We start from the raw sequence: 45,778 nt of genomic DNA, 5'->3' as shown, positions 1-45,778 counted from the left end.
CGACTTGACCAATGGCCAATCTGTCAGTGATGTGTCCGAACAGGCGTCAGCTATGTCTCCGGTCTAAACACTTCGCGGGCAATGACGCGGAGTGTGTGGAAACAGCGTGAAGCCGCAAACAAAAAGGCGCGGCCTCCTCAACCGCGCCTTCGTCATTCCTACACCGCGCCCGCCTTCTGCGCGTACTCCCATGACGCCTTCGACAGCGGCACGGTGCGCTTGGCCGATTCCAGCGCCTTGGCGTTCGCTGCGGTGCCGTCGCGGACGCGGCCGGCGATTCCTTGCGTGATGCCGGCGAGACGGAACAGATTGTAGGCGAAGTACCAGTTGAGATCGGGCACCGTCATCTTGGTGACGTTGCAATAGATCTGGGCGGCTTCCTCCAGGCTCGGGATGTTGAGCGCCTTGAGGTCGGCGCCCTCGAGGCCCGGCATGATCCACTGCATCAAGAGATAGGTGAAGTCGGCCATGGGATCGCCGAGCGTCGACAGCTCCCAGTCCAGCACGGCCTGCACGCGAGGTTCCGTCGCGTGGAAAATCATGTTGTCGAGACGATAGTCGCCATGGACGATCGAGACGCGCGCCTGCTCCGGCACGGTCTTGGGCAGCCATTCGGCGACCTTCTCGAACTCGGGAATGTGCTGGGTCTCGGACGCCCGATACTGCTTGGTCCAGCGGTCGATCTGCCGCGCGAAATAATTGCCGGGCTTGCCGAACTCGCCGAGCCCGATCGCAACCGGATCGAACATGTGGAGCTTCGCCAGCGTCTCGATCTTGCTGGTGAAGATTTTTCGGCGGTCTTCCGGCGCCTGGCTCGGCAGCGTCGGATCCCAGAACACCCGGCCCTCCTCCATCGACATGATGTAGAAGGCCGCGCCAATCACGCCATCGTCCTGGCACAGCGCATAGGCATGCGCGACCGGAAAGCCCTGCTTGCCAAGGGCCGCGATGACGCGGTATTCGCGGTCGACCGCGTGCGCCGACGGCAGCAATTTCCCGAACGGCTTTCTGCGCATCACGTAGGAACGCTTCGGCGTGTTGAGGCGATAGGTCGGGTTGGACTGGCCGCCCTTGAATTGCAGGACGACCAGCGGGCCCTCGAAACCTTCGACGTGATCGCGCATCCACGCATCGAGGCGCAATTCGTCGAAACGATGCCGCTCCTCGACCGGCTTGGTGCCCGAGAACTCCTCGTCTTTCCTGACGCCGTCAGCCATGACGCTCCCTCTTCAGTCCTGACCTTTTCAGGCCGAGCATGATCCTAATCGGTAACCGCTGACGCACTTGCGTCAAGCGGTCATTCCGAATGGGACCATGCCCCGTCGTTTCTTCAGATCGGGAGCGCCGCCGGGCTCTCCCTCTCACTTAGTGATTGGGAGAGTTTGCATACTTCCGAACCTCAAGTCTGGCAATGGCGCGATTGTGCACCTCGTCCGGACCGTCGGCGAGACGGAGCGTGCGGATGTGGGCGTAGTCCTTGGCAAGGCCGGCCTCGTCCGAGACACCGGCGCCGCCGAAGGCCTGGATCGCCTCGTCGATGATCTTCAGCGCCATGTTGGGCGCCGCGACCTTGATCATGGCGATCTCGGCCTGCGCGGTCTTGTTGCCGACCTTGTCCATCATGTCGGCCGCCTTGAGGCAGAGCAGGCGCGTCATCTCGATATTGGTGCGGGCCTCACCGATGCGCTGCTCCCACACCGAATGCTCGACGATCTTCTTGCCGAAGGCGGTGCGCGAGGACAGGCGCTTCACCATCTTCTCCAGCGCCTCCTCGGCCTTGCCGATGGTGCGCATGCAGTGATGGATGCGGCCGGGGCCGAGGCGGCCCTGCGCGATCTCGAAGCCGCGGCCTTCGCCGAGCAGGATGTTCTCCTTCGGCACCCGCACATTGTCGAGCAGCACCTGGGCGTGGCCGTGCGGCGCGTCGTCGAAGCCGAACACCGGCAGCATCTTCTCGACCTTGATGCCGGGTGTGTCGAGCGGAACCAGGATTTGCGACTGCTGCTGATGCTTGGCCGCCTTGAAATCGGTCTTGCCCATCAGGATCGCGATCTTGCAGCGGGGATCGCCGACGCCCGACGACCACCATTTGCGGCCGTTGATGACGTAATGATCGCCGTCGCGCTCGATGCGGGTCTCGATGTTGGTGGCATCGGAGGACGCCACGGCCGGTTCCGTCATCAGGAAAGCCGAGCGGATCTCGCCGTCCATCAACGGACGCAGCCATTTGCGTTTCTGCTCCTTGGTGCCATAGCGCATGAACACTTCCATGTTCCCAGTATCGGGCGCGGAACAGTTGAACACTTCCGAGGCCCAGGAGATGCGGCCCATCTCTTCCGACAGCAGCGCGTATTCGAGATTGGTCAGTCCCGCGCCGCGGAATTCATCATCCTCATGCTCGTTCGGCGGCATGAACATGTTCCAGAGGCCCTCGGCCTTCGCCTTCTTCTTGAGGTCCTCCAGGACCGGGATCACCTTCCAGCGCTCGCCGCTGTGATCCTGCTGGTCATAGATCGGCACTGCCGGGCGCACGTGCTTGACCATGAAGGACCGCACGCGGTCGAGCCATTCCTTCTGCTTGGGGGACAGATCGAAATCCATGGGACGCTCCTCGTTTCTCTCTCGCTGGTCGTTTTGCGCCGGACTGTCCTCCCGCATGACGCGGCCCGCAAGCGCCAACACGCGCGCTTTGCGAGGCCGCCCGAGCCGGCCCGCGAGTTGCGAACGAGTCTCGATTGCGGATTGACATTCTCCGGCCTTCAAACGATAGTTTCATACAAGTGTTTGAATTGCAACTCCCCTCCACGGGCGCTCTCATGGCCAGCGATCATACGAGATCTGCCATTCTCGCCGCCGCCGAACGGCTCTATGCCGATCGCGGCTTCGGCGACGTGACACTGCGCGACATCGTCGCGGAGGCGGGCGTCAACCTTGCCGCGGTGAACTATCATTTTGGCTCGAAGGACGAGCTGATCGCTGAATTATTTGTCACGCGCTCGGTTCAGACCAACCGCGAGCGCCTGCGCGAACTGAAGGCGGCGGAAGAAGATGGTGGCGGTCGCGCGCCCATCGAGGTGATCCTGCGCGCCCTGGTCGGGCCGACGCTGCGCGGCTGCCTCGGCCCCGAGAACCAGCGTTCGACCGCGGCGCGCTTCATGATCCGCGCCTCGATCGAATCCGTGCCGCCGATCCGCCGCATCAAGAACCGCGAGATCGACCATTTGCGGAAATTCGCCGGCGCCATGCGCCGCGCCCTGCCCGAGCGCAGCGAGGTCGATATCTATTGGGGCCTGAACTTCGCGCTCGCGATGGCGCACCACACCATCCGCGAGAGCGAGCGGCTGACGAAACTGTCGGAAGGCAAATGCGACCTCGACGACGTCGAGGACGTCGTCGCGCGCGTCGTCAGCGTCGCGACGATGGCGCTGACGGCGGGACGGGCCGAGACGAAGGCGCCGCCGCGGGTCGCAGCGCGCTAGTCCCTCACGTCATCGCGATGCAGTCGATCTCGACGTCGAAGGGGCCGAACCATTCCGGCGTGCAGACGAAGATCCGCGCCGGCGGATCAACCGGGAAGTAGCGTGCGTAGACCGCGTTGAACGCGGCGAAGTGCTTGGTCGAGGTGCAGTAGACGTTGCACTTCATGACGTTGTCGAGCGAGGCGCCGGCCGTCTCGAGGCACAGCTTCATCTGCTGCATGACGATCTCGCTCTGCCGCTCGATCGGCACGGACGCGATCTCGCCCGTGTCCGGATCGAACGGCGGCAGGCCCGAGACGAAGATCATATTGCCGGCGCGCGTGACCGGCGAGACCGGCGCGTTGCGGCGATCGAGAAACGTCGAGATCGGCTCGACGCGGAGCGCTTCTCGTTTCATGGCGACCACCTTCGGTTCGAGCGAGACTGAGGCCTGACTACACCATCTCGCAGCCAGCATGCTTCGCTTCTGACCGAAATGTGGGTGGCGGGTCAGGCCTGCTCTCGAACTGGGTGTGGGCCCGATCGATGCAATCCCTTGGCTGCCCCGCTGATTGCGGTAGAATGACCTCTTTCAAAGTCGATTTGCCAAAGACCCCGACCAATGACTAACCCTGAACCAAACTCGCGACGCGCTCCACTTCAGATTGCGCTCTTGGTCATATTCTTTTTGCTAGGGGCAGCGATTGGACCGGCCTTGTTCTTCCTGATCTTCAAGATGGAAGATGTCGGGGGATCGCTAATCGCATTTGGTATTGGAGCCATTGCGGCAGCTTCGGCCACCCTTACACTTTGCTCAATTCTGGCATTTCTCGTTGTGCCACGATGGATCGGGAACGTACGGGGCACAGTAGAAAGTATAGCCGCGGCTATTACGGCTGCTGGACGCGCACATGTGGCGGGAAAGTCTGATGTCGCCGCCACCGAAATGGGGCGCGCCACAATAGAAGCCGCCGCGTGGTATGCGAACGTACGCACACGCCACTTCGTAAGCCAATCGGCAATAGCCCTGGTCGTAGCGTTTGGAGGAATAGTGGGCTCCGCACTGCTTATAACCCAAAACAGCCTGTTGAAAGATCAAAACCTAAAGTTGGATTATCAGACTAAACTCTTGAATCAGCAAAACGTGACGGCTGAAGCACAACGAAGAGCCGCATTGACAGCGGAGCTTTTCGACGTGCTCAAGGATGTCGCTCGCGAAGTTCAAAGCACTCAGAACGGAGTACTTACAGAAGGACTCATAAACCGGATCCTTGTTCTGTCACGTGCAGCACAACCATATTACTATGTGCGCTACAGCAACCCAAAAGACGGTGAGCAAACGCGTGCCGAAATCATCAAACTGCCGCTGAGCCCTGAACGCGGCCAATTGCTTCTCGGCTTGCTCGCCAATCGCGTGACACTAAAGCCCCTTGCAGACGCAGGTGTAGTCTTTGAGTACGCGGACCTAAGGGAGACGAGTCTGAGCTCGGCAGACTTGACGGGTGTTTCCTTGTCTTTTGCGGACTTTAGCTATGCTCACCTAATACGGATTAAGTTCGAGAGAGCATCGCTATTCAATGCGATATTCCGCGGGGCCGAAGTATACAATTGCAGCTTCGGCGGTCACATTCCCTCGGGCTCAATCGATTTCAGAGACGCCAGACTCTTGCGATCAAAATTTGCCAAGAGCATGCCCAAGGCGCTGCTCGACGGAGCTTACATTGGCAAGCTAACGCCGCAGGGCACGACCGACGAGCCCGACGGCATTGATTTCAGCGGCTATGAGCGCCAAAATGAGGGGCTTTGGGTTCGCCTGAGAAAGAAAACGGATAACTGAAGCTTAGAATGGTTATTTGGCGGCGGAAACAATTCCGCCGCTGGCTTAAGCTGCGTTAGGCCAAATTCCCTTGAATCTGCGGCTCACGCCCGCTGCGGCATCTCCTCGGCCTCTTCCTTGGCGAGCAGCAGCAGCATCTCGATGCCCATCTCGCCTTCCTGCGGCGAGCGAATGAACTTTATTTCGTCGGCACTCTGCCGCAGCGCGGCAACGATGGCGACGGCCTGATTGGCCGTGGCCGCCTCGGTCGCCAGAATGGACTTCTGGTTCTTGGTCTGGAACCCGATCGTGTAGGACATTCACTTCCCTCCCCGAACTCAAGTGGAGAGATCGAATCAGAGTCGGAGGCGAAGCGGAAGCGTGTGCGACTACGGACCGGGATTATCTGGGGATGGCGCGCAAGCCTCAGGCAAGGCTCAGCATCGCCCGCGCATCTTCCGCGCTCGCAACGCTCGCGCCAAGGCTCTTCAGGATGCCCGCGGCGTGCGCGACCAGCTCGGCATTGGTCTTCGCCAGCACGCCCTTGGACATATAAAGATTGTCCTCCATGCCGACGCGAACGTGGCCGCCGAGCAGATAGGCCTGCGCCACCATCGGGAATTCGGCGCGGCCGATGCCGAAGCCGGACCAGATCGCGCCCGGCGGCAACAGGCTGCGGGCGTAGAACATCGTCTCCGGCGTCGCCGAGAAGCCGTACTTGACCCCGAGCACCAGCGAGAACAGGCCCGGCCCCTTCAGCGTGCCGTCGGTAAACAGGTCGCGCGCGAGATGACAGTCGCCGCTGTCGAACAGCTCGATCTCCGGCAGCACGCCGGCCGCCTTCATCCGCTCGGCCATGATGCGGACGTTGCGCGGCGTGTTGATCACGACCTCGCCGCCGGAGTTCATGGTGTTGAGATCGAGCGTGCAGATGTCGGGCTTGAGCAGCTCGATATGCGCGACGCGCTTCTCGGGCTGGAGCAGCGTGGTGCCGGGACCCGCGACGCGAGGATCCTCGACCGAGGGCACGAAACGGCCGCCAGGGCCGGTGGTGAGGTTGATGACGAGGCTCTTGTTGCGGGCGCGGATGCGGTCCACGACGTCGCGGTAAAGATCGATCTCCATTGAGGGACGGCCGGTTGCGGGATCGCGCACATGGATGTGGGCGATGGCAGCGCCCGCTTCGGCCGCCTCCAGCGCGGAAGTGGCGATCTGCTCGGGCGTGATCGGCAGATACGGCGACTGCTCGGGTTTCGTGAGATTGCCGGTGATGGCGCAGGTGATGATGGTTTTGCCTGATGTCATGACTGCCGCCTTCTGATCGCTTGCTCTCGGGTGCCGCCGCCGGCGCGGGATATCGCCACTCTCAGCCAATTGCTCACCATGGGCAAGCACCCTCGGCCATCGCGCCTCGACCTGCCGCCGGTCAGGCGGATCAGGTCCCGTCGCCCCCGGGGGAAGCGAGCGACACTCGGCGAGGCAAGCCGGGATAGAGCTTCCTGATCCGCGCCGCAGTCGCGCGTCCAACCACGAACGCCTCGGCGCAATCGTCGAGGCTGATGTGCATCGTATCGCGATCGACCGTTTCGATCGCGCGGATCCTGTCCACGTTGACGATCAAGGAGCGATTGATACGCAGGAAAGGAGGCGTCGGCACCTGTGCCTCGAACTTCCCGAGCAGCTGTCCGACCAGGATGGCGGGTCCGTTCGCCACGAATACGCGCGTGTAGTCGCCCTCGGCACGCATCGCGACAATGGTATCGATGCGCTGGATCACCGTCCGCGTGCTGGTCCTGAGACGCAAGGTGGGCGCCTGATGCTTGAGGAGGGCCTGTCGTGCAGCCTGCGCCTTTTCCAGCTTGGTCACCGCCGCGGCCAGTCGTTTCGGATCGATCGGTTTCAGGAGATAGTCCAGCACGGCGAAATCGTAGGCCTTGACCGCATAGCGGTCGTGGGCGGTGACGAAGACGACGTCAGGGCGCTCCTGAAGATCCTGCAAGAGATCGAACCCGCTGCCGCCATGCATTTCGATGTCCAGGAATAGCGCATCGGGCCGTTCGGCGCGGATCAACTCCATGGCAGTCTTCAGCGAGGCAGCCTCGCCGACCACCTCGAGCTGAGGATATTCGCCGAGAAGCCGCTGCATTCCGCGCCTGGCCAGCGCTTCATCATCGACGATCGCTACACGGAGCACGGTTCCCCCCGCAACAGCAGCCCCGCGGTCACCATGTCGCCGGTCTGGCGCAGGCTGAACTCGTGCCGGCCTGGATAGTGAAGTTGCAGCCGCCGGTTCAGGACCGACAGGCCGACGCCCGGATCGCCTGCGCTCTGCCAGTCGGGCCTCAACTCCCCGGGGCCGGTGACTGATATCCGCAGCCTGGTTTCATCGGCCACCGCCTCGATCGCAACGTCGACGTGCGCGCGGCCGGCTTGCAGACCGTGTTTGACGGCATTCTCGACCAGTGGCTGCAGCAGAAAGCTCGGCACGATGCGCCGGCGCGCCGCCTCACTGGACTCGAGCCTGTAGTCGAGTTCGGGACCGAACCGGGCTTTCTGCAATTCGAGATAGGAACGAGCCGCGTCGAGCACCGACGCGAGCGGGGTGACGGTTCGATCCCGCTGGTCGAGCGAATAGCGCAAATAGGCTGCCAGTTCGCGAACCATGCCCACCGCCGCGTCCGGATGATCCGGGATCTCGACGGCGATGCCGTTCAGCGCATTGAACAGGAAATGCGGATCGAGCTGATGGCGGAGATGGCGAAGCTCGGCCTTGAGGGCTTCGGCTTCCGCCGCCGCGGCGCGCTGCTTCTCACCATGCACCGCAAGCTCCGCGGCGCTCCAGAACTGCGCGAACCGCCAGCCCGCGAACACGATGCTGTAATAGACCCAAGGCACCGCCCACGACTGGAGCGCTCCCCAATTCGGCACGTGCCAACCCGTCACGCTGGTCACCAGCCTGACCCAGCAGGTCAGCAGGAATGCGGCGCCGATGCACAGCAGCGTATTGAGGACAAGTGTCCTCAATACCTGGAAGCCCGACTCGACATGCCTCCTCGGGAACACCGGCCGCAGCGCAAGCACCATCGGCAGCGTCAGGGGATCGACCACAACGCTGATCAGGAAGGCGCGCGGAAAGTTCTGGAAATGGGCCATGCGCACCAGCGTGCCGAGAGCCGTCAACAGGCCCAAACCCAGAATGGCCAAGGGCCATGAGTTCTGGCCTGCCGTCGCATCGAACCGATTGAAGTAGCGCATCCCGGCCATTTACCTCCTTCACGGTCCGGAAGATATCGCCAGCCGGTCACTTTGTCCGAAAGCGCGGCCCGATTCATCGGCTATCCCGCCCGGTTCGTCGAATCCCGATAGCGACGGTGCAGCCGATGTTGTGTTGTCCCCTCCGATTCAACCGGCCGGCCGCAATCCGTCCGGTGCCATGCGATGACAGGGGTGAGACGCGTTGGAATACAAGAATAAAAATTCGCGCTTCCGGCCCTCCGGCGCGCTGCTGTCGATGACGGCGCTGGCGACGATCTGGAGCGCCAGCCCGGCCGCGGCCAATTGCGACGTCACCTCGCCCCCCAACAGCGTGTCGTGCGCCGCCGACACCGTGACCGTCCACAACACCAACACCGACGCCGCTACCCCGTCGTCGAACGACGACACCCAGCAATTCACCACCGGCGGCAACATCACCGGTCAGATCGCCAGCGGCGTCACCGTCGGCGGCTATGGTCTTGTGATCAACACGTCGGAGAACGGCGCGGGCATCAGCTTCACCAACAACGGCGCCGTCAACCAGACTTCCAACGTCGTCATCGGCGCGCTGTCCCTCCTCACCAGCACCGGTGCGATTACCTACAACAGCGCGAGCGGTGCGACGATCGACGGCACCGGCCTTGCCTCGCTGATGCTGTTCTCGCAGAGTACCTCCGCGACAGGCGATCTCACCGCGCATGTCAACGGCAACGTCACCAACACGGGCTCGATCGGCGCGGGCTACGGCGTCCTGGTGCAGTCCCAGGCAGCCGTCAACATCCTGGTGGACGGGACCGCGGCGATCACGGGCCGCACGGGCATCGCTGTCTTCGGTGGCGCAGATACCACGGTCGGCGGTAGCGGCAACATCGTCTATACCTCCGCCAATGGCGACGGCATTGTGGTCGGCCATGGCACGAACGCCGGCACGGTCACGGTCAACCATAGCGGGTCTATCACAGGTCCCGGCGGGTCGGGCGGCAGCAACGTCGGGATCAGGGTCTCGAGCGACGGCACTGGGGGCGTATTCGTCACGGGAACGGGGGTCATCAGCAACGTTCGAGTTGGCATGTCGATGTACGGCACGGACGATTTCACCATCACCCCCGGTGCCAGCATCAGTTCCACAAGCTCCGGTATTATGGTTCTGGAGAACGGGGCCGGCACCGTGAGCATTACATCCGGCTACGACATCACCGTCAGCAGCGGCTCGGCCATTTCGACCTTCGCCTTCTCGTCCGGCAACCAGACCGTCACCGTGACGGGCGGAAGGATCTCCGCCTACGGGTCGGCGGTTTCGCTCTATGGCGAGAGTTCGAGCAATCTCATCTTCAACATGAGCGGCGGTACCCTCCTCACGTCGGCCGATTTCGGAAGTGGCGGTCTCAATCTGGATCAGCAGGGCACAGGCAATGCCACCGTGAACCAGACCGGCGGTTCGATCGGGCTCGCCGCCACGCCGATCGCCGGCGCCGGCGTTTACGTCAGGACCAGCGCCGGCAACATCGATGTCACGACGGCTGACGTCTATTCGGCGTATATCGGCATCCGCACGATCGCAGGCGGCAACGGCAGCGTCACGATCACGAACTACGGCACGGTGCGCTCGACGAACGACGACGCACTCGGCAGCACCGCCGGCTCCGGGTCCACGACCATCACCAATCATGGCTCGCTGCTCGGCAGCGGTCCTGACCCGGTCATGGGGGCCGTCTCGACGAGCGGAACGATCTCGATCGACAACGCCGCCGGCGCCCTCATCAGCAGCACGCTTGCCGCGCCGGAAACGCGCTGGGCCATCATGACCAGCGGCGGCGCAAGTACCATCACGAACAGCGGCACCCTCTACGGCCGGATCACGCTCGGGAATGCGTCCAATACGATCAGCAATGATGGGACGTGGAGCACGACCGGCATCAACTCTTTCGGAAGCGGCAGCACCACCCTGTCCAACACCGGCATCCTGAACGCCGGTAACGGCACCACATTCGGCGGCGGCTCACTCACATTCACCAGCACGGGCACCTTCACTCCCACGGGCACCGTCACGGTGAACGGAAGCCTCAGCCTCGGCGGCATCTACCAGGTCAACCTTGCCTCCGGCGGCGCCGACAAGACCGTCGTCAACGGCACGGCGACGCTGACCGGTGGCATCGCGCGCGCGGTCCAGCTCGGCGGCGGCTTCGTGGTCGGACAGAGCCTCGTGATCCTGACGGCGACCGGCGGCCTCAGCGGCACCTTCAGCAGCCTCGACCTCACCGGCTCGATCAAGGCCCATCTCGGCTACGACGCCAACGACGCCTACATCGTCGTCGACCAGGCGGCGCTGGCCGACTCGCTCGTCAACGGCACCATCAACCAGCGTAATGTGGCCAGCGGCATCGACGCCGCGCTGAACGGCGGAGCGGCCTCCGGCAATTTCGCCTCGATCTTCTCGCTGTCCGGTGCAGCTCTCACATCCGCGCTGGACAGCCTCTCCGGTGAGGTGGCGACGGGCGCGGCAACGACCGCGTTCCAGTCCATGAACGGCTTCGTCTCGCTGCTCACCAACACCGGTCACGCCGCCTTCGGCGGCCAGGCCGCGAACGGCGGCGCCATGGGCTATGCTGAAGAATCCCGCGTGCCGCCGGCATTTGCGTCGGCCTATGCGTCAACCTCCCCGGCCCGCGCCGCGCGCGAGCCTCAGTCCGCGCTCGACCGGCGCTGGGGCGTGTGGGGCGGCAGCTATGGCAGCGCCGGCAAGGTCAACGGCGAAAGCGTCGTGCTCGGCTCGCATGACGTGACGCCGCGAACCTATGGCGTCGTGGCCGGCGCCGATTATCGCGCCAGCGCCGATACGGTGCTGGGCTTCGCGCTCGCGGGCGGCGGCACCAACTGGGGCCTGAGCAACGGCCTCGGCAGCGGCCGGAGCGATGTGTTTCAGATCGGCGCCTACGGCACGCACCGGGTGGGCGCCGCCTATCTGTCGGGCGCGCTGGCCTATGCCTGGAACGGCATCAGCACGAGCCGCACCGTCAATCTCGCCGGCGTCGATCAGCTCAATGCGCGCTTTGACGGACAGACCTTCGCCGGACGCATCGAGGCGGGCTATCGTCTGACCACGAATATCGTCGGAGTTACTCCCTACGCGGCCTTGCAGGGACAAAGCTTCTACACGCCGGCCTACAGCGAGAGTTCGGCGTCTGGAACGGGTGCCTTCGCGCTCGCCTATGCCTCGCGCAGCACCGCCACGCTTCGGACCGAGCTCGGCAGCCGGTTCGACAAGACTGTCGCTGCCGGCAACGATGCCACGCTGTCGTTCCGTTCGCAGCTTGCCTGGGTGCACGACACCAACACCGACCGGGCGATGAGCGCGGCGTTTCAGGCGCTGCCCGGATCGGCCTTCACCGTCTACGGCGCGGCGGCCCCGAAGGACTCGGCCCTGCTCTCCTCCGGCACCGAGCTGCGCTTCGTCAACAATTTGACGCTGGGCGCAAGGGTGACCGGAGAATTGGCCGGCAGCGCGCGCGGCGTCTCGGCCCAGGGATCGCTGCGCTACGCCTGGTAGCGCAGCATCGACCTTTCACAAAGCCTCCTAGATGATGCCTTGCTTCCGGAGAACTTCGATCTTCCCGGCATCATAGCCGAGCTTGTCGCCGAGCACCTCCTGGGTGTGCTCGCCGAGCAGCGGCGGGGCGCGATATTCGGTGATGGGGGTGCCCGAGAGGGTCAGCGCGTTGCGGATCAGCGACAGTTCCGGCTCGAACTTGTGCTGCGTCTTCACCCGCATGCCGCGCGCCTGCACGTGCGGATCGGAGAACACCTGCTCGAAATTGTTGATGGGCCCCGAGGGCACGCCCGCCTCTTCCAGCTTTTCCAGCCAGTAGGCCACCGGCTGCTTCAGGAACAGGCCGGCAAAGATCGCCATGATCTCCTTGCCGTGCACGACGCGGTCGTTGTTCTTGAGAAAGCGCGGATCGTTTGCCAGCTCCGGCTCGCCGAGCACGGCGCAAGTCTTCCGGAACTGGCCGTCATTGCCGACCACCAGCATCAGCTCGCCATCGGTGCAGCGGAACACGCCGGCCGGCATGCCGCCATTGCCCCAGGTGCCGCGGCGCGGCGGCGTCTTGCCGTTGACGAGGTAGATCTGCAGCCAGTGCGACAGCGAGGCGATGACGGTGTCGAACAGGCAGACGTCGATGTGCTGGCCCTGCCCGTTGTTGGCATCTCGATGGTAGAGCGCCGAGAGAATCCCGATCGAGGTGTTCATGCCGGTCATGTAGTCGACGATCGACGGGCCGACCTTCATCGGGCCCTCGCCCGGCTCGCCGTCCATGTGGCCGGTGACGCTCATCAGGCCGCCCATCGCCTGCAGGATGGCGTCGTAGCCGGCGCGCGGCGCATACGGGCCGGTCTGGCCGAAGCCGGTCACCGAGCAATAGATGATGCCGGGATTGATCGCCTTGATGGTCTCGTAGTCGAGGCCGTAGCGCTTGAGATCGCCGACCTTGTAGTTCTCCATGAAGACGTCGACATCCTTGGCGAGCTCGCGGATGATCGCCTGCCCCTCGGGTTTGGCGATGTTGACGGTGACCGACTTCTTGTTGCGGTTGGCGCAGAGATAGAAGGAATTGTTGTTGTTGGCCTTGCCCTCGGGGTCGGTCAGGTAAGGCGGGCCGAAGGCGCGCGCATCGTCGCCGGTGCCCGGCCGCTCGATCTTGATCACCTCCGCGCCGAGATCGCCCAGCATCTGGGCCGACAAAGGCCCGGCAAGGACGCGGGTGAGGTCAAGGATCTTGATGCCTGAGAGCGGCAAGGCCGACATGTCGATTTCCTCCGGGGAACTGAATCTTGGCGCGGCGGCTCCAGCCAAGCCGCGCTCCCTGCGGATACACTATTTTAGGGCTCTGAGCACTGCGCTGGGGGCATACGGCTATCTCCTGCCGGCCCAGAGGCCGTCGCCGCAACCTTCCGCGCCGCGAATATTCCGCCGATCGGCTCAAGCCGCGGCAGGCACCACAAGCGGCCGACGCCGCGCAAGCAGGAGCAAGATCAGCACCGTCGCACAGGAGCAGACGAAGGTGAGACCGAGTGCACCGCGGCTGCCGAATGCGGTGAGCAGACCGACGAGGAGTGGCGGCGAGATCGCGGAGGCGAGATTGAGCGGCAGCGCGATCATCGACATCGCCTTGGCGAACTCGGCCTGGTCGTAGAACACGAGCGGGATGGTGGCCCGCGCCACCGCCATTGCGCCGCTGCCGGCGCCATAGAGCAGGATGAAGGCCGCAACCGCCCAGGTCGCGCCCTCGCTCAGCATCAGGAGCAGCATCGCGACGGGCAGCGCGGTGCCCGCGACGAGCCCGGTCGTGATCCCGTCCCACCGCCCGCCGCCGAGGAGATCGAGCCCGCGGGCGCTGACCTGGATCACGCCCAGCATGGAGCCGAAGAGGAGTGCCTGCGCCGGCGCCAGTCCCTCCGCCCGGAGCAGCTCGATCATGATGGCGCTGATGCCGAAATTGACGAAGGCGTTGAGCGTGATCGCGGCAACCACGAGGCCGAAAGTGCTCTTTGGAATGACAGGCGTCGGTGACGACTTGGCCGGCTCGCCGGCATCACCCCCGGCGATCTTCCGGCGCGGTGCGAGCGCATAGAGCGGGAGGCTGACGACGAGCATCATCGCGGCATAAACGAGGCACGTTCCCCGCCAGCCGAGGTGACCGCTCAGGAACGACGTCGTCGGCCAGAAGATGCTGCTGGAGAGGCCCGTCACCAGCATCAAGGCCCCGATCGCGTGCTTGGCCTGCCGCCCGGCGATCTCGTTCAACATGATATAGGCGCCGGTCGACAGCGTGGCGCTGCCGGCGATGCCGAGCACGATCCAGGCGGCGAAATAGAGCATCGGCTCGCGCGCAAGCGACAGCAGCACGAAGCCCGGCACGGTCACGACGGTGCCGACCATCATGACCGTCCGTGCGCCATGCCGCGCAAACGATTTGGCGAGCCAGGGCGCACACAGGCCCATCGAGACGTAGAGAACGGATGTGCCGGCGAACACTGCCGGCAGGCTCATGCCGAGGTCAGTGGCGAGATCGCGTCCGACGATGGCAGGAAGCCCGATCGTGCCCCATCCGACCAGCTGCGTGATGGCGAGCACCAGCAGGACACCGATCAGCCTGCTATCAGATTTCAAGAACCGCATTCCAGACGTCGCCTGCCCTGCCGGGCGCAGATCGCGCCTGTGGCGCCTCTCTTAGCGGGAGACGCAGCATACGGGAACGCCGGCCGCCGAATGGCAGAAGGCAGCCGGGAGCATGTCGGCAGGAGGCAGCATCGCTGGCGACCTATGGCGAGCCATCAAGTTGAACTGGCCCGCCGGGCTAACACAATTACCCGGTTATGCGAGAAACCTAACATGATGTTAGGTATGTCCGGAGCGCGAATTCCGGGCCGCGGCCACGCTCTCAGGCTGGCAGCTCGGCAATCCGCCTAGGGCTATCGCATGTGACAGCTCGGAAACTGCCGAGCGCGTTCGGCCTGGCGCTCGTGACAATTGTTACCTTTTGGGTGTAGTCAAATTTGCAAGCGATACTCTTTGCAAAAACTGCATCGATACTGTCACGGCTTGAGATTTCCCACCGGATGGCCTTGCTGCAAATCATAGAACTAGCTTGGGGCTGGAAGGGCTTTAGGCCTGCTTCCATCATCGCGTGCAACGCCTTTGGCAATCTTATCGTCAAAGACACAGCCGGGGCCTATTGGCGAATAATTCCTGAGGAGCTCTCATGCGCAGTAGTCGCACGAGGAGACGACGATTACGCCGCTCTGAAAGGTGATGCGGATTTTATGGCAGATTGGGCGATGACTAATCTACAACAAGAAGCCCTCGGTAGCCTCGGCAACGTACCCGAGGGGCACTGCTACTGCTTCAAAATTCCTGCAGTGCTCGGCGGTGAGTACGGTGTCAGCAACCTCGGTACGATTGCGTTGGAAGAATTGATAGCGGTCGCCGGTAACCTCTCGTTCCAGATGGATGGGCTACCTGATGGAACGCCCGTGCAATTCGTCATCAAACCTGCTGAATGAGTGCTACGACGCCCTGCCGGCGCAGCGGAGTTGCGCTTCACGATCGGGATCGCTGCGGCACGGGCGGCTGATCGTGCGATGACGCCAATTCACGCGGTATGGCCGGGATCAACGTGCTTCGGCGTCTCGCGCTGCGGGGTCATCTTCGCAGGATCAGGCGCACCGGGCACGCCGCGGGGACCCAGCTGCTCGCGCTGGATGTCGTCCTCGGAGCGCGATGGCTCGACGCCGTTGGGCTCGCGGGGCTTGTCATCGCGTCTTCCTTCTCAAGCGTTGTCCGGGACGCCGAGTGCGTTGCCCCCTGCTTCGCGGCCGGGCACGCTGACCTGGACTTCATGTCCCTCACGAAGCGCGAGGGATGCGGCGGCGACCGCGGATTCGAACGCAGCTTCCTTGGTGGCATAGGTATTCCTGACGTCGCCATCGTGCAGCACGCCCCATTGGTCCCGCACCGGCACGATGGCATATTGAGCAAGGCCCATTGTCCCACTCCTGGCTTTGAGTTTCAAAAGAACGTCCGTCAGACAACGCGCGCGCGGGCCTAACGTTGCGTCAGTTGCGGATGCGCGGCGGTGACGCGCCAGACCGTGTTGCCGCTGTCGTCGGCGACCAGCAGTGCGCCTGATTTGTCGATGGCCACGCCGACGGGCCGGCCGCGCGCCTTGTTGTCGCTGTTGAGGAAGCCCGTCACGACGTCCTGCGCCGGTCCGCTCGGCTTGCCGTCGGCGAACGGCACGAACACGACCTTGTAGCCGTTGAGCACCTGCCTGTTCCAGCTGCCATGCTCGCCGACAAAGGCGCCGCCGCGATAGGCCGCGGGCAAGCTCGTCCCGGTGTTGAAGGCCATCCCGAGCGGCGCGACGTGCGAGCTCAAGGCATAATCCGGCGCGATCGCCTTGGCGACGAGATCCGGCCGCTGCGGCTTGACGCGGGGATCGACGTGCTGGCCGTAATAGCTGTAGGGCCAGCCGTAGAAGCCGCCATCCTTCACTGAGGTCATGTAATCCGGGACCAGATCGGGCCCGAGCTCGTCGCGCTCGTTCACCACGGTCCACAGCGCGCCGGTCTGCGGCTCGAAGCTGAGGCCGTTGGGATTGCGCAGACCGCTCGCGAACACGCGCCAGCGTCCGCTGGCACGATCGACCTCGAGGATGGCGGCGCGATTGTGCTCGGCCTCCATGCCGTTCTCGGTGATGTTGCTGTTGGAGCCGACGCCGGCATAGAGTTTTGAGCCGTCGGGACTGGCGACCAGGCTCTTGGTCCAGTGGTGGTTGATCGGCCCGCCCGGCAACCCCGTCAGCACCGTGCCCGGCGCGGTCATCTTCGTGTCGCCTTCCTTATAGGAATATCGGACGATCGCATCGGCATTGGCGACATAGAGATCGTTGCCGACCAGCGCGATGCCGAACGGCGAGTTGAGATGGTCGAGAAAGACGCTTTGCGTATCCGGCACGCCGTCGCCATTGCTGTCACGGAGCAGCGTGATGCGGTTGCCGGGGCCGGTGTCGTCGCTGCCCGAGGTCGCCCAGGACTCGATATATCCCATGACGATCTCCTTGGGCCGCTTGATGCCTGCCCCCTTCGGCGCCTTGGATTCCGCCACCAGCACGTCGCCATTGGGCAGCACGTAGAGGAAGCGCGGATGCTGCAGGCCGGTCGCGAAGGCCTTGATCTGCAGGCCCTCGGCCACAGAAGGCGCTTCGTCCTTCTTCCAGCCGACGATGCGCGCGATGTGCATGGGCGGCAGCAGATATTGCTGGATGTCGGGAAGTTTCGGGTTGGCGCCGATCTGCGCCTTGGGATCGCCGCTGCCGTCATCGCAGCCGGCCAGCAGCAGCAACGAGGAGCACAGCAGCGCGCGGATCATTGGGAATGTCATCGCGCAACTCCGACGCCATGGCGATAGACCAGGGCCCAGCCGAGCCAGCCGGTGACCGGCAGGATCAGCACGGTGACCACGGACAGAACGAGCCCGGTAGGCCAGACCGAGGTCCAGGCATCGCGGGTGTGGATCAGCGCGTTGACGATGGCGAGGACCAGCGCGAGCGCGTTTCCGATCATATGCGGCCAGGCCGGCGTCTGCGCCCGCACCTGGCGGTTGCCCAGGAAATCAGTGAGGCCCGCGATCGCCGCCAGCACGCCGAAGACAACGCCGACGAGCAGCAGCCAGGCGGAAAAATCCGCCCACATGATCTCGGCGCTGGCGACATAGGCGATGTCGGTGAGAAGCGCCCCGATGAAGCACGCGATCGGGATCGGCACCAGCATCGGATGAATCGGATGACCCGCGATCTGCGCGGTGGTGCGCACGCGCACGTCTTGCTGCACGGCTTGGCCTCGTGGCTATCGGTTCTGCCCGACCGGCCAACTCGTGCGCGGTGTGATGGTTCCTAGCTGCGCGGCAGGCCCAGCCGCTCACGAACCTCGTCATCCTCGATCGCCTGACCGAGGTGCGCATCCCTGCCCGATTCCCTGCCGGCTTCGAAATCTTCCGCGACCGCCTCGAGTGTTCGAAACGCATCGCCCGCGCTTGGCGCGGTGGCGAGATGAGCGATCGACTGGCCGTTGACCGTGAGATCGGCCTCGCCCCAGGGTGTGGTGTCAATCTCCAGGCGGTCGCCGCCGGCGTTTGCGATGAAGTGCTGGACGGTGGATTTGGAGGTCGGCAAGGAGAGGTCCGGCGTCCAGTCGATCGGCTTGTCGGTCATGTCGTGGTTGTCCCGAAGTTGCGACCAACCGATAGGCGATCCGGCGAGCGGGGCATTGACCTGGATCAGGGACCTGGATCAGGCGCAGCCACCCATCCCGTTCTCCTCGTCCGGGTTAATAAGCCTGATCCGCTACTTTTTGCTGAGATCGATGCCGAGATGCGCGGTGGGTTTCCCTGGGTTTGACGGCCCGTGTGGCTGCCGCCCATGTCAGTGGACGGGGGGAAGCAGAGCCAGATTCCGCCGAGGGGATGGAAGCGGTTCGGCCTGCTCCGGCGATCGTCCAGACGACGCGCCCTTGCACCGCGGTAACCCCGCATTCGGCTCCCAACCTGGGGTTGCGGCACACGCGGTCTCTGATAGATTGTGGGAATTCGAGACGGTGGGGTATATTTTATGAGACGAATACTGATCTCATTATTACTGGTCGCTGTCGTTTTTCTCGGTGGGTTCTTCGCCTGCCACGAGGGCTGGTTCAAACAGAAGCAGCCTGAACTCAACGTCCTTATCTGGGGAGGATACGAAACCCTCCTTGCCCCGTTCGAAAAGCAGCACGGGGTCAAAGTCAACTACAAGACGTTTTTCGGCGGCGACGCGATGTTCGCGCTCTTCACGCAGTCGCGAGGCGTCTACGACGTCGTCGTTGTTGATCCCGAATACATAAGGAAGCTGTACGACCTAGGACGGCTTAGTCCGCTCGACGGCGCCGGACTCGATACGTCTTCGTATTTCCCCTACTTCAAGACGTTCCCCCTGTCGTCGATCGACGGAAAGCTTTATGCGCCCGTGGTCGAGTTTGGCTCTCTCGGACTCGTCTACAACACCGCGCACATCACGGAGGCCGAAGCCGGCAGCTATGCCATCCTGTTCGATCCCAAGGTCAAGGGACGGGTCGGAGTTTGGGATTGGTACCTGCCGATCATGGGCGTCCTGAGCAGGAGCTTGGGAAACGAGCACCCATACGACATCAACGATGCCCAGTTTGACGCCCTGAAGGGCCGGCTATCGGAGTTGAGGCCGCAAGTCAGGGCCATCGCCGGCTCATTTCCGGAACTGATGACGGCCCTTGGCAATGAAGATACCTGGATCGTTCCGGGCGGAGCGGAATGGTCCGCGCTGGCACTCAAGCGACAGGGCAAACCTTTCGATTGGACCATCCCGAAAGAAGGCGGGGTCATGTGGGTCGATACATTGGTGCTTCCCAACGATGCACCTCACCCGGAGACCGCCAAGCTCTTCATCAAATGGATGATGGCACCCGAAGCTCAGGCCGCCCTGTCGCAAAAGCCCGCTTACAGCTCCTACGTGCCGAATGAGAAAGCCTACGAGTTGATGCCATCCGAGCACCGAAAGCTGCTCAAGTGGACGACGGCCGCCGAAATCGAAGCGATGGTGGCGAAGCTCGCCGTCCGCACGCTGCCGGTGCAGCAAACGGAGAAGACGTGGCAGAGCGCCTGGGAAGCGTTCAAGGCCGGCAAGTAAACTGCCATCCTCGGGGCAAAATGAATGTACGGAAATCTTTTCCTTAGCTCTGTTTTCCAGAATCTTAGCTCCATACGCGACTTCATCTGGCGTGAAGTCCAAAAGCAAAGCATGCTGAAATGCATTTCATTCCAGACCGAGCACGTGCTCCTCTATCCGGCAACGATCAGGGGAGAGATTCGAGACGCCATTGAGGGAAGCGACTTCTTCATAGTCTTGATCGGCCCGCAGTATGGCACGAAGATCAGCGGATCGGGGCTTCCTTCCGACGACAGCCGCGACGACTGGGATCTATCTTTCGGCCATTGGGAGCTCGAGCTCGCACTCCAACGTTTGGCATCAACGACCAAACCTCATTCCAAGGTCCCCATAACCGACCCGGTGAAGCGTCTCTTGCTGGTGAACCTTGTCACCAAGGCAAATTCATCGTTATCCGACCTCCGCCGGCTACGGGAATACGCAGCCCAGAAAGCCGACCAATTGGGCGTGATTTTCGAAACAATTCAGGTTCGCCTTCCAGGCGCCTCCAAATCCAAAAAATCCAGAGCACGCCAATATCAAATCAGCGACCCTGGCCTGTGGGAGGCCAAGCTTCGTGGCTTTCTATCCCGCGCCAACGATCTCTCGGAAGACCTCATGCACGAGAAATCGCTCAAAACTTTTCCCATCGAGAGGAACAGGAACATCCACGTCGCTGGTTGGAGCGGCATTGAGGAGAACAAGCTCTATGAGGCCTTTATAAGCGATGGCTATCACAGCGACTCGTTCTCGTTTCTTACCATGGATCGCAGCCTCATCGAGGTGCCCAGCTCTACTCGCTATTTCCCGCGCCTGGAGCATCCCTTCCTGCAATTCGACTTTTTGTTCTCGGATATCGAGGTCGTGAACTTTCACAAGGAACGAGGGTACATCGGGCCGCTGGCCCCGCTCGATGGAGAGAGCTACATTCGCGCGCGCTTTGCTGACTCATCGTTCAGCGCGAACGTCCGGCGTCATCGCGAGAGCTTCTACCCGAACGAGCAACTCCACGCAGTCCCGCTACTCTACGGCTTCAACGAAATCATCACAGCCGCCAACAGCCCGATCCTCAATGCAAACAAGGCTGCAGGACAAATCGGGCCAGCTTCCACCAGCTATTCTGCCTTCGACCTGCCGACCTTGCTGGGCCAAGGTCGTAGCGTCGTACTTTGGGGGTGGTGGGTCGTTACATTTCCGATCATCCTTCTGGCTCACGCGACTGCAGTTTTCGAGCAAAGGCGAGCGGCGGGCGAGCCCTTCACGGACTTCCTGGGATTGAAGGAGACGCACATCCAATCCGTTCGTACATTCTCCGACTGGATCATGAACTTCGCTCGAAACTCGCCGCAAGAGTTTGAGTTGTGCATCGGTCTCCTGGTGACATCGATCCGAGATGCTTATCAGAAACACCCCGACCCCGCCTCCCCCAAAGTCGTCAGAAGCCTTGATACATTAACCCACGTCCTTCGCGACGGCGACGCGGACGTCGTCCTCGGAGGAACGAGCGCAGTTCTCGCCACCTGCAGAGAGACTGAACGTCAATACGAAACTATCATTCCCAAGGAAGGCGTGTTTACCTGGATCAACTGCATCTGTCCAACTCCGAACGCAAAGGCTGACTTCCTCGGCAAAATCGTGGAGCATTGGTCGAAGCCCGACACCCAGATACGGTTGAGCCTTGGTGTTGGCACTGATGAAGTTTTCGACCCGTCTGTTCTCTCCAAGCAATATGTCGGGATTCCAGCAAATCAGTTTGCGGAACGGATATTCTGCGACAAGATTCAATCTTCTCCGCAATTGGGCTCTATCCATCGAACCCTGCGCGCCCTGGCCGCCCGTAAAGTCGACCCATCGCTCGGTTCGTCGTCCTGGGTTCGCCCGTTCCCTCAAGAGCAGGCAGCCTTTCTGATGGAGTACTACTGGAACGTGCTCACGCGCGAATTGAACGCAGATTTCAAGCGTTGAGCTCATGCGATCTCAGCCCGCCAGACCAACGCTGATCACGGCTCTTTACAGTGCGCAACTGCTCGTCATCGTCATCCTATTCTTCGGCGCACTGGGGAATGTCCTGCTGCTTTCGTTCGGGACAGGCCCCTCCTCGATCGCCAATGGCGGGTTCACGTTGACCCACTACCGGGAGGTGCTCACGAGCCCTCGCGTCGCGGGAGCAGCGATCAACTCCCTCGGGTTGGCAGCCGCGACGACCCTGATCACCCTGCCGCTGGCTCTGGCGACCGCCCGGCTGCTGGTCGCGCTACAGTCACCGATGGCACGGCTCCTGATCGGTAGCCTCGTCATTGTTCCGCTGTTGTCAAACCCGGTGCTCCGGATGCTCGGCTACAGCGTACTGCTCAGCGACGGCGGTCCGCTTGGCTGGCTCGTCTGCGGCAGCACCGCCTGTTCGGGCCTTCTGTTCACGACGCCCGCCGTCGTCATCGGCGTGGTTTCGAACGTTCTTCCCATCTGCACCCTGATCCTGTTCATCCAGTTGCTTCGCATCCCGGCGACGCGAATCATGGCAGCACGAAACCTCGGAGCCGGAACGTGGAGCATCTGGTGGCGGATCGAAATGCCCCAATGCGCGACCGCCCTGGTCGCAACGGCCCAGCTCTGCATCATCTTCGTCATCGGTGACCTGCTGGCACCGTCCGTCCTTGGCGGCAGCACCCTGTACACATTCGCGGCCGCCGTAAATGATCGGATGAAGATCGATGATTGGGCAACCGCGGCCACAATGTCCGTGCTGCTCATCATGCTGGTTTGCCTTGCCATTCCACTGGTTCTCAGGGCCATGCGCAGATCCAGGTCTTCGGCAAGATCATGAGCCCCGCGCGCCCACATAGGCCATTCGTATCGCCGGCAATTCAGCTCGGTGTCCTTGGCCTCGTCGTGCTGTACACCCTCAGTCCCCTCGCCACGATCCTGGTCGAATCGCTTATTCCCGGCAGGAACCAGGCACCTTCGGACTCCTTGCTGACACTGCGGGCCTATCGGGATGCCGTCGCCGACAGCACCTTGAGGCAAGCCATCTTCAACAGCCTTGTGATCGCCGTAACCACGGGGCTGCTGTCCGGCATCCTGGGTTTTTTGTCGGCTCGGCTGGTTCACGAACTGTCAGCGCGGCTGGTGCTGGCCTGCATGATCGTCACGAGCATCCCGGCTATCCTTCCCCCGATCATTTCGGGGTTCTCGCTGCATGTCTACTACCAGCTCATCGGCATCGACGGAACGCTGATCGGCATATTGGCGGCTCACGTCATCTACGTATCGCCCATCGCGTTCTTCCTGCTCTACATCGCAGAGAGCGGCCTCAATCCGGAGATCGAGGATTGCGCGCGCAATATGGGAGCATCGGAAATGCAGATCGCCGCTCAGATTGCCTTTCCCCAACTCGCGAACGTCTTCGTGGGAGCATCCACGATTTGCGCACTGGTTTCCTGGAACGAGTTCATGATTACCTGGTTCGTCAGCGGCTTCCAGAAGACGATGCCGACCGTGATCTATGGCATGATGGGCAACACACTGGATCCCAGTCTCTATGCCGCCGGAACACTTGTGACGCTACTGTCATTCGTCCTCATGGTGTCGTCGGCCGTTCTGATGCGGAAACAGATCATGTATGGCCTCGCGCGCAGATGACCGGCGCCTCTCCAGTGCTGCTCGATGTCGCCGGAGTGAGCCACGCCTACGGCCATTCCCGGGTGTTGCGGGACGTATCCGTTGCGATCTCCGATGGCGAATTCCTGTCGATCGTCGGGCCGAGCGGATGCGGCAAATCCACCTTGCTCAAGATCATGGCTGGCTTGATTGCCCCCATCGCCGGCGAGGTGCGCTTCAACCACAGGCCGATCCTGGACCTCGCGCCGGCCGAGCACGGCGTCCTCATGATGTGGCAATCGCTTGCCCTGTTTCCCCATCTCAGCGTTGGCGCGAACGTCGCATTTGGGCTCGCTATCCGGAAAGTCGACAGGCAAACGCAAGGGCGACGCGTCGCGGAAGCCCTGAAGCTCGTCGAATTGCCGGGCTTCGAGAACCGGACAATCGACACCTTGAGCGGAGGTGAGCAGCAGCGCGTTGCATTGGCCCGCGCATTGATACTCTCCCCGAGAGTTCTCCTGCTTGACGAACCGTTCGGAGGTCTCGACCGGCATTTGCGCCTGCGACTGATCACGACGCTGCGACAGCTTCACTTGCGTCTCGGCATGACGATGGTCATGGTCACTCACGAGCAGAGCGAGGCGATCTCGTTGTCGATGCGGATTGCGGTCATGCGTGACGGCCGGCTCGAGCAAATCGATACGCCCGCCAATGTCCTGGAACGTCCACGGAGCCGGTTTGTGGCCGAATTCCTTGGAGACCGGAATGTGGTTCTCGGCCACATCATTGAGCTCGCCGGAGCAAGCGTCCGCGTAAGGACCGAAATGGGAGACTTGACCGCGGTCCTGCCCGACTGGCTTTCCGAGCGTCCCTCCCTCGATGACGAGGTCGCCTATGTGATCGATGCCGACAAGATCCACCTTGGCGACGACCGCGAGAATCGGCTGACGGCGACCGTCGAGGCCGTGGTGAAGACCGGCATGACAGAGACGATTGAACTCAGTCGAGATTCCACCGCGAGCGTGAAGCTCCAACGCGCCGCCGGAGCCGAACGCCCGCGCGTCAGTCCCGGCGAGCAGGTCGGTCTCACCTGGTGGACCAGTGACGCTTATATCCTGTCAAGCCAAGGCGGCTAAGACTTCTCGAATACGAGGTAGCCGAACCGCAGCCTGTCTTCTCGCAGATTGACGATTTGGCTCGCGCACATCTCGGACCAGCGCGGTAGCAAGATCTCAAAGCCCAATGCAGGAGCTCCGGAGACGGACGCGGCAGTTGTCCGGCGCCATTCGGCTTCGAACCACGCCTGCGCTCGTCCATCGATGCGACCGGTGATGTATTTGAATCCGGCAGCCCTGCACAAGGCGATCGTATCGCCTTCCGTGAGCAAGGCACTGGTCGTGCCGTCGAATGACCAGGGGACCGGAAAGTGAAGTCCCGGATTGGGCCCCTCAAAAATATCGTAGAGCGCCAACCTCCCGCCCGGACGCAATGCGCGAAAGAGATTGCGATAGAGCGCGCTCCTGGCGAAGATATTGGCTGCAGCCACCTGCATCCAGACGAAATCGAAACATTGTCTGGGGAAGCTGTAGTCGACAGCGTCGCCATGGATGAGTTCGATCTTGCCCGATAGCGTCGCGCGTTCCGTAAGCCCCGAGGCGACGTCGAGGAATGGTCTCGTGATATCGATGGCGAGAATCTCGCAACCGTATTCGGCTGCCAGTCTTCGAGAAGGCCCACCCAGTCCGCAACCAACATCGAGAACGTATGCTCCCCGGCTCAATCCCGCCAGACGTGCAAGTTCATGGGTCGCATCGTCATTCAGGCAATGAAACTCGTCCAAGGTCGCGAGCAATCCGCGGTCCTCTCGCGTGAGGTCCTCGGGGTACTTGCCCTGACGTCGGATCGCCTCTCTCACCGCCTCGACCGGGGCGATCGATTGCTGCTTGGCCCAGTACTCGGCCACGCTCCGATTGTCGCGAACGTTCCAAATTCCCTCCCGCCGGGTTCCTTCCTTGTCACGGAGGATGGCCGGCGGCCGCCGCAAATCGAGCACGGCGGGCGTGACAAGCGGCCGGGCGATCGGAACAAGCGTGGTGGCTTCCATTGCTATTTTCCCGCCGGATAACTGAAATCGCCCAGGTGAACCTACTACATCACATAGCGGGCTTCATTATGAGTCTTCAGAAAATCTACCATCTCGTCGAACGAAAGTTGCTCCATCTCACGCATGGTTTCGAGCCGTTCAGGAATGGTCGACGCGTGATTGAAGCGCTGCAATATCTGATGCAGATCGGCTCGGTAGGTCCGGTATCTCTCCAATTCGCGGGCGGGTTGAAGCCCTTCTTCGAGCGCGCGCATGGCTAGCGCCGCGATGGCGATCCATATGGCGACAACATTTACCCAGGGGGGCGGCTCCAACGATCTGCCGCCGATCGCGAAAGCGCCGGCAATCAACAAATGAATGATCAGCAACGCTGCAATTCCAAACAGAGCCATATTTGAAAAAAACTTGATCTGCGCGCGGATCGTCGTCGGAAGAAAGCCACTTGCTTCACCCAGTTTGAGGTTGGCGTAGCCGAGCTGATATTCGATGCGCAGCTCGCGATAGGCTGCAAAAATCTGCTCTCCGAGAGCCGGCCCGGGATCGGCGACCGCAGCCGGGGTGCCCTCGTTGAAGAGCCACGGGCCGCTCGCGGGATTCTCCGAAACCAGATCCGTGAACTCCGGCTCGCGCCCGTCGATAATTCGGGCCTTGAAGGTAGCGAACCACGCTTCGCGCTGCTTTCTATAATTGTCCTCGGCCGGCTTCCCACTCAGAGATGCGACCAACTCGTTCCAACGAAAGACCATCGCCTGAAAGTGGAATTGCCGAAGACGCTCGGTCACCAGTCGGTTCTTGAGCCATTTGGCCTTCGCGCGCGACCAGAGCACACCTCTAATACCGAGCACGACGCTTGCGACCCCGCACAGCGCCGCAAGACACTCCAGAAGTCTCGCGCAATCTTCCGGCAGATCCTTAAGCAAGGGCGCCGCAGCGGCAACCATCAGCGCGATGGACCCGAGCATGACTGCGATCACGCCCCAATCTCGACCATCCTTCTTTGCCTGGTTTGCCGGTCTGTCGTAGTTGCCGAACTCGTCGATCAGCTCGCGATGTTCCAGTACATGCATCAGGTTCGGAAAGCGGATGCGAGCCTGCGTGACGTCAGCAGGGTCTGCCAACAGATCGCTATTGTATCGATAGCCATCATCGTTCGGTGCCATGCGACCGCCCCCCGTGCGTGCGCCAGTGTCCCATCGTAACACACATCTTCATGTTGAGAAGACGCCAGTTGCGACCGTGGATAGCACCTGCCGAGGGCAATCCCGCGGCGGCTATAGCCGGCAATCAATCAGTACGAATAATCCACCCCCAGCTCACGATAGGCGTCAGCGAGCAGGCTTCGATCCCATCTGCGATCTGCATTGAGCCCCTCATTCCAAGCACAGGGCGTGGGTCTTGGAGCGCGCGAAGGGGCCCTGATTGGAGCGGGTGAAGGGAATCGAACCCTCGTATTCAGCTTGGAAGGCTGCTGCTCTACCATTGAGCTACACCCGCGTCAGGGGCTCCCTAACACGGCCGGGCGGCGGTCTCAACTACCCAGGGGATCGCCTTGCGGCGTCTTCCCCCACCTTGCAGGCCATGCCGGTTCCTGCGGATCCATCGCCCCCTTAACAGCGGCGGCAATGCCGCCTATATTGGGGTCTTCCGAAACCAACGAAAGGAGGTGATCCAGTGTCTTTTACCAAGCGCTGTCACCTCGCTGGGATCGCCCGCTAAGCTCTGAAAAAGGCTTGGCATCGGGGCGCTCTCAGCCCTGGACCAGCGAGCACGAAATCGGGCGCGACGGGGCCTCCCCGCCGCGCCTTTTCGTGGCCCGCGCGCTTCAGCCCGGCGGCTCGCCCGCCAGCACCTCGCGAATCTTCTCCGACAGCTCTGCCTTCCGGTAAGGCTTTCCGAGCAATGCCACGCCGGGATCCAGATGCCCTTCGTGGACGATGGTATTGTCGGTGTAGCCAGAGGTGTAGAGCACTCTCACGCCCGGCCGGCGGAGCCGGACGGCGTCGGCCAATTCCCGCCCGTTCATGCCGCCGGGCATGATGATATCCGTGAACAGGAGATCGAATTTGGCGCCCTGGTCGACCAGCGCCAGCGCGGACGCGCCGTCACCGGCCACGAGCGTGCGATAGCCGAGGCTGCCGAGCTGGGCGATGACATAGCCCTGCACCAATGGATCGTCCTCGACGACGAGGATCGTCTCGTGCCCGCGTGCCGTGACGAGCGGCTGAACCGGCGCCGTCCTCGCCGGCGCCTCGCCCTTCGACCGCGGCAGCAACAGCCGCATCACCGTGCCGCGCCCCTCCTCGCTCTCGATGGCGACGCTGCCGCCGGTCTGCTTGGCAAAGCCGTAGACCATGCTGAGCCCGAGCCCGGTGCCGCGACCGACGCCCTTGGTGGTGAAGAACGGCTCGAACACGCGCTCGCGGATGTCGGCCGGAATGCCATGGCCGGTGTCGCCGACCGCGACCATCACGAAGGCGCCGCGTACCGCGTCGCCCTCGCCGCTCGTGTCGTCGAGCTCGCGGTTCGCGGTCTCCAGGGTCAGCCTGCCGCCGCCCGGCATCGCGTCACGCGCATTGACGGCGAGGTTGACGATGGCGGCGGAGAGCTGCGACGGATCCGCCATCGCGGACCAGGCGTCGTCGGCGAGCCGGGTCTCGATCTCGATGTGCTCGCCGAGGATCGGCTTGAGCAGCTTCGCGGTCTCGATCACGAGGGCGTTGACGTCGATCTCGCGCGGCTCCAGCGGCTGGCGGCGCGCGAAGGTCAGGAGCTGCGAGGTGATCTCCGCGCCGCGCGCGGCCGCGTCGTCGATCAACTGCGCGATGGCGGAGAGCTCGGGCTTGTCCGCAAGCCCCTCCCGAATGATCTCGATGGTGCCGGTGATGACCGTCAGCACGTTGTTGAAATCGTGCGCGACGCCGCCGGTGAGCTGGCCGATCGCGTCCATCTTCTGGGCTTGACGCAGCCGCTCCTCGGTCTCGTGCTGCGCGGTGAGATCGGTCGCGGAGCCGCGGTAGCCCGTGAAGCGTCCGTCGGCGTCGAAGACCGGCTTGCCGTTGACGCTGAAATGATGCATCCGCCCGGTGGTATCGCGCCCGCGATATTCGAACTTCCGGAACGGTTCGTGACGGTCCAGCGTCGCCAGGTGCGCGCGCCACTTCTCGGACTCGGTCACGCGGTCGAGCGCGGTATCGATGCGGCGCGTGCCTATCCGTACCTTGGGATCCATACCGAAGGCGATCACCCGGTCGGAGAGGTAGGTGAAGCAGTGATCCGGCCCGGTCTCCCAGAACCAGTCGGACGCGGTCTCGGCATAGTCGCGGAAGCGCTCTTCGCTCGCCCGCGCCTCCGCTTCGGCGCGCCGGCGGATGGTCAGGTCGCGCTCGAGATTGGCGTTGGCCTCGCGCAGCTCGCCATAGGCTTGCTCCAGGTTCGCGCACATGGCGTTGAAGGCGTCTATCACCTTGTCCAGCTCGTCGGCATCATGAGGCGGCCGGCGCTCCAGGCGCAACGGCGGCGGCGGCCGCGCCAAATTGTACTTGCTGACGAACTCGGCGATGGCGACCAGATGCCGCGTCACCAGTAGATGGAACATGTAGATGATGAACAGCGAGACGAGGAACGTCTTCGCCGCCTGGCTCGCCAGAATGACCAGGGCCCGGTTCAGCAAGTGCTGATAGACGTCGGTCAGTGTGGCTTCGACATGGAGCACGCCAATCGGACGTGCGGTCCCCTGCACCTTGGTGTTCAAGGGATAGTCGCGCGTCACGATCGAGCGGGTACCCGGCTCGCCGACCGCCATGCGGATCGGATTGCGACGATCGGCAATCTCGCGCACCTCGGCGGCGCGGATGTCGGGCAGCCGCAGGATGCCGTCGAGCTGGAGCTTGAGCTGGTTCTGGTCGAGATTCCACAGGCTCTCGCCGAGGCTACCGGTCGTGCTGCGGCCGATCTCGTCGAGCCGCGTCTCGATCAGCCCGACCTCGCGATCATAATCGAGATAGAGCTGGAGCGCGGTCAGCGTCAGCGTCACGACCGAGGAGAACAGCAGCACGGCGGCGAGAAGCCGCAGCCCGACGCCGCTGCGCGTCCAATTGAACAGCCGCGACTCGGACATCGGAGGCGCAAGCGCGGCACCGATACCGGCCAGGCCCGGCTTCGCAGCCGCAGGCGCGATGACACGGCTGCGCTTGGGGTCCTCGTCACCTGCATTGGCCATGCACCACGTCCCCGGAATGGTGGCTCTCTGCTCCGGTCCACCGGTTGCAGTTTCGAGCAGTCCAAGAGTTGAGACGCCTGCCTCGTCACCCGATGCGCGCAATCACCCCGTCGGCCCGTGGGCGGCGGGTCATGTCTTGCGCCCAACGGCAGGATTTCCGCGCAAGCTAGCACCCCGCGTGTTAGAATGACATCGGTGAAAGTCCGGAACAGCTCGTGTGGCGGGCGGTAACGGTTGCCGGCGCACAAGTGCCAACTTGCGGTAGATCGCGCCGGCGTCCGTATCCAAGGGTAGCATACACGGCCGAAGGAGGCGCCTGATGTGGCAGCTCGTCGTTGCCTGCCTGTCGTTGCTCGCAGCCGGTCCCTCGCAAGCGCAGGACGTGATCCGGCTGGCGCGCATCGCCGACATCCCCGATCAATATGTCGGGGGCGAGATGCTGCGGGCCGTCTATGCCAAGCTGAACATCAGGCTGGAGTTCGAGGACGTCCCCGGCAAGCGCGCGCTCGCGCTGTCGAGCGCCGGCGAGGTCGACGGCGAGATCCAGCGGATCGGCACGCTCTCGCGGGACTACCCGACGCTGGTCCAGGTCACGCCGGCGATCAACTACATCGAGCCGGCGGTGTTCGCGACCAGGCTCCGGTTCGAGGTCAAGGGCTGGGATTCGATCAGGGACTACAGCATCGGGATCGTCCGCGGCGTCGGCTCCTCGGAAGCGGGCACGCGCGGGATGGCCCGCGTCACGGCGGCCACCAGCCTCGACAACATGGTCAAGATGCTCGACGCCGACCGTTTCGACGTCATGGTCACCGACCTCTTCAGCGGGCTCGCCGCGGTGAGGAAGCTCAATCTGCAGGACAGGATCTACCCGCTCTCGCCGCCGCTGGAGCGCATCCACATCTACCATCACCTGCATGAACGCCATCGCGATCTGGTGCCGAAGGTTGGCAAGGTGATCGCCCAGATGGAGGCGAGCGGCGAGCTGGCAGCGCTGCGCGAGGCCCTGGTCAAGCAAGTCCTGAACGGGAAGTGACGACTGCCGTGTCAGCCCGCGCGAAGCCGCTCGCGTAACGCAACGGCCGCAATCAGCATGCCGGCGCACCAGGCCACGACGGCGCGGTGGGGCTCCGCGCCGAGCAGCACCGTGACGATGCTGGTCAGCTGGCAAGGCACGATGGCCTTGCCCATCCGGCTCGTCAGCGCGAGCAGGAACGGCATCGCCGCGATCGATATTTGCAGGACATTCATGTCGAACGAATTTCGTCTTGAAGGCTTCAGAAGCCGCAGACATTGATGGCGCGGGGGCGCTTGCCGCGCCTGGTTTCCACGATGCGCTCGCCGCCATTCTCGGCCGAGCTGCCGTAATAGCGGTGATGGCCGCTTTGATCGTGCAGATCGGCCGTCTCCGATTGTCCGGTCCGACGCGCGTCGCAGATGATCTTGAAAACGGATTTGATGGTGTGACCCGACATTGCCGCCTCCAGCAGAAATCTTGTTGTTGTGGTCATCAGTCGCGCCCGCTTTCGGCGGCGTTCACACGGCAGGGGCGCTATCGGGTTTCAGGACGGTTTCGTCGCGGCCGGACCACGCAATATTTCGTGCATGAATCTCTTCCTGGGGATTGTCGGCACCGCCTGTGCTGCTACGTCCTTTGGATCCGTGCAGAAAAACAACGAGGGAACGATGCTCTACGCGATCCTGGCCTACCATGTGGAAGACGAGATCCTGTCCTGGACGCCGGAGCAGGACGCCGCGGTCGTGGCCAAAGTCATCGAGGTTCAGGCGCCCTTGCGGGCAAGCGGGCAGTTCGGGCCGGCCGCCCGCCTGGATGAGACCCGGAAGGCCCGCACCTTGCGCGGCCCCGGCGCGGGCATGGTGCTGGACGGCCCGTTTGCCGAGACCAAGGAGCAGCTTCTGGGCTTCCATCTGATGGAATGCGCCACCGAGGAAGAGGCGATTGCGGCGGCGCGGAAACTGCGTGCGGTCAACCCGACTGCGGTCTACGAAATCCGCCCGGTCAAGCTTTACGTGCCGGCCGATGGGTTCGGCGCGACGTCCGGGTGAGGCGCGGCCTTACGCGCCCGGCCCGGTCCGCGCACCGTAGAAGCGCTGGATCAGGAGCCCGCCGAAGGCGATGAACCACAGGAAGGGCGCGGCGTGCGGTGCGAAGGCCGCCACGATCGTGCCCGGAATGAACACGAGCAGCGGAAACAGCGAGGCCATGATCTCATGGCTCCAGCCGCCCAATATCCTCCACCATAGCCAGGCGTTGAGGCCGGCGATCGCGCTCAGATGCACGCCATAGAGCACTGCGACCGCGCTGCTCAAGGGATAGTTGGTGTAGAGGCCGTTGGTGACAGGCAGCAGCACGATCGAGAGCAGGAAGAACAAATTGAGCATCACCGCACCGCGGCTACCCACCGGCTGACGCGCCAGCCGCCGGTGATGGCTGATCCAGAATACGCCGGCAATGATGAAGCTGAGCGCGAAGCCGATCAGCTTGCCGGAATAGACCCGGGCCAGATCGTTCCAGTCGGGCGCGCCGGTAAACACCGCCGCCTTCGGCAGATCGTAGGCCAGCAGCGTCATGGCGACGCCGAAGATGGTATTGCTGAGCGACTCCAGCCGCCGCATCTCGAACTGCTCGGGCTTGAGTTCAGGCTTGAGTTCGGGCTTGGACTCGAAGTTGGGGTCGGTCATGCCGGCTGTGCGCTTTTCGGGCTGGAACCTTGGGCCTTCTTTTCCCTAGGTGTTAAATCGAGATGCGTCCAGCCGCATTGCGATTCGCGCCGGGATCGCCGACTCTCGCCCTTTCACCGGGGCGATTCGTGGCAACCTATCTGGACACGCTCAATGCGGAGCAGCGCCGCGCCGTCGAGCATGGGGTGGCCGATGGCGCGACCGTGGGCGCCCCTCTGCTCGTCATTGCCGGCGCCGGCTCCGGCAAGACCAACACGCTGGCCCACCGGGTCGCGCATTTGATCGTCGCCGGCGCCGATCCGCGCCGCATTCTGCTGATGACGTTCTCCCGCCGCGCGGCGGCCGAGATGGCCGGCCGGGTGGAACGCATCGCCCGCAAGGTGCTGGGCGAGAACAATGCCGCGATCATGCGCGATGCGCTTACCTGGGCCGGCACCTTCCACGGCCTCGGCGCGCGTCTGTTGCGCGAATATGCCGAGCGGATCGGCGTCGACCCCGCCTTCACCATCCACGACCGCGAGGATTCCGCCGACCTGATGAACCTGGTCCGGCACGAGCGCGGCCTGTCGAAGACCGAGAGCCGCTTTCCCGCCAAGGGCACCTGCCTGTCGATCTACTCGCGCTGCGTCAACGCCGAGATGGAGATCGAGAAGGTGCTGGGGCAGCACTATCCCTGGTGTGCGGGGTGGGCCGCCGAGCTGAAGGGGCTGTTCGCCGCTTACGTCGAGGCCAAGCAGGCCCAGCACGTGCTCGATTACGACGATCTGCTGCTGTACTGGTCGCAGATGATGAGCGATGCGCTGATCGCTGAGGAGATCGGCGGCCGCTTCGATCACGTCTTGGTCGACGAATACCAGGACACCAACCGCCTGCAATCCTCGATCCTGCTGGCGCTGAAGCCGGACGGCCGCGGCCTCACCGTGGTCGGCGACGATGCCCAGTCGATCTACTCGTTCCGCGCCGCCACCGTGCGCAACATCCTGGATTTTCCGCAGAGCTTCTCGCCCCGCGCGGAGATGATCACGCTCGACCGCAATTACCGCTCGACGCAAGCGGTGCTGGCGGCGGCCAACGGCGTTATCGGGCTCGCCCGCGAGCGCTTCACCAAGAACCTCTGGACCGACCGCAGCTCGGGGCAGAAGCCGCAGCTCGTCACGGTGCACGACGAGGTCGACCAGGCGCGCTACATCGTCGAGGCAGTGCTGGCGAACCGCGAGCAAGGCGCGATGCTCAAGCACCAGGCGGTGCTGTTCCGAACGTCCTCGCACTCCGGCCCGCTCGAGATCGAGCTGACCCGCCGCAACATTCCCTTCGTCAAGTTCGGCGGACTGAAGTTCCTCGACGCCGCCCACGTCAAGGACGTGCTGGCCTTGCTGCGCTTCGCCGAGAACCCGCGCGACCGCGTCGCCGGTTTCCGCATCCTGCATCTGTTGCCGGGCATTGGACCTGCGACCGCGCAGCGCGTGCTCGACCAGATGTCGGAGAGCACCGATCCGCTGCATGCGCTCGGCCAGCTTCCCGTCCCGGCACGCACCGGCGACGATTGGACCGCCTTCGTCCGCACCGTCGAGAATTTGCGCTATTCGGAATGGCCGGTCGATCTCGAACGCGCGCGGCTCTGGTACGAGCCGCATCTGGATCGCCTCCACGAGGATTCCGAGACGCGCCGTGCCGACCTGATGCAGCTCGAGCAGATCGCGAGCGGCTATTCATCCCGCGAGAAATTCCTGACCGAGCTCACGCTCGATCCGCCGGATGCGACCAGCGACAAATCCGGGCCGCCGCTGCGCGACGAAGACTATCTGATCCTCTCCACCATCCACTCCGCCAAGGGCCAGGAGTGGAAATCGGTGTTCGTGCTCAATGTCGTCGATGGCTGCATGCCGTCCGATCTCGGCGCCGGCACCTCTGCCGAGCTCGAGGAGGAGCGCCGCCTGCTCTATGTCGCGATGACCCGCGCCAAGGACGATCTGCACCTCGTCGTTCCCCAGCGCTTCTTCACCCACGGCCAGGCCGCCAAGGGCGACCGTCACGTCTACGCCTCGCGCACCCGCTTCATTCCGGAGCAGCTGGTCTACCTATTCGAGCGCACGGCCTGGCCGAAGGCCTCGGCGGGGGCAGCACGATCCGCGGCGCAAGGGCCGATGATCGACATCGGGGCGAAGATGCGGGGGATGTGGCGGTAGACGCAAGAGGCCGGTCGCGGGACCTGTCAGGATAGCTGGAACGATAGAGGTCCGACATGAGAGCCGTCGTCGTCGAGCAATACGCGTCCATCGATCAGATCGAGCTGAAGGACGTTCCATCTCCGCCCCTGGATCGAGGGCAGATTCGTATTCAGATCGAAGCCGCCGGGATCGGCTTTGTCGACGGCTTGAAGATCGAGGGCCGCTATCAAACCAAGGATCCCCTGCCCTTCATTCCCGGAACGGAGTTTGCCGGCGTGGTGACGGAGGCGCCCGGCGCACCCGGCGGCTATCAACCCGGCATGCGCGTGATGGGCATGACGCGGTCGGGTGCGCTCGCCCAGGAGATCGTAGTCAAGCCCGAAGCGCTCCATCCTCTGCCCGACGGTGTCGCGGCTGAGGTCGCCGCCTCGTTTCGTGCGAATTACCTCACCGCACTCTATGCGCTGAGCGCACGCGCCACGGTCGCCCCAGGCGAGCAACTGCTGGTGCTGGGCGCGGCCGGTGGCACCGGAATCGCGGCGGTGCAGATCGGCAAGCTGCTCGGCGCCCGCGTGATCGCGGCGGCATCGACGGCGGAAAAACGCGACTTCGCGCAGGCGCACGGTGCCGATGCCGCGATCGACTATACGCAGGCCGGCTGGCGCGACACCTTCAAGGAGCTGACGGGCGGACACGGCGCCGACGTGATCTTCGATCCGGTCGGCGGCGAGATCTCGGTGCAGGCGTTTCGCTCCATAGCCTGGCGCGGCCGCCATCTCGTGGTCGGCTTTGCCGCCGGCGCGATCCCGGCGCTGCCGTTCAATCTGCCGCTGCTGAAGGGCGGCGCGCTGCTCGGCGTCGATCTCGCACAGATTCCGCTGCGCGAGCCCGAATTGCAGAAACGCCTGATGTCGCAGCTGACGGGCTGGCTCGCCGACGGCCAGCTCAAGCCCGTGGTCGGCCGCGTCTTCGCGCTGGAGGATTTCCGGGACGCGTTCAGAACCATGCAGACGCGCGGGGCGCTCGGCAAGATGGTCGTGCGCATCGCGAAGTAGGACGCGCAATCGGAAACCGAACGCCCCGCGGATGGGCGGGATGTGGCGGTGATTACACATCCAGCCGATCGAACTGAACCCTCCCCGCCTTCATCACCAGCGGGATGTGCTCGCCCTGGCCGAGCAGGCAGGCGACGTCGCGCAGCGGGTTGCCGTCCACCACGAGCAGATCGGCAAGAGCTTCGGGCACGATGCGGCCGAGCTTGCCCTCCATGCCGAGCACCTCGGCGCCGATCAACGTGGCGCTGGCGATGACGGCGCGCGGGCCGAGTATCTCGGCCCGGATGCGGAATTCGTCGCTCTGCAGGCGCTGCGAGGGCCCGAGCAGGTCGCTGCCGAACCCCATCTTCACGCCGGCATCGCGATAGATCGCGAGCGACCGCAGGCCGGCGTCGCGGACGTCGGCGATCTTGGCGACGCTCTCCGGCGGCAGGCCATATTGGGCACCCTCGTTGGCCAGCGCCTCGTAAGTGATGAGCGTCGGCACCACATAGGCGCCCTTTTCGGCCATGAAACGCGCGGTCGGAGCATCGACCAGATTGCCATGCTCGATCGTGCGCACGCCGCAGCGCACCGCGCGCTCGATCGCAGCGGCGGTGTAGGCGTGGGCGAGCACATAGGTCTGGCGACCGCGCGCCTCTTCGACGATGGCGCGGATCTCCTCCTCGGAGTAGCCGAAGGCCCCGACCGGATCGGTCGGCGAGGCGACGCCGCCGGAGGCCATGATCTTGATCTGGTCGGCCCCCATCTGAAGTTCTTCGCGCGCGGCCTTGCGCACGCCGTCAACGCCGTCGGCAACCCGCGCCAGCGCGCCGACACGTACGCAGCACGGACATGGCGCATCGCTCGCAAGGTAATCCGAGCGCGCCCGCATGTCGCCATGGCCGCCGGTCTGGCTGAGCGCACGGCCGGAGACGAACAGGCGGGGGCCATCGGTCAGGCCGGTGTCGATCGCCTGTTTCAGCGCATGGCCGGCGCCGCCGGCATCGCGGACGGTGGTGAAGCCCCGCCGCAGCATGCCGCGCAGCAGCAGCGTCGAGCGCAGCGTCACCAGCACGTTCGGCATGTGCACCTGCTGCGCCAGATTGAGCTCGACCGCTATGGCGTGAACGTGAAGATCGATCAGACCGGGCATCAGCGTCTTGCCCTTCAGATCGATGGTGCGGTCGGCGGCGGCCTGGATCGGCCGGTCGGAGACCTCCTTGATCAGATTGTCCTCGACCAGCACATGCTGTCCCTCCAGCAGTTCCGGCTGGAGCGGGTCGAGCAGTGCGGCGTTCTTGAAGAGGATGCGGGGCATCGCGACGGTCCTGTCAGAGATCGGCCGGCGCGAGCAGCGCCGGCAAGGTGAGCTGGGCAAAGGGAAGGCATGCGGCGACGTCATCCTCGCCGTACCAGCCGGCCTGGTGAAGCAGATTCAGCGAGCCCAGCGTGCGTCCGCGCCAGCGCACGGGCATGTTGAGCACGCTCTCGCAGCCGAGCGAGGCGATCAGCTCGTGGTCGGAGAACACGGTGCGCAGATCATCCCGGTTATAGCCGATATAGGCCTCGCCGCGATCGAGCACGGCCTCGGTCCATGGCCCGGGCGCGAGCCGCTTGCGTCCGCCGGCCGGATACGGACCGGGGAGGTTGGAATAGACCCGCGCCGCTTCGCCGCTGCCGCTGTCATAGGTCAGGATCGTGAACAGCTTGTGTCCGATCGCCGATTTCACGGCTTCGTCCAGCGCCGCGAACAGCGCATCGGGCTGATTCGCCCTGCCCTGCGCCGCCGCAACGGCGCAGAGCAGCGGATCGGCCTTGGGTTTCGTCCGCGTCATACGACTTCACCCGCCGCAATCTCCTCCAGCGAGCGGCCGCGCGTCGGCACGCCCATGAGCACGACGGTGATGGCCCCGAGCAGCAGCACGGTGGTGGTGACGCCGAACACGCCGGCAAAGCCGAAGTTCGGGTAGAGATAGCCGACCAGGATCGGCGAGACGATCGCGCCGATGCGGCCGATTGCGGAAGCGAGCCCGGCGCCCGTGGTCCTGACCGGCGTGGGGAACACCTCGGCGGTATAGGCGTAGACGCCCGCATAGGTGCCGTTCATGAACAGCGACAGGAAGATTCCCGCCGCCATGATCTGCTGATCGCTCTGCGCGAAGGCGAGCCCGAGCGCGCTGACGCCGCCGAGCAGCATGTAGGTCGCGATCGTCGCCTGCCGGCCGATGCGCTCGTTGAAATACGCCGCGCTGAAATAGCCGGGAATCTGCGCGCAATAGATCGCGATCGAATAGGCGAAGCTCTTGGTGATGCTCATGCCGTTCTGGACCAGGAGGCCGGGTATCCAGACGAAGAAGGAATAATAGCTGAAGGTGATCGCCAGCCACATGATCCAGGTCATGATGGTGATGCGCGCCTGCCGGGGCGCCAGAAGCGCCGCGAAATTGGCAAGCAGCGTTCCACCGGTCCCTACGGGCGCCGCAGCTTCGACAACCGGCTGCGGCAGGACATGGCCCTCGCGCGCGAAGCCCGCCTCGATCCTGTCCAGCAAGGCTCCGGCTTCCTGCTCCCGGCCCCGGCTTTCGAGCCAGCGCGGCGATTCCGGCAGCGCCCTGCGCCACCACAACAGCATGACGACCGGCACCGCCGTGATGACGAGCACGATGCGCCAGCCATTGTCGTAGGCGGGAACGATGAAGTAGCCGAGCAAGGCCGCGGCGACGAAGCCGAAGGAGAAGAAGCCGGCCAGTGCGCCGGTGAAGCTGCCGCGGTACCGCCGCGCGACGAACTCCGCCAGGTACGGCGCGATGATCGCGCTCTCCGCGCCGGTGCCCATGCCGGCGACGACGCGCGCGGCGAAGAAGGACGGCCATGTGTCGACCACGGCACTGACGATGGATGCGGCACAGTAGAGCGCCAGCGCCGACATCATCACCGCGCGGCGGCCGATCAGGTCGCCGAGCGTGCCGGCGAACAAAGCACCGAACAGGAACCCGATATAGGTGCTGCTGCCGAGCACGCCGATCTCGACGCTCGTCAGATTCCACGCCGTGCGCAGCACCGGCAAGATGAAGGCCAGCACCGCCGCGTCCATCGCGTCGAACATGTAGCCGAGCCCGCCCATCAGCAGCAGGTGCTTGTGGAAACGTGCGAACGGAAGGCGCTCGATGCGCGCCGATATCATCGACATGAAAGTCCCCCTCTGATGTCACGGGCCCGGCGCGCCGCTCGGGAGGGAACCATAGACAAAGTGACATTATCGTCATAATTTATAATCATGATCTAATATATCACCACGGTGAATGTTCGTGTCGTTCCGTGCGCTCGACCTCAACCTCCTCAAAGTCTTCGAGGCGCTGATGACGGAAGGCAGCGTCACGCGCGCCGCGAGCGCGCTGACGATGACCCAACCCGCGGTCAGCAATGCGCTCGCGCGGCTGCGCGAGGCGCTCGGCGATCCCCTGTTCGTCAGGTCCGGCACCGGGATCCGCCCGACCCAGCGCGCCGTGGTGCTGTGGGAGCCGATCGGCGAGGCGCTGGAAAGCGTGCGAGGCGCGCTCGACGAGCAGGTGTTCGACCCCGCCCGCGCGCAGACCGAATTCAGCCTGTCGATGTCGGACTACGTCTCCTCGCTGGTGATGCCGAACCTGCTCGGCCATCTCGGCAGGGTCGCGCCCAAGGCACGCGTCCACACCGTCCCCAACACCATTCTGGAGATTGCCGACCAGCTCGAGGACAACAGGGTCGATTGCGTGCTCAGCGTCTATGTCAACGAGGCGCAGCAGCCGGCGGCCATTCGCTCGCGCTCGCTGTGGACCGTCGACTATGGCTGCTTCATGCGGCGCGGCCATCCGCTCGCCGCCCAGAAGCGGCTGAGCACGCGCACTTTCCTGAGCGCGGGGCATGTCGATGTCAGCCTCGCCGGCAAGACCCTGCCGTCCTACGATCTCTTCCTCGCCTCGCGCGGCCTGTCACGCAACCTGGTCGCGACCGTCAATCACTACAGTGCGGCCTATGAGGTCGTGCGCCAGTCCGACCTGATCGCGGTGCTGCCGAGCGATTTGCGCTCGCAATCCCGCCATGCGCCGTTCCTGCATGCCATGCCGCTGCCGCTCAAGGCACCGTCGCGGATCGTCAGCCTGTTCTGGCACCAGCGCAACGACACCGTGCCGGCGCAACGCTGGCTGCGCGAGACCCTGGTCGGGATGTTCGCCAGATCCGACTGAACGCACGGGCGCGCGATCCAAAACGGAAACGGTGCGTTTCCCGAAGCAGCATTGTTGCCCCGGCCGCTGCGGCCTAGCTCCACCGCAAACGATACCTCCTCGTAAATGGCGCAAGCTGCGCCCGCAGAGAACCCCATCAATGACCGCATCCCTGCAATTCGGACTGGATACTTTTGGCGACGTCACCAGGGACGCCTCCAGCGCGATGCTCTCCCATGCGCAGGTGATCCGCAACGTCGTCGACGAAGCCGTGCTGGCCGACGAGCTCGGGCTCGACTTCATCGGCCTCGGCGAGCATCACCGCGCCGACTTCGCAATCTCCTCGCCCGAGACCGTGCTCGCGGCGATCGCATCGCGCACCAAGCGCATCCATCTCGGCTCGGCCGTGACGGTGCTGTCTTCGGATGATCCGATCCGCGTGTTCCAGCGCTTTGCCACGCTCGATGCAGTCTCGAGCGGACGCGCCGAGGTGATCCTCGGCCGCGGCTCGTTCACCGAATCCTTTCCGCTGTTCGGCTTCGACCTGCGCAAATACGAAGAGCTGTTCGAGGAGAAGCTCGATCTGTTCGCCGCGCTCTTGTCGCAGCAGCCGGTGAGCTGGGAGGGCAAGCTGCGGCCGCCGCTGCGGGATCAGCTGGTCTATCCGCCGGTCGAGCACGGCACGCTCAAGACGTGGATCGGCGTCGGCGGCAGCCCGCAATCGGTGGTGCGCGCGGCGCATTACGATTTGCCTTTGATGCTCGCGATCATCGGCGGCGATCCCGCGCGCTTTGCGCCCTTCGTCGATCTCCATCACCGCGCCGCCAAGGAGTTCGGCCGCCCCGCGCAGCCGATCGGTGTGCATTCGCCCGGCTATGTCGCCGAGACGGATGCAGAGGCGCGCGAAGAGCTGTGGCCCGACTACAAGGCCATGCGCGACCGCATCGGCAAGGAGCGCGGCTGGCCGCCGATGGGCCGCGACGAGTTCGTGCATGAGGCCGAGCACGGCTCGCTCTATGTCGGCGCGCCGGAGACGGTGGCGCGCAAGATCGCGAAGACCGCGAAGACGCTCGGCATTTCGCGGTTTCAGTTGAAATATTCGGCGGGGCCCCTGCCGCACGAGAAGCTGATGAAGAGCATCGAACTCTACGGCCGCAAGGTGGTGCCGATGGTCAGGGAGATGATGGGGTGAACTCGTTCAGAGCCGGTCCGCCTGCGCCCTGTGGGCTTCGGCGTGAGAGCCTTCGCTAGCTTCGCGGGACGATGATCTGGGCTGGCTTGCCGAGCCGAAGCTCGCGAAGCGAGCGAAGGCTGGTGGGGGAGGCAGGACTCGAACCTGCGAAGCCATGAGGCGGCTGATTTACAGTCAGCTCCCTTTGCCACTCGGGACACTCCCCCGCTCGACGGCAGCACAATCGGGCCGGACCTTGCCGGCGACCGAAGACGGCCATGGAACGTGAGGCCGCGACAGCCCGGATGGGGGCGCGACCGGGCGCGGTTATGGGCGAAGCGGTGGGGTAAAGTCAACCGAGGCGAACAGCTAAAATCGCCCTCGCGGGGGCCCAAATTGCCATATTCCGGCACCCGTGACACAAGCGAGCCCATGAAGGACAAGAAATTCGCCCCGAGGGGGCCCCGCGGCGGGGCTAAACCCTTCAACAGAACAGGAAAATCGGTCGGCCGGCCGGCCTGGCGCGACCGCGATTCGCACCCCGACGGGCCGGTCATCCTCTATGGCTGGCACACCGTCACCATGGCGCTGGCCAACCCGGCGCGGCAGATCCGCAAGCTGACGCTGACCGAGAATGCAGCCAAGCGCCTTGCGGACGAGAATATCGCAACCCGCGTCACGCCCGAGATCGTTCGCCCCCAGGAGATCGACCGGCTGCTCTCGCCGGACGCCGTGCATCAGGGCCTGCTCGCCGAGGCCGACCCCCTGCCCTCGCCCGACATCGAGGACCTCGCGCAGGAAGGCATGGTGCTGGTGCTCGACCAGATCACGGACCCCCACAATGTCGGGGCGATCCTGCGCTCGGCCGCAGCCTTTGCGGTGAAGGCGATCGTCACCACCGCGCGCCACAGCCCCGAGGCCACCGGCGTGCTCGCCAAGGCCGCCTCCGGCGCGCTGGAGCTGGTGCCGATGGTGACCGTGCAGAACCTTGCGCGCGCTTTGACCACGCTGAACGAGATGGGCTTCCAGACCGTCGGCCTCGACAGCGAAGGCAGCGAGGATCTCTCGGACGTCGCGCTGCGCGAGCCGCTTGCGCTCGTGCTCGGCGCTGAAGGAAAGGGTCTCAGGCAATTGACGCGCGAGACCTGCAGCGTCGTGGCGCGGCTCGACATGCCCGGCGAGATCAAGAGCCTCAACGTGTCGAACGCAGCCGTGCTCTCGCTCTATGTCGGCGCGAGCCGGCTGGGCCTGATGAAGCGGTAATTCAAAAAAGCAAAACGCCCGTCCGCATTGCGCGAACGGGCGTCTTTCAACTCAACCGATCAGACGATCAGTAGTAGCGGCGCAGCACGCGGTGACCGCCGTAATACGGCATCGGCGCGTGGCGGTGGGCGTAGCCATAGCGCGGACCGTAGCCGTAGTGCACGCGCGGCAGATAGCCCACGCGCGGGCCGTAGCCGTAGCGGTACGGACGGTAGTACGGGCGGTGATACGGCGCCACGGCGGCGCGATAGCGGTAGCCGTAATTGGCGGGCGCGACGACCGCGTCTTCACGGTAGGTCGGATACGGCGCGAAGGCGCCCGGGCCGGTGTAGGTTGGGCCCTGGTTGACGTAGTAATACTGCGTGGTCGGCTCGGCGAGACGCTCATAGGCGCCGTAGCCGGCACCATAACCGTAGCCATAGCCGCCGCAACCGGTGTTGCAGCCGGAATAGACCGGCGCGACCGGCTGGCACGGATTGAAGCCGCACGCCGCGGCGGGTGCCGTGGCGACGAACATCACGGCAGCCGCCGCGACCAGTCCCGAAATCATCTGACGCATTACTCTCTCCTGTTGATTTCCGTTTGTTGGATTTTGACGTTTCTTAACCCGGCGGCTTGCCGGGGACTTGGACATGCGGCCGCGGTCGCGGCGGCCGCGGACGATCGTTGATCTCGGGCGCGTAGATCACAGGCGGCGGATCGACGGGCGGATCCATCTGCGCCGGCAGCGGCGCCGATTGCGCGCCCCAGCTCTGATGGTAGCTCTCGGCCGGCTTCGGCAATTTGCGGTTCGCGGGCGGCTCGACTTCGAGCCGGCCGTAGCCGGGCCGCAGGCCCAGCGTCGGATAGTAATGGCCGACGTCGGCAGGCTGCCGCTCGGCGATATAGCGCCCGCCATAGATCGTGGGCTGCACCTGCTGGTTCTTGCCGAGGCCCCACACGCCTTCGACCACGGCGTAGGACGCATCGATATTGTTGATGATGATCGGCACGCCGGGACGGCCGGGAACGACGATATCGAAGCCGCTCCCCGCAAATGCCGTCGCGGGCAGTCCGATCAGAAAGGCAGCGAGCGCCACAGCACGCATGAGGGAACCCCGGTTATGCGGCCGCAACCTAACCGATCCCTGAGAGAAGAGAGTTAAGGCCGGCTCACCAAATTCCGGTAAGCCTAATGTGTAAGGATTGCGCGCCGCTCAAATGCTGCAAAGCGAATGAGCGAAGCGTTAACGGCGCGTGGCGTGGCCGCGCGGAACCGCATTTGCTCACATCGGTTTGACCGTCACTTCGAGAAAATCCCCGTTTCGCCGGAACGTCCGGCGCCGCAAGCGTTTAGCTCTCGTCAACAAAATGGGAGCCAACAAACCATGAATATCAAACTTCTTGGCGCGACGGCGATTGCGGCGACCATGCTGGCAGGCTCTGCCATGGCGCAGGCCGTCGTCAACGAACCCGGCCGCTGCGCGGCGCAATTCCCCAATGCCAACTGCAAGAACCTCGGCCCCGGCAATCCCTACACCGATCGTGGATCCCGCCATCACCGCATGTCCTACCGTCAGACCAACACCTATCGTCAGGCCAATGGCGACTGGAATAACGACTGGAACAGGAGCCGCACCGGCTTCTGGCCGACCGACGTCGCGGCCGGCGTAGCCGGCGCCGCGATCGGCACCGCAGGCGCGATCGCCTCGGCGCCGTTCCGCGCCTGGGATAATTCCTACGCCTATGACAATTCGTGGGACAACCGTGGCTGGGACACCCGCACCTACGCCCAGCGCAACGGCTTCGTCTGTACGCCCGGCACCTGGTTCAAGGGCGAAGACGGCCGCCGGCACATCTGCCAGTAAGGCAATCGAGAGCTAGCGCATCGGATCAGGCGGCCCTCGAGGCCGCCTGATCCATGTCCGCAACCATCATCGCGGGTTCTGGCACTTTCCGATCAAGTCTGGTATTGCGGCGCGCACGGGTGGACACCCCGGCCCATGCCGGCCCTGCCCCAGCGTCGCCGGCTTAGCTCAGCGGTAGAGCAGCGGTTTTGTAAACCGAAGGTCGGGGGTTCAATCCCCTCAGCCGGCACCAGTGTTTACAACAACTTAGCGCAAAATGCAGCAAACGCCGCCGATCTTCACATCGCCAAGCGAACAGCAGTCGATGCAAATTCCGCCCGGAATCTTGGGGATGAACATTACGAAGCCCATGAGAGTATCAAAGGTGGCTTTCGCGCGCCGGGTGGGATCGGGCCTCTCGGCACGCCAACAATGATCGGTGCGACGGCCGCCCCGGCGTCCGGAATACCGAGTTCGCGCTTCACTTCGGGCGTGTTGAGAACGCCCACCGCAAATCCAATGCAGCAGGTACCGAGCCCCTTGGCCGTGGCGGCCAACATCAAGTTCTCCGCGGCAAGCCAGCAATCGGCATCCACGAAAGGGCCGCGTGCCCTGCAGCCGATCACAACGAGTGTCCCCGCATCGTAGAAAATGTTGAACGCAGGATCGGATAGAACCGCCAGCGCCCGCGGCTCCTCACGCTGAAAGAACGAGGTCGCCTCCCGCTGCTCCAGCAACAACGCCTTCGCCCGGTCGGAATATCGCCGCAGGCGCTCCTTGTCCTGGATCACCGCAAAGGCCCACGGCTCACGGTGGACCGCCGTCGGCGCCTGTATCGCCGCATCAATCAATTCTTCGATGACACCTCTTCCGAGCCTTTCCGGTGTGAAGCTGCGGATCGCGCGACGGCCACGGATCGCGCTCATGACATCCAATCCCGTCTCGGTCGACATCAACGCCTCCCATTGAAAGGTGCATGTCACGATAGGCGCGACCCGACACCAGGGATTGAGCTGGCGCAAGGCGAGGACGCGGCGACCGATTTGACCCGGAAAGCTGGTTTGATACAGCGCAATAGCTGGATCTGGCCGCCTGATAATCTTTCTTCGATAATCAACGGGGTCTGGTCCAATGAAGCTGCTGAACCGGTTTGCGATCCTGGCGGCCTCGGCTGCCATGATGACCACCGTCGCAATCGCACAGTCCGACTTTCCGCCCTCCCCGAATGCGAAATATGCGCCGCGTCTGGTTGAAACCATGAATGCCGCGCAGCTTCAGCACCTCAAGCTCTGGTATGCTGGCAAGTCGAAAAACTGGGACTTGGCCAATTTCGAGCTGCGTCAACTGACGAACAGCCTGGCTGAAGCGGCCATATTCTACCCAGGCATTCCGGTCAGCAACGTCACCACAATGAAAGACCCTCTGCTGTCGGTCGCTGACGCCATCACGGCAGGCGACAGCCGCAAATTTGCTGCTTCTATGCGTGGCCTGACCGAGGGCTGTAACGCCTGCCACACCTCGATGCAGCGTGGCTTCATCGCAATCGGCATACCGACCGAGCACCAGCCCCCCGCCAATCAGATCTTCGCGCCTGTCGGGAAGCACTAGTACCTCGACGCAGAGGTTTTGACTGGTTGATCTGGGTCCTGCAAGATCGGTAGCTGCTCGGGGGCGACGAGGACTTCGATG

General features: G+C 63.7%; 43 protein-coding genes and 3 tRNA genes. 19 read left to right on the top strand and 27 right to left on the bottom strand.

Annotated features, from left to right (window positions below):
• Positions 1 to 158: 158 nt before the first annotated feature.
• Both UNPF46_RS22215 and UNPF46_RS22210 read right to left on the bottom strand, forming a co-directional pair.
• Complete coding sequence (locus UNPF46_RS22215; protein WP_142251435.1) at positions 159 to 1,217, bottom strand: phosphotransferase family protein; 1,059 nt, start codon at positions 1,215 to 1,217, stop codon at positions 159 to 161.
• Between the two features lie 148 nt (positions 1,218 to 1,365).
• Positions 1,366 to 2,601: an acyl-CoA dehydrogenase family protein gene (locus UNPF46_RS22210; RefSeq protein ID WP_142251434.1), complete on the bottom strand. Its 1,236-nt coding sequence runs from the start codon at positions 2,599 to 2,601 to the stop codon at positions 1,366 to 1,368.
• A 215-nt stretch (positions 2,602 to 2,816) separates the two neighbouring features.
• On the opposite strand from UNPF46_RS22210, the gene UNPF46_RS22205 reads away from it, so the two are divergent.
• Complete coding sequence (locus UNPF46_RS22205; RefSeq protein ID WP_100175510.1) at positions 2,817 to 3,479, top strand: TetR/AcrR family transcriptional regulator; 663 nt, start codon at positions 2,817 to 2,819, stop codon at positions 3,477 to 3,479.
• A 4-nt stretch (positions 3,480 to 3,483) separates the two neighbouring features.
• Here the strand turns inward: UNPF46_RS22205 and UNPF46_RS22200 are convergent, their stop codons facing one another.
• Positions 3,484 to 3,876 carry a RidA family protein gene (locus tag UNPF46_RS22200; RefSeq protein WP_181770052.1) on the bottom strand — a complete coding sequence of 131 codons (393 nt, stop codon included), beginning with the start codon at positions 3,874 to 3,876 and terminating at the stop codon, positions 3,484 to 3,486.
• 297 nt (positions 3,877 to 4,173) lie between these two features.
• Here UNPF46_RS22200 and UNPF46_RS22195 point away from each other — a divergent pair, with 297 nt between their 5' ends.
• Positions 4,174 to 5,295: a pentapeptide repeat-containing protein gene (locus UNPF46_RS22195; protein ID WP_161497186.1), complete on the top strand. Its 1,122-nt coding sequence runs from the start codon at positions 4,174 to 4,176 to the stop codon at positions 5,293 to 5,295.
• An 83-nt stretch (positions 5,296 to 5,378) separates the two neighbouring features.
• Here the strand turns inward: UNPF46_RS22195 and UNPF46_RS22190 are convergent, their stop codons facing one another.
• The 4 genes from UNPF46_RS22190 to UNPF46_RS22175 all read right to left on the bottom strand — a co-directional run bounded on the left by UNPF46_RS22190 (position 5,379) and on the right by UNPF46_RS22175 (position 8,538).
• Positions 5,379 to 5,594: a hypothetical protein gene (locus UNPF46_RS22190; protein ID WP_142251432.1), complete on the bottom strand. Its 216-nt coding sequence runs from the start codon at positions 5,592 to 5,594 to the stop codon at positions 5,379 to 5,381.
• 106 nt (positions 5,595 to 5,700) lie between these two features.
• A complete protein-coding gene (locus UNPF46_RS22185) occupies positions 5,701 to 6,579 on the bottom strand; it encodes a beta-keto acid cleavage family enzyme (RefSeq protein WP_142251431.1) in 879 nt (292 codons plus the stop codon).
• A gap of 130 nt (positions 6,580 to 6,709) precedes the next feature.
• Positions 6,710 to 7,468, bottom strand: a complete 759-nt coding sequence (locus UNPF46_RS22180; RefSeq protein ID WP_142251430.1) for a LytR/AlgR family response regulator transcription factor — start codon at positions 7,466 to 7,468, stop codon at positions 6,710 to 6,712.
• Positions 7,456 to 8,538: a sensor histidine kinase gene (locus tag UNPF46_RS22175; RefSeq protein ID WP_142251429.1), complete on the bottom strand. Its 1,083-nt coding sequence runs from the start codon at positions 8,536 to 8,538 to the stop codon at positions 7,456 to 7,458. Before UNPF46_RS22175 ends, UNPF46_RS22180 begins: the two co-directional genes overlap by 13 nt.
• Before the next feature lie 193 nt (positions 8,539 to 8,731).
• Between UNPF46_RS22175 and UNPF46_RS22170 the strand changes: the two genes are divergently transcribed.
• Complete coding sequence (locus tag UNPF46_RS22170) at positions 8,732 to 12,076, top strand: autotransporter outer membrane beta-barrel domain-containing protein (protein ID WP_142251428.1); 3,345 nt, start codon at positions 8,732 to 8,734, stop codon at positions 12,074 to 12,076.
• A 27-nt stretch (positions 12,077 to 12,103) separates the two neighbouring features.
• Here the strand turns inward: UNPF46_RS22170 and UNPF46_RS22165 are convergent, their stop codons facing one another.
• The gene (locus tag UNPF46_RS22165; RefSeq protein ID WP_100175517.1) at positions 12,104 to 13,333 is read right to left on the bottom strand and encodes a CaiB/BaiF CoA transferase family protein; all 1,230 of its coding nucleotides are present in this window, start codon (positions 13,331 to 13,333) and stop codon (positions 12,104 to 12,106) included.
• Between the two features lie 174 nt (positions 13,334 to 13,507).
• Entirely contained in the window at positions 13,508 to 14,707 is a 1,200-nt protein-coding gene (locus UNPF46_RS22160) for an MFS transporter (protein ID WP_100175518.1), read from the bottom strand.
• A 440-nt stretch (positions 14,708 to 15,147) separates the two neighbouring features.
• Between UNPF46_RS22160 and UNPF46_RS22155 the strand changes: the two genes are divergently transcribed.
• Entirely contained in the window at positions 15,148 to 15,591 is a 444-nt protein-coding gene (locus UNPF46_RS22155) for a T6SS immunity protein Tdi1 domain-containing protein (protein WP_142251427.1), read from the top strand.
• Positions 15,592 to 15,857: 266 nt separating this feature from the next.
• Here the strand turns inward: UNPF46_RS22155 and UNPF46_RS22150 are convergent, their stop codons facing one another.
• The 4 genes from UNPF46_RS22150 to UNPF46_RS22135 form a co-directional block, all read right to left on the bottom strand.
• A complete protein-coding gene (locus UNPF46_RS22150; protein ID WP_100175520.1) occupies positions 15,858 to 16,073 on the bottom strand; it encodes a hypothetical protein in 216 nt (71 codons plus the stop codon).
• A gap of 59 nt (positions 16,074 to 16,132) precedes the next feature.
• Positions 16,133 to 17,470 carry a PQQ-dependent sugar dehydrogenase gene (locus tag UNPF46_RS22145; RefSeq protein WP_142251426.1) on the bottom strand — a complete coding sequence of 446 codons (1,338 nt, stop codon included), beginning with the start codon at positions 17,468 to 17,470 and terminating at the stop codon, positions 16,133 to 16,135.
• On the bottom strand, positions 17,467 to 17,919 hold the full coding sequence (locus tag UNPF46_RS22140) for a DUF2231 domain-containing protein (protein WP_142251425.1): 453 nt from the start codon (positions 17,917 to 17,919) through the stop codon (positions 17,467 to 17,469). Before UNPF46_RS22140 ends, UNPF46_RS22145 begins: the two co-directional genes overlap by 4 nt.
• A 62-nt stretch (positions 17,920 to 17,981) precedes the next feature.
• Complete coding sequence (locus tag UNPF46_RS22135) at positions 17,982 to 18,299, bottom strand: hypothetical protein (RefSeq protein WP_142251424.1); 318 nt, start codon at positions 18,297 to 18,299, stop codon at positions 17,982 to 17,984.
• A gap of 396 nt (positions 18,300 to 18,695) precedes the next feature.
• On the opposite strand from UNPF46_RS22135, the gene UNPF46_RS22130 reads away from it, so the two are divergent.
• The 5 genes from UNPF46_RS22130 to UNPF46_RS22110 are packed head-to-tail and all read left to right on the top strand — an operon-like array spanning position 18,696 to position 24,532.
• Complete coding sequence (locus UNPF46_RS22130) at positions 18,696 to 19,781, top strand: ABC transporter substrate-binding protein (protein WP_142251423.1); 1,086 nt, start codon at positions 18,696 to 18,698, stop codon at positions 19,779 to 19,781.
• 24 nt (positions 19,782 to 19,805) lie between these two features.
• Complete coding sequence (locus UNPF46_RS22125) at positions 19,806 to 21,764, top strand: DUF4062 domain-containing protein (RefSeq protein ID WP_142251422.1); 1,959 nt, start codon at positions 19,806 to 19,808, stop codon at positions 21,762 to 21,764.
• A gap of 4 nt (positions 21,765 to 21,768) precedes the next feature.
• Positions 21,769 to 22,623, top strand: coding sequence for an ABC transporter permease (locus tag UNPF46_RS22120; RefSeq protein WP_142251421.1), 855 nt, complete (start codon positions 21,769 to 21,771; stop codon positions 22,621 to 22,623).
• Positions 22,515 to 23,438: an ABC transporter permease gene (locus UNPF46_RS22115; protein ID WP_181770051.1), complete on the top strand. Its 924-nt coding sequence runs from the start codon at positions 22,515 to 22,517 to the stop codon at positions 23,436 to 23,438. Before UNPF46_RS22120 ends, UNPF46_RS22115 begins: the two co-directional genes overlap by 109 nt.
• Positions 23,435 to 24,532 carry an ABC transporter ATP-binding protein gene (locus UNPF46_RS22110; RefSeq protein ID WP_142251419.1) on the top strand — a complete coding sequence of 366 codons (1,098 nt, stop codon included), beginning with the start codon at positions 23,435 to 23,437 and terminating at the stop codon, positions 24,530 to 24,532. Before UNPF46_RS22115 ends, UNPF46_RS22110 begins: the two co-directional genes overlap by 4 nt.
• Here the strand turns inward: UNPF46_RS22110 and UNPF46_RS22105 are convergent.
• From UNPF46_RS22105 to UNPF46_RS22090, 4 genes are all read right to left on the bottom strand, one after another.
• Entirely contained in the window at positions 24,529 to 25,500 is a 972-nt protein-coding gene (locus tag UNPF46_RS22105; protein ID WP_142251418.1) for an SAM-dependent methyltransferase, read from the bottom strand. The two genes, UNPF46_RS22110 and UNPF46_RS22105, sit on opposite strands and share 4 nt — an antisense overlap.
• Positions 25,501 to 25,544: 44 nt before the next feature.
• Positions 25,545 to 26,660 (bottom strand): hypothetical protein, encoded by a 1,116-nt coding sequence (locus UNPF46_RS22100; RefSeq protein WP_142251417.1) that lies wholly within the window; start codon positions 26,658 to 26,660, stop codon positions 25,545 to 25,547.
• Positions 26,661 to 26,920: 260 nt separating this feature from the next.
• A tRNA-Gly gene (locus tag UNPF46_RS22095) sits at positions 26,921 to 26,994 on the bottom strand.
• A gap of 328 nt (positions 26,995 to 27,322) precedes the next feature.
• Positions 27,323 to 29,719 (bottom strand): ATP-binding protein, encoded by a 2,397-nt coding sequence (locus UNPF46_RS22090; RefSeq protein WP_142251416.1) that lies wholly within the window; start codon positions 29,717 to 29,719, stop codon positions 27,323 to 27,325.
• A 319-nt stretch (positions 29,720 to 30,038) separates the two neighbouring features.
• On the opposite strand from UNPF46_RS22090, the gene UNPF46_RS22085 reads away from it, so the two are divergent.
• Entirely contained in the window at positions 30,039 to 30,752 is a 714-nt protein-coding gene (locus UNPF46_RS22085; protein WP_181770050.1) for a substrate-binding periplasmic protein, read from the top strand.
• An 11-nt stretch (positions 30,753 to 30,763) separates the two neighbouring features.
• On the opposite strand, the gene UNPF46_RS22080 is transcribed toward UNPF46_RS22085, so the two are convergent.
• Positions 30,764 to 30,967, bottom strand: a complete 204-nt coding sequence (locus tag UNPF46_RS22080) for a hypothetical protein (RefSeq protein ID WP_142251414.1) — start codon at positions 30,965 to 30,967, stop codon at positions 30,764 to 30,766.
• 26 nt (positions 30,968 to 30,993) lie between these two features.
• Complete coding sequence (locus UNPF46_RS22075) at positions 30,994 to 31,227, bottom strand: hypothetical protein (RefSeq protein ID WP_246668715.1); 234 nt, start codon at positions 31,225 to 31,227, stop codon at positions 30,994 to 30,996.
• A 175-nt stretch (positions 31,228 to 31,402) separates the two neighbouring features.
• Between UNPF46_RS22075 and UNPF46_RS22070 the strand changes: the two genes are divergently transcribed.
• The gene (locus tag UNPF46_RS22070) at positions 31,403 to 31,783 is read left to right on the top strand and encodes a YciI family protein (RefSeq protein WP_026202701.1); all 381 of its coding nucleotides are present in this window, start codon (positions 31,403 to 31,405) and stop codon (positions 31,781 to 31,783) included.
• A 9-nt stretch (positions 31,784 to 31,792) separates the two neighbouring features.
• Here UNPF46_RS22070 and UNPF46_RS22065 read toward each other — a convergent pair whose 3' ends face one another.
• On the bottom strand, positions 31,793 to 32,419 hold the full coding sequence (locus UNPF46_RS22065; RefSeq protein WP_142251413.1) for a TMEM175 family protein: 627 nt from the start codon (positions 32,417 to 32,419) through the stop codon (positions 31,793 to 31,795).
• A 128-nt stretch (positions 32,420 to 32,547) separates the two neighbouring features.
• Between UNPF46_RS22065 and UNPF46_RS22060 the strand changes: the two genes are divergently transcribed.
• Positions 32,548 to 34,605 carry an ATP-dependent helicase gene (locus UNPF46_RS22060; protein WP_142251412.1) on the top strand — a complete coding sequence of 686 codons (2,058 nt, stop codon included), beginning with the start codon at positions 32,548 to 32,550 and terminating at the stop codon, positions 34,603 to 34,605.
• Positions 34,606 to 34,661: 56 nt separating this feature from the next.
• Entirely contained in the window at positions 34,662 to 35,642 is a 981-nt protein-coding gene (locus UNPF46_RS22055) for an NADPH:quinone oxidoreductase family protein (RefSeq protein WP_142251411.1), read from the top strand.
• A gap of 52 nt (positions 35,643 to 35,694) precedes the next feature.
• On the opposite strand, the gene UNPF46_RS22050 is transcribed toward UNPF46_RS22055, so the two are convergent.
• The 3 genes from UNPF46_RS22050 to UNPF46_RS22040 are packed head-to-tail and all read right to left on the bottom strand — an operon-like array spanning position 35,695 to position 38,814.
• Positions 35,695 to 36,942 (bottom strand): metal-dependent hydrolase family protein, encoded by a 1,248-nt coding sequence (locus tag UNPF46_RS22050; protein ID WP_142251410.1) that lies wholly within the window; start codon positions 36,940 to 36,942, stop codon positions 35,695 to 35,697.
• A gap of 13 nt (positions 36,943 to 36,955) precedes the next feature.
• Entirely contained in the window at positions 36,956 to 37,459 is a 504-nt protein-coding gene (locus tag UNPF46_RS22045) for a GAF domain-containing protein (RefSeq protein WP_142251409.1), read from the bottom strand.
• On the bottom strand, positions 37,456 to 38,814 hold the full coding sequence (locus tag UNPF46_RS22040; protein WP_100177285.1) for an MFS transporter: 1,359 nt from the start codon (positions 38,812 to 38,814) through the stop codon (positions 37,456 to 37,458). The genes UNPF46_RS22045 and UNPF46_RS22040 overlap by 4 nt, the downstream gene beginning before the upstream one ends.
• Before the next feature lie 112 nt (positions 38,815 to 38,926).
• Between UNPF46_RS22040 and UNPF46_RS22035 the strand changes: the two genes are divergently transcribed.
• Complete coding sequence (locus tag UNPF46_RS22035) at positions 38,927 to 39,850, top strand: LysR family transcriptional regulator (protein WP_142251408.1); 924 nt, start codon at positions 38,927 to 38,929, stop codon at positions 39,848 to 39,850.
• Between the two features lie 139 nt (positions 39,851 to 39,989).
• Positions 39,990 to 41,021, top strand: coding sequence for an LLM class flavin-dependent oxidoreductase (locus tag UNPF46_RS22030; RefSeq protein WP_142251407.1), 1,032 nt, complete (start codon positions 39,990 to 39,992; stop codon positions 41,019 to 41,021).
• Positions 41,022 to 41,141: 120 nt separating this feature from the next.
• On the opposite strand, the gene UNPF46_RS22025 is transcribed toward UNPF46_RS22030, so the two are convergent.
• Positions 41,142 to 41,227 (bottom strand) — tRNA-Tyr (locus tag UNPF46_RS22025).
• Positions 41,228 to 41,432: 205 nt separating this feature from the next.
• Between UNPF46_RS22025 and rlmB the strand changes: the two genes are divergently transcribed.
• Complete coding sequence (rlmB, locus tag UNPF46_RS22020; RefSeq protein WP_181770049.1) at positions 41,433 to 42,263, top strand: 23S rRNA (guanosine(2251)-2'-O)-methyltransferase RlmB; 831 nt, start codon at positions 41,433 to 41,435, stop codon at positions 42,261 to 42,263.
• A gap of 67 nt (positions 42,264 to 42,330) precedes the next feature.
• On the opposite strand, the gene UNPF46_RS22015 is transcribed toward rlmB, so the two are convergent.
• Both UNPF46_RS22015 and UNPF46_RS22010 read right to left on the bottom strand, forming a co-directional pair.
• Positions 42,331 to 42,822: a hypothetical protein gene (locus UNPF46_RS22015; RefSeq protein WP_100177259.1), complete on the bottom strand. Its 492-nt coding sequence runs from the start codon at positions 42,820 to 42,822 to the stop codon at positions 42,331 to 42,333.
• Between the two features lie 43 nt (positions 42,823 to 42,865).
• Complete coding sequence (locus UNPF46_RS22010; protein WP_100177258.1) at positions 42,866 to 43,351, bottom strand: hypothetical protein; 486 nt, start codon at positions 43,349 to 43,351, stop codon at positions 42,866 to 42,868.
• A 279-nt stretch (positions 43,352 to 43,630) separates the two neighbouring features.
• On the opposite strand from UNPF46_RS22010, the gene UNPF46_RS22005 reads away from it, so the two are divergent.
• A complete protein-coding gene (locus UNPF46_RS22005) occupies positions 43,631 to 44,110 on the top strand; it encodes a hypothetical protein (protein WP_142251405.1) in 480 nt (159 codons plus the stop codon).
• A gap of 157 nt (positions 44,111 to 44,267) precedes the next feature.
• Positions 44,268 to 44,342 (top strand) — tRNA-Thr (locus tag UNPF46_RS22000).
• Between the two features lie 106 nt (positions 44,343 to 44,448).
• Here UNPF46_RS22000 and UNPF46_RS21995 read toward each other — a convergent pair.
• Positions 44,449 to 45,042: a nitroreductase family protein gene (locus UNPF46_RS21995; protein WP_100177256.1), complete on the bottom strand. Its 594-nt coding sequence runs from the start codon at positions 45,040 to 45,042 to the stop codon at positions 44,449 to 44,451.
• A gap of 178 nt (positions 45,043 to 45,220) precedes the next feature.
• Here UNPF46_RS21995 and UNPF46_RS21990 point away from each other — a divergent pair, with 178 nt between their 5' ends.
• Positions 45,221 to 45,697, top strand: a complete 477-nt coding sequence (locus tag UNPF46_RS21990; RefSeq protein ID WP_142251404.1) for a hypothetical protein — start codon at positions 45,221 to 45,223, stop codon at positions 45,695 to 45,697.
• The last annotated feature ends 81 nt before the right edge of the window (positions 45,698 to 45,778 follow it).

The organism is Bradyrhizobium sp. UNPF46, from assembly GCF_006658625.1.
Classification (GTDB): Bacteria; Pseudomonadota; Alphaproteobacteria; order Rhizobiales; family Xanthobacteraceae; genus Bradyrhizobium; species Bradyrhizobium nitroreducens.
Note: the sequence above shows the minus strand (reverse complement) of the source record. Positions and strands in the feature narration are given on the sequence as shown.

What these genes read in the sequence shown, in the direction of transcription:
- UNPF46_RS22215 (WP_142251435.1), bottom strand. Translation starts at nt 1,217, where the DNA reads ATGGCTGACGGCGTCAGGAAAGACGAGGAGTTCTCGGGCACCAAGCCG.
- UNPF46_RS22210 (WP_142251434.1), bottom strand. Translation starts at nt 2,601, where the DNA reads ATGGATTTCGATCTGTCCCCCAAGCAGAAGGAATGGCTCGACCGCGTG.
- UNPF46_RS22205 (WP_100175510.1), top strand. Translation starts at nt 2,817, where the DNA reads ATGGCCAGCGATCATACGAGATCTGCCATTCTCGCCGCCGCCGAACGG.
- UNPF46_RS22200 (WP_181770052.1), bottom strand. Translation starts at nt 3,876, where the DNA reads ATGAAACGAGAAGCGCTCCGCGTCGAGCCGATCTCGACGTTTCTCGAT.
- UNPF46_RS22190 (WP_142251432.1), bottom strand. Translation starts at nt 5,594, where the DNA reads ATGTCCTACACGATCGGGTTCCAGACCAAGAACCAGAAGTCCATTCTG.
- UNPF46_RS22185 (WP_142251431.1), bottom strand. Translation starts at nt 6,579, where the DNA reads ATGACATCAGGCAAAACCATCATCACCTGCGCCATCACCGGCAATCTC.
- UNPF46_RS22175 (WP_142251429.1), bottom strand. Translation starts at nt 8,538, where the DNA reads ATGGCCGGGATGCGCTACTTCAATCGGTTCGATGCGACGGCAGGCCAG.
- UNPF46_RS22165 (WP_100175517.1), bottom strand. Translation starts at nt 13,333, where the DNA reads ATGTCGGCCTTGCCGCTCTCAGGCATCAAGATCCTTGACCTCACCCGC.
- UNPF46_RS22160 (WP_100175518.1), bottom strand. Translation starts at nt 14,707, where the DNA reads ATGCGGTTCTTGAAATCTGATAGCAGGCTGATCGGTGTCCTGCTGGTG.
- UNPF46_RS22155 (WP_142251427.1), top strand. Translation starts at nt 15,148, where the DNA reads ATGGCCTTGCTGCAAATCATAGAACTAGCTTGGGGCTGGAAGGGCTTT.
- UNPF46_RS22150 (WP_100175520.1), bottom strand. Translation starts at nt 16,073, where the DNA reads ATGGGCCTTGCTCAATATGCCATCGTGCCGGTGCGGGACCAATGGGGC.
- UNPF46_RS22145 (WP_142251426.1), bottom strand. Translation starts at nt 17,470, where the DNA reads ATGACATTCCCAATGATCCGCGCGCTGCTGTGCTCCTCGTTGCTGCTG.
- UNPF46_RS22135 (WP_142251424.1), bottom strand. Translation starts at nt 18,299, where the DNA reads ATGACCGACAAGCCGATCGACTGGACGCCGGACCTCTCCTTGCCGACC.
- UNPF46_RS22130 (WP_142251423.1), top strand. Translation starts at nt 18,696, where the DNA reads ATGAGACGAATACTGATCTCATTATTACTGGTCGCTGTCGTTTTTCTC.
- UNPF46_RS22125 (WP_142251422.1), top strand. Translation starts at nt 19,806, where the DNA reads ATGTACGGAAATCTTTTCCTTAGCTCTGTTTTCCAGAATCTTAGCTCC.
- UNPF46_RS22120 (WP_142251421.1), top strand. Translation starts at nt 21,769, where the DNA reads ATGCGATCTCAGCCCGCCAGACCAACGCTGATCACGGCTCTTTACAGT.
- UNPF46_RS22110 (WP_142251419.1), top strand. Translation starts at nt 23,435, where the DNA reads ATGACCGGCGCCTCTCCAGTGCTGCTCGATGTCGCCGGAGTGAGCCAC.
- UNPF46_RS22105 (WP_142251418.1), bottom strand. Translation starts at nt 25,500, where the DNA reads ATGGAAGCCACCACGCTTGTTCCGATCGCCCGGCCGCTTGTCACGCCC.
- UNPF46_RS22100 (WP_142251417.1), bottom strand. Translation starts at nt 26,660, where the DNA reads ATGGCACCGAACGATGATGGCTATCGATACAATAGCGATCTGTTGGCA.
- UNPF46_RS22090 (WP_142251416.1), bottom strand. Translation starts at nt 29,719, where the DNA reads ATGGCCAATGCAGGTGACGAGGACCCCAAGCGCAGCCGTGTCATCGCG.
- UNPF46_RS22085 (WP_181770050.1), top strand. Translation starts at nt 30,039, where the DNA reads ATGTGGCAGCTCGTCGTTGCCTGCCTGTCGTTGCTCGCAGCCGGTCCC.
- UNPF46_RS22080 (WP_142251414.1), bottom strand. Translation starts at nt 30,967, where the DNA reads ATGAATGTCCTGCAAATATCGATCGCGGCGATGCCGTTCCTGCTCGCG.
- UNPF46_RS22075 (WP_246668715.1), bottom strand. Translation starts at nt 31,227, where the DNA reads ATGACCACAACAACAAGATTTCTGCTGGAGGCGGCAATGTCGGGTCAC.
- UNPF46_RS22070 (WP_026202701.1), top strand. Translation starts at nt 31,403, where the DNA reads ATGCTCTACGCGATCCTGGCCTACCATGTGGAAGACGAGATCCTGTCC.
- UNPF46_RS22065 (WP_142251413.1), bottom strand. Translation starts at nt 32,419, where the DNA reads ATGACCGACCCCAACTTCGAGTCCAAGCCCGAACTCAAGCCTGAACTC.
- UNPF46_RS22055 (WP_142251411.1), top strand. Translation starts at nt 34,662, where the DNA reads ATGAGAGCCGTCGTCGTCGAGCAATACGCGTCCATCGATCAGATCGAG.
- UNPF46_RS22050 (WP_142251410.1), bottom strand. Translation starts at nt 36,942, where the DNA reads ATGCCCCGCATCCTCTTCAAGAACGCCGCACTGCTCGACCCGCTCCAG.
- UNPF46_RS22045 (WP_142251409.1), bottom strand. Translation starts at nt 37,459, where the DNA reads ATGACGCGGACGAAACCCAAGGCCGATCCGCTGCTCTGCGCCGTTGCG.
- UNPF46_RS22040 (WP_100177285.1), bottom strand. Translation starts at nt 38,814, where the DNA reads ATGTCGATGATATCGGCGCGCATCGAGCGCCTTCCGTTCGCACGTTTC.
- UNPF46_RS22035 (WP_142251408.1), top strand. Translation starts at nt 38,927, where the DNA reads ATGTTCGTGTCGTTCCGTGCGCTCGACCTCAACCTCCTCAAAGTCTTC.
- UNPF46_RS22030 (WP_142251407.1), top strand. Translation starts at nt 39,990, where the DNA reads ATGACCGCATCCCTGCAATTCGGACTGGATACTTTTGGCGACGTCACC.
- rlmB (WP_181770049.1), top strand. Translation starts at nt 41,433, where the DNA reads ATGAAGGACAAGAAATTCGCCCCGAGGGGGCCCCGCGGCGGGGCTAAA.
- UNPF46_RS22015 (WP_100177259.1), bottom strand. Translation starts at nt 42,822, where the DNA reads ATGCGTCAGATGATTTCGGGACTGGTCGCGGCGGCTGCCGTGATGTTC.
- UNPF46_RS22010 (WP_100177258.1), bottom strand. Translation starts at nt 43,351, where the DNA reads ATGCGTGCTGTGGCGCTCGCTGCCTTTCTGATCGGACTGCCCGCGACG.
- UNPF46_RS22005 (WP_142251405.1), top strand. Translation starts at nt 43,631, where the DNA reads ATGAATATCAAACTTCTTGGCGCGACGGCGATTGCGGCGACCATGCTG.
- UNPF46_RS21995 (WP_100177256.1), bottom strand. Translation starts at nt 45,042, where the DNA reads ATGTCGACCGAGACGGGATTGGATGTCATGAGCGCGATCCGTGGCCGT.
- UNPF46_RS21990 (WP_142251404.1), top strand. Translation starts at nt 45,221, where the DNA reads ATGAAGCTGCTGAACCGGTTTGCGATCCTGGCGGCCTCGGCTGCCATG.